The sequence below is a fragment of the Sandaracinobacter neustonicus genome, from assembly GCF_006385875.1.
Lineage (GTDB): Bacteria > Pseudomonadota > Alphaproteobacteria > Sphingomonadales > Sphingomonadaceae > Sandaracinobacteroides > Sandaracinobacteroides neustonicus.
The window spans coordinates 1-55790 of sequence record NZ_VFSU01000009.1 but is presented as its reverse complement, the minus strand read 5'-3'; the positions used below and the strand labels follow the sequence as shown (position 1 = coordinate 55790).

General features: G+C 66.2%; 56 protein-coding genes. 32 read left to right on the top strand and 24 right to left on the bottom strand.

The genetic code is table 11. The features are described from left to right. A partial coding sequence (locus tag FJQ54_RS01100; RefSeq protein ID WP_207790333.1) for an IS4/Tn5 family transposase DNA-binding protein occupies positions 1-747 on the bottom strand: 747 nt, incomplete at its 3' end. A gap of 83 nt (positions 748-830) precedes the next feature. Next, on the bottom strand, positions 831-2342 hold the full coding sequence (locus FJQ54_RS01095; protein ID WP_140926472.1) for a bactofilin family protein: 1512 nt from the start codon (positions 2340-2342) through the stop codon (positions 831-833). A gap of 221 nt (positions 2343-2563) precedes the next feature. On the opposite strand from FJQ54_RS01095, the gene FJQ54_RS01090 reads away from it, so the two are divergent. From FJQ54_RS01090 to FJQ54_RS01070, 5 genes are all read left to right on the top strand, one after another. Then, positions 2564-3214: an RNA polymerase sigma factor gene (locus FJQ54_RS01090; RefSeq protein WP_235890258.1), complete on the top strand. Its 651-nt coding sequence runs from the start codon at positions 2564-2566 to the stop codon at positions 3212-3214. Continuing rightward, positions 3211-4053 (top strand): hypothetical protein, encoded by an 843-nt coding sequence (locus FJQ54_RS01085; protein ID WP_140926470.1) that lies wholly within the window; start codon positions 3211-3213, stop codon positions 4051-4053. The genes FJQ54_RS01090 and FJQ54_RS01085 overlap by 4 nt, the downstream gene beginning before the upstream one ends. A gap of 105 nt (positions 4054-4158) precedes the next feature. Beyond that, the gene (locus FJQ54_RS01080; protein WP_140926469.1) at positions 4159-6183 is read left to right on the top strand and encodes a zinc metalloprotease; all 2025 of its coding nucleotides are present in this window, start codon (positions 4159-4161) and stop codon (positions 6181-6183) included. Between the two features lie 277 nt (positions 6184-6460). Further along, positions 6461-7312 (top strand): efflux RND transporter periplasmic adaptor subunit, encoded by an 852-nt coding sequence (locus tag FJQ54_RS01075; RefSeq protein WP_181159930.1) that lies wholly within the window; start codon positions 6461-6463, stop codon positions 7310-7312. Continuing rightward, positions 7309-8961 (top strand): efflux RND transporter periplasmic adaptor subunit, encoded by a 1653-nt coding sequence (locus FJQ54_RS01070; protein ID WP_140926467.1) that lies wholly within the window; start codon positions 7309-7311, stop codon positions 8959-8961. The genes FJQ54_RS01075 and FJQ54_RS01070 overlap by 4 nt, the downstream gene beginning before the upstream one ends. Positions 8962-9483: 522 nt before the next feature. On the opposite strand, the gene FJQ54_RS01065 is transcribed toward FJQ54_RS01070, so the two are convergent. From FJQ54_RS01065 to FJQ54_RS01050, 4 genes are read right to left on the bottom strand one after another with little or no spacing between them, the layout of a single operon-like run. Continuing rightward, complete coding sequence (locus FJQ54_RS01065) at positions 9484-10254, bottom strand: ABC transporter ATP-binding protein (protein WP_140926466.1); 771 nt, start codon at positions 10252-10254, stop codon at positions 9484-9486. After that, a complete protein-coding gene (locus tag FJQ54_RS01060; protein WP_140926465.1) occupies positions 10251-11045 on the bottom strand; it encodes an MlaE family ABC transporter permease in 795 nt (264 codons plus the stop codon). Before FJQ54_RS01060 ends, FJQ54_RS01065 begins: the two co-directional genes overlap by 4 nt. 60 nt (positions 11046-11105) lie before the next feature. Further along, positions 11106-11666 (bottom strand): SixA phosphatase family protein, encoded by a 561-nt coding sequence (locus tag FJQ54_RS01055; RefSeq protein WP_140926464.1) that lies wholly within the window; start codon positions 11664-11666, stop codon positions 11106-11108. 14 nt (positions 11667-11680) lie between these two features. Continuing rightward, positions 11681-14383 (bottom strand): ATP-dependent DNA helicase, encoded by a 2703-nt coding sequence (locus FJQ54_RS01050; RefSeq protein WP_140926476.1) that lies wholly within the window; start codon positions 14381-14383, stop codon positions 11681-11683. On the opposite strand from FJQ54_RS01050, the gene FJQ54_RS01045 reads away from it, so the two are divergent. The 4 genes from FJQ54_RS01045 to FJQ54_RS01030 all read left to right on the top strand — a co-directional run bounded on the left by FJQ54_RS01045 (position 14382) and on the right by FJQ54_RS01030 (position 18899). Continuing rightward, positions 14382-15995 (top strand): lysine--tRNA ligase, encoded by a 1614-nt coding sequence (locus FJQ54_RS01045; RefSeq protein WP_140926463.1) that lies wholly within the window; start codon positions 14382-14384, stop codon positions 15993-15995. The two genes, FJQ54_RS01050 and FJQ54_RS01045, sit on opposite strands and share 2 nt — an antisense overlap. Then, positions 15992-16687 carry a tetratricopeptide repeat protein gene (locus FJQ54_RS01040; RefSeq protein WP_140926462.1) on the top strand — a complete coding sequence of 232 codons (696 nt, stop codon included), beginning with the start codon at positions 15992-15994 and terminating at the stop codon, positions 16685-16687. The genes FJQ54_RS01045 and FJQ54_RS01040 overlap by 4 nt, the downstream gene beginning before the upstream one ends. Before the next feature lie 172 nt (positions 16688-16859). Next, positions 16860-17735, top strand: coding sequence for a PEPxxWA-CTERM sorting domain-containing protein (locus FJQ54_RS17675; protein ID WP_235890256.1), 876 nt, complete (start codon positions 16860-16862; stop codon positions 17733-17735). A 129-nt stretch (positions 17736-17864) separates the two neighbouring features. Next, complete coding sequence (locus FJQ54_RS01030; protein WP_140926461.1) at positions 17865-18899, top strand: hypothetical protein; 1035 nt, start codon at positions 17865-17867, stop codon at positions 18897-18899. A gap of 10 nt (positions 18900-18909) precedes the next feature. Here the strand turns inward: FJQ54_RS01030 and FJQ54_RS01025 are convergent, their stop codons facing one another. Beyond that, a complete protein-coding gene (locus FJQ54_RS01025) occupies positions 18910-20736 on the bottom strand; it encodes a DUF885 domain-containing protein (protein ID WP_140926460.1) in 1827 nt (608 codons plus the stop codon). Positions 20737-20971: 235 nt separating this feature from the next. Here FJQ54_RS01025 and rplU point away from each other — a divergent pair, with 235 nt between their 5' ends. Together rplU and rpmA are read left to right on the top strand one after the other, a co-directional pair. Continuing rightward, complete coding sequence (gene rplU, locus FJQ54_RS01020) at positions 20972-21265, top strand: 50S ribosomal protein L21 (RefSeq protein ID WP_140926459.1); 294 nt, start codon at positions 20972-20974, stop codon at positions 21263-21265. A gap of 12 nt (positions 21266-21277) precedes the next feature. After that, positions 21278-21544, top strand: coding sequence for a 50S ribosomal protein L27 (rpmA, locus tag FJQ54_RS01015; RefSeq protein ID WP_140926458.1), 267 nt, complete (start codon positions 21278-21280; stop codon positions 21542-21544). A gap of 117 nt (positions 21545-21661) precedes the next feature. On the opposite strand, the gene FJQ54_RS17345 is transcribed toward rpmA, so the two are convergent. Beyond that, on the bottom strand, positions 21662-21817 hold the full coding sequence (locus FJQ54_RS17345) for a hypothetical protein (protein WP_181159929.1): 156 nt from the start codon (positions 21815-21817) through the stop codon (positions 21662-21664). 145 nt (positions 21818-21962) lie between these two features. On the opposite strand from FJQ54_RS17345, the gene obgE reads away from it, so the two are divergent. Next, positions 21963-22994 carry a GTPase ObgE gene (gene obgE, locus FJQ54_RS01010; RefSeq protein WP_140926457.1) on the top strand — a complete coding sequence of 344 codons (1032 nt, stop codon included), beginning with the start codon at positions 21963-21965 and terminating at the stop codon, positions 22992-22994. On the opposite strand, the gene FJQ54_RS01005 is transcribed toward obgE, so the two are convergent. Beyond that, on the bottom strand, positions 22991-24484 hold the full coding sequence (locus FJQ54_RS01005) for a PQQ-dependent sugar dehydrogenase (protein ID WP_140926456.1): 1494 nt from the start codon (positions 24482-24484) through the stop codon (positions 22991-22993). The two genes, obgE and FJQ54_RS01005, sit on opposite strands and share 4 nt — an antisense overlap. A gap of 154 nt (positions 24485-24638) precedes the next feature. On the opposite strand from FJQ54_RS01005, the gene proB reads away from it, so the two are divergent. From proB to FJQ54_RS00965, 8 genes are all read left to right on the top strand, one after another. Next, complete coding sequence (proB, locus tag FJQ54_RS01000; protein ID WP_408006006.1) at positions 24639-25715, top strand: glutamate 5-kinase; 1077 nt, start codon at positions 24639-24641, stop codon at positions 25713-25715. A 2-nt stretch (positions 25716-25717) separates the two neighbouring features. Beyond that, positions 25718-26971 carry a glutamate-5-semialdehyde dehydrogenase gene (locus FJQ54_RS00995; protein WP_140926454.1) on the top strand — a complete coding sequence of 418 codons (1254 nt, stop codon included), beginning with the start codon at positions 25718-25720 and terminating at the stop codon, positions 26969-26971. Continuing rightward, entirely contained in the window at positions 26968-27579 is a 612-nt protein-coding gene (locus tag FJQ54_RS00990; protein WP_140926453.1) for a nicotinate-nucleotide adenylyltransferase, read from the top strand. The genes FJQ54_RS00995 and FJQ54_RS00990 overlap by 4 nt, the downstream gene beginning before the upstream one ends. Then, complete coding sequence (rsfS, locus tag FJQ54_RS00985; RefSeq protein ID WP_140926452.1) at positions 27576-27953, top strand: ribosome silencing factor; 378 nt, start codon at positions 27576-27578, stop codon at positions 27951-27953. The genes FJQ54_RS00990 and rsfS overlap by 4 nt, the downstream gene beginning before the upstream one ends. Next, positions 27950-28366, top strand: coding sequence for a 23S rRNA (pseudouridine(1915)-N(3))-methyltransferase RlmH (locus FJQ54_RS00980; RefSeq protein WP_140926451.1), 417 nt, complete (start codon positions 27950-27952; stop codon positions 28364-28366). Before rsfS ends, FJQ54_RS00980 begins: the two co-directional genes overlap by 4 nt. 111 nt (positions 28367-28477) lie before the next feature. Further along, positions 28478-29815: a S41 family peptidase gene (locus tag FJQ54_RS00975; RefSeq protein WP_140926450.1), complete on the top strand. Its 1338-nt coding sequence runs from the start codon at positions 28478-28480 to the stop codon at positions 29813-29815. Continuing rightward, the gene (locus FJQ54_RS00970) at positions 29812-30297 is read left to right on the top strand and encodes a disulfide bond formation protein B (protein ID WP_140926449.1); all 486 of its coding nucleotides are present in this window, start codon (positions 29812-29814) and stop codon (positions 30295-30297) included. The genes FJQ54_RS00975 and FJQ54_RS00970 overlap by 4 nt, the downstream gene beginning before the upstream one ends. Continuing rightward, on the top strand, positions 30294-30827 hold the full coding sequence (locus tag FJQ54_RS00965; protein WP_235890254.1) for a demethoxyubiquinone hydroxylase family protein: 534 nt from the start codon (positions 30294-30296) through the stop codon (positions 30825-30827). Before FJQ54_RS00970 ends, FJQ54_RS00965 begins: the two co-directional genes overlap by 4 nt. A gap of 364 nt (positions 30828-31191) precedes the next feature. On the opposite strand, the gene FJQ54_RS00960 is transcribed toward FJQ54_RS00965, so the two are convergent. Together FJQ54_RS00960 and thiS are read right to left on the bottom strand one after the other, a co-directional pair. Then, positions 31192-31833, bottom strand: a complete 642-nt coding sequence (locus FJQ54_RS00960; protein WP_140926448.1) for a phytanoyl-CoA dioxygenase family protein — start codon at positions 31831-31833, stop codon at positions 31192-31194. A 26-nt stretch (positions 31834-31859) separates the two neighbouring features. Then, a complete protein-coding gene (gene thiS / locus FJQ54_RS00955) occupies positions 31860-32834 on the bottom strand; it encodes a sulfur carrier protein ThiS (RefSeq protein WP_140926447.1) in 975 nt (324 codons plus the stop codon). Positions 32835-32899: 65 nt separating this feature from the next. Between thiS and aroQ the strand changes: the two genes are divergently transcribed. The 4 genes from aroQ to FJQ54_RS00935 all read left to right on the top strand — a co-directional run bounded on the left by aroQ (position 32900) and on the right by FJQ54_RS00935 (position 37267). Beyond that, the gene (gene aroQ / locus FJQ54_RS00950; RefSeq protein WP_181159933.1) at positions 32900-33328 is read left to right on the top strand and encodes a type II 3-dehydroquinate dehydratase; all 429 of its coding nucleotides are present in this window, start codon (positions 32900-32902) and stop codon (positions 33326-33328) included. A 56-nt stretch (positions 33329-33384) separates the two neighbouring features. Next, positions 33385-33855 (top strand): acetyl-CoA carboxylase biotin carboxyl carrier protein, encoded by a 471-nt coding sequence (gene accB, locus FJQ54_RS00945; protein WP_140926445.1) that lies wholly within the window; start codon positions 33385-33387, stop codon positions 33853-33855. Between the two features lie 14 nt (positions 33856-33869). Then, the gene (gene accC, locus FJQ54_RS00940; RefSeq protein WP_140926444.1) at positions 33870-35213 is read left to right on the top strand and encodes an acetyl-CoA carboxylase biotin carboxylase subunit; all 1344 of its coding nucleotides are present in this window, start codon (positions 33870-33872) and stop codon (positions 35211-35213) included. A 284-nt stretch (positions 35214-35497) separates the two neighbouring features. Next, on the top strand, positions 35498-37267 hold the full coding sequence (locus FJQ54_RS00935) for a DEAD/DEAH box helicase (protein WP_235890253.1): 1770 nt from the start codon (positions 35498-35500) through the stop codon (positions 37265-37267). A gap of 15 nt (positions 37268-37282) precedes the next feature. Here FJQ54_RS00935 and FJQ54_RS00930 read toward each other — a convergent pair whose 3' ends face one another. Beyond that, complete coding sequence (locus FJQ54_RS00930) at positions 37283-37738, bottom strand: winged helix-turn-helix transcriptional regulator (RefSeq protein ID WP_140926443.1); 456 nt, start codon at positions 37736-37738, stop codon at positions 37283-37285. A 78-nt stretch (positions 37739-37816) separates the two neighbouring features. On the opposite strand from FJQ54_RS00930, the gene FJQ54_RS00925 reads away from it, so the two are divergent. Both FJQ54_RS00925 and FJQ54_RS00920 read left to right on the top strand, forming a co-directional pair. Next, positions 37817-38551 carry an SDR family NAD(P)-dependent oxidoreductase gene (locus FJQ54_RS00925; RefSeq protein ID WP_207790332.1) on the top strand — a complete coding sequence of 245 codons (735 nt, stop codon included), beginning with the start codon at positions 37817-37819 and terminating at the stop codon, positions 38549-38551. An 11-nt stretch (positions 38552-38562) separates the two neighbouring features. Next, positions 38563-39168 (top strand): 2-hydroxychromene-2-carboxylate isomerase, encoded by a 606-nt coding sequence (locus tag FJQ54_RS00920; protein ID WP_235890252.1) that lies wholly within the window; start codon positions 38563-38565, stop codon positions 39166-39168. On the opposite strand, the gene FJQ54_RS00915 is transcribed toward FJQ54_RS00920, so the two are convergent. The 5 genes from FJQ54_RS00915 to rpsU all read right to left on the bottom strand — a co-directional run bounded on the left by FJQ54_RS00915 (position 39165) and on the right by rpsU (position 42080). Further along, positions 39165-40097, bottom strand: a complete 933-nt coding sequence (locus FJQ54_RS00915) for a hypothetical protein (RefSeq protein ID WP_140926441.1) — start codon at positions 40095-40097, stop codon at positions 39165-39167. The two genes, FJQ54_RS00920 and FJQ54_RS00915, sit on opposite strands and share 4 nt — an antisense overlap. A 38-nt stretch (positions 40098-40135) precedes the next feature. Next, positions 40136-40612: a DUF805 domain-containing protein gene (locus FJQ54_RS00910; RefSeq protein WP_140926440.1), complete on the bottom strand. Its 477-nt coding sequence runs from the start codon at positions 40610-40612 to the stop codon at positions 40136-40138. A 145-nt stretch (positions 40613-40757) separates the two neighbouring features. Further along, positions 40758-41249, bottom strand: a complete 492-nt coding sequence (locus FJQ54_RS00905) for a DUF805 domain-containing protein (protein ID WP_140926439.1) — start codon at positions 41247-41249, stop codon at positions 40758-40760. Positions 41250-41355: 106 nt separating this feature from the next. Beyond that, a complete protein-coding gene (locus FJQ54_RS00900) occupies positions 41356-41862 on the bottom strand; it encodes an FKBP-type peptidyl-prolyl cis-trans isomerase (protein ID WP_140926438.1) in 507 nt (168 codons plus the stop codon). Positions 41863-41873: 11 nt separating this feature from the next. Continuing rightward, positions 41874-42080, bottom strand: coding sequence for a 30S ribosomal protein S21 (gene rpsU, locus FJQ54_RS00895; RefSeq protein WP_140926436.1), 207 nt, complete (start codon positions 42078-42080; stop codon positions 41874-41876). A 222-nt stretch (positions 42081-42302) separates the two neighbouring features. Here rpsU and FJQ54_RS00890 point away from each other — a divergent pair, with 222 nt between their 5' ends. Genes FJQ54_RS00890 through feoB form a run of 3 tightly spaced genes read left to right on the top strand, consistent with a single transcriptional unit; the run spans position 42303 to position 45162 of the window. Next, complete coding sequence (locus tag FJQ54_RS00890; RefSeq protein ID WP_140926433.1) at positions 42303-42968, top strand: COQ9 family protein; 666 nt, start codon at positions 42303-42305, stop codon at positions 42966-42968. Positions 42969-43027: 59 nt separating this feature from the next. Next, positions 43028-43267, top strand: a complete 240-nt coding sequence (locus FJQ54_RS00885; RefSeq protein ID WP_207790331.1) for a FeoA family protein — start codon at positions 43028-43030, stop codon at positions 43265-43267. Beyond that, positions 43264-45162, top strand: a complete 1899-nt coding sequence (gene feoB, locus FJQ54_RS00880) for a ferrous iron transporter B (protein WP_140926429.1) — start codon at positions 43264-43266, stop codon at positions 45160-45162. Before FJQ54_RS00885 ends, feoB begins: the two co-directional genes overlap by 4 nt. A 590-nt stretch (positions 45163-45752) precedes the next feature. Here the strand turns inward: feoB and FJQ54_RS00875 are convergent. Next, on the bottom strand, positions 45753-46871 hold the full coding sequence (locus tag FJQ54_RS00875) for a DUF3667 domain-containing protein (RefSeq protein ID WP_140926427.1): 1119 nt from the start codon (positions 46869-46871) through the stop codon (positions 45753-45755). A 75-nt stretch (positions 46872-46946) separates the two neighbouring features. Here FJQ54_RS00875 and ssb point away from each other — a divergent pair, with 75 nt between their 5' ends. Next, the gene (ssb, locus tag FJQ54_RS00870; protein ID WP_140926425.1) at positions 46947-47444 is read left to right on the top strand and encodes a single-stranded DNA-binding protein; all 498 of its coding nucleotides are present in this window, start codon (positions 46947-46949) and stop codon (positions 47442-47444) included. 117 nt (positions 47445-47561) lie between these two features. On the opposite strand, the gene FJQ54_RS00865 is transcribed toward ssb, so the two are convergent. The 4 genes from FJQ54_RS00865 to FJQ54_RS00850 are packed head-to-tail and all read right to left on the bottom strand — an operon-like array spanning position 47562 to position 51636. Beyond that, complete coding sequence (locus FJQ54_RS00865; RefSeq protein ID WP_140926423.1) at positions 47562-48602, bottom strand: alcohol dehydrogenase family protein; 1041 nt, start codon at positions 48600-48602, stop codon at positions 47562-47564. Between the two features lie 21 nt (positions 48603-48623). Beyond that, the gene (locus tag FJQ54_RS00860) at positions 48624-49850 is read right to left on the bottom strand and encodes an acyl-CoA dehydrogenase family protein (RefSeq protein ID WP_140926421.1); all 1227 of its coding nucleotides are present in this window, start codon (positions 49848-49850) and stop codon (positions 48624-48626) included. A gap of 12 nt (positions 49851-49862) precedes the next feature. Further along, positions 49863-50600: an SDR family NAD(P)-dependent oxidoreductase gene (locus FJQ54_RS00855; protein WP_140926419.1), complete on the bottom strand. Its 738-nt coding sequence runs from the start codon at positions 50598-50600 to the stop codon at positions 49863-49865. A 10-nt stretch (positions 50601-50610) separates the two neighbouring features. Further along, the gene (locus FJQ54_RS00850) at positions 50611-51636 is read right to left on the bottom strand and encodes a phosphotransferase family protein (RefSeq protein WP_140926417.1); all 1026 of its coding nucleotides are present in this window, start codon (positions 51634-51636) and stop codon (positions 50611-50613) included. 77 nt (positions 51637-51713) lie between these two features. On the opposite strand from FJQ54_RS00850, the gene FJQ54_RS00845 reads away from it, so the two are divergent. Beyond that, positions 51714-52349 (top strand): TetR/AcrR family transcriptional regulator, encoded by a 636-nt coding sequence (locus FJQ54_RS00845; protein WP_140926415.1) that lies wholly within the window; start codon positions 51714-51716, stop codon positions 52347-52349. Positions 52350-52373: 24 nt separating this feature from the next. Here FJQ54_RS00845 and FJQ54_RS00840 read toward each other — a convergent pair whose 3' ends face one another. Both FJQ54_RS00840 and FJQ54_RS00835 read right to left on the bottom strand, forming a co-directional pair. Further along, positions 52374-53564 (bottom strand): acyl-CoA dehydrogenase family protein, encoded by a 1191-nt coding sequence (locus FJQ54_RS00840; protein ID WP_140926413.1) that lies wholly within the window; start codon positions 53562-53564, stop codon positions 52374-52376. Between the two features lie 4 nt (positions 53565-53568). After that, on the bottom strand, positions 53569-54681 hold the full coding sequence (locus FJQ54_RS00835; RefSeq protein WP_140926412.1) for an acyl-CoA dehydrogenase family protein: 1113 nt from the start codon (positions 54679-54681) through the stop codon (positions 53569-53571). Between the two features lie 123 nt (positions 54682-54804). Between FJQ54_RS00835 and mce the strand changes: the two genes are divergently transcribed. Continuing rightward, complete coding sequence (gene mce / locus FJQ54_RS00830) at positions 54805-55227, top strand: methylmalonyl-CoA epimerase (protein ID WP_140926410.1); 423 nt, start codon at positions 54805-54807, stop codon at positions 55225-55227. Positions 55228-55790 lie beyond the last annotated feature (563 nt).

Here is a 55790-nt window from a genome sequence, read left to right as displayed (position 1 = left end):
CATTTCGTCGGCGATCGTATGGCCACCGTCGCCAGCCAGACGATCGACACAGGTGCGGACCAAGAAATGCGTGCCGAGCGCCTGTGTTTCGCAGAAGAACTCGTAAATGTCGTTCTCTCGATCGCCAATGTGAACCAGTCGCTCCGGATCGCCTAGCAGGGTGGTCGATTGACGCATATTCTCGAGCCAGCGGTAGCTCTCCTTCTCCTCGATCGGCACGCGCGTGGGATTGATCCGCCGCTTCAACGCGTTGGCGCCCTTGAACTTGGTGCGGGTCCAGAATTTCGCCGCTGTCAGACCCAGTGGCAATCCCTCAGTCGTGATCGCAAGGCTGGAGTGCATGAGCAGGCCGCAGACCGTATGAAGCCGAAGCCGACCATTCTCATCACGCCGGCTCGGCGCAAGCCCGATGGCGCCAATCGTTTCAGGATTGCGCCTTTGATAGGAGAATTCGGTGGTGTCCTGTAAAACCAGGATGAACCCCTCAAGCGCCGCCGCGCGTGTCCGTGTCGCCTGAAAATGCCCGGCAAGTATGTCTCCCTCGTTCACCGAGCCATTAGACAAAAAACGGTAGGCCGCCTTTGTATTGGCCCAGTCTTGACACGCCATCGGTATCGGTGCGCCAATCGCTCCTGCCATCTGCTTAAGCATCGTTCGAAGCCGTTCGCCCAGTCGCTTATCACGAAAGGCGGCGGGATCGACTTCCCCGTCAGCCCATCCTGCCGCATCGAAAACGGACGTCTCCACGTTGCACCCCGCCAACCGATTCAGGTGCCAGGGAATGAATCATGCTTGATTCCAGACGGGCAATGCTCATGCGGCCAACGGAATCACGCTCGCGACCACTTGTGGGTAATTGAAAGGGTGTAGACCGTGTCGTCCGTTTCGCCTTCGTCGAGATCCTCCTCGATATCCTCGCTCGTCTCGATGTCCTCCGCGTTCATATACTGGTCGATGACAACGTCGGCTGTAGTCCGGGAAAGATCCAGAGCATAGACGATATCCGTGCTCGATCCGCTGGCAGTGATGAAACCGGTGTTTTCAATCTTGGTGAGGGTCCCGGAAAGATCCTGGATGGCATAGGCCTCGCCCTCCCCCTGCGAGCTGATGGCCGCCATGATCGTGCCACTGTTGTAGAGGGAGGAAACGGTTACCCCTTCGTTGATGAGCAGGGCCGTGGCTTTCGCATCCTGCGTCGTGGCCTGCACCGCTCCGGTTACCCCGATGCCGCCGGGCAGGCTGACGGTGCCTTCGGCACCGCCGATCACAATGCCGTACGCGTCTGTACGGCTATAGGTGGCGGTGCCCGAAACACCGCCCTCCACCAGCAGCGAGTAGCCGCCGTTCGCGGTGGGCAGCGTGCCGATCACGATATCCTTGTCGCTGGCGATCAGCATGCCGGGGCCGTTGCCATAGGCGATGACGGTGCCGCTGCCCTCGCTGCTGTCGACGACGCCGTCGTCGTCCTCGTCATCATCCGTGCTGCTGTTGTCGTCGGGCGGCACCGCCACGACGATCCCACCCGCGACATTGCCCGCCACCGAGACGGCCGGGGCACCGAGGCGCAGGTCGTAGCGGGACAGGTAGATTGTGTTGCCGTCGTCGTCATAAACAAAGGATGTCTGGTGCGCGACGGTGCCCTGGATGCGGATACTGCCGCCGACATCCCCCTCGATGCTCACCGCTCGCGCGCCAGCGCCGGTGACGACGATACTGCCCTCCAGCACGATGTTGCCTGTAACATCCGAGGTGCGGATGCCGTAGCTGTTGTCGCCCACCACCCGGATCGATCCACTGTTGGTCAAAGAGCCGACGAGTGTCGAATCCACCGCGATCCCGGCGGAATTCAGGCCTTCCAGGGTGATCGTGCCGGTGTTGGTGATGGAGCCGGTAACGCTGTCGCCCGACGCCACATGGATTCCATAGCGATTTTTCGCGGAGGCAATCGGCCCGTCGGCGATCGAATTGCCGTCCTCGTCCAACGGCACAAACTCTTCCAGCACCGAGATGGTGCCGCCGTTGGTGATGGTCGTCGTGACGCCGGGCTGAATCAGGACGCCCGTGGCGCCGTCCGCCTTTCCTGCGGTGATCTGGCCCGGCTCATCGTCGCTGTCGTCGCTGTCGTCGTCTTCGACCGTCACCGTGTTGCTGCTGTTCACGGTGATGGCCGCGCCGGTCGCAACGCTCAGCTCCGCGTCCTTCTTGATCAGGATATTCCCGGCGCTCAATGTATCGAGGGGGGTGGTGCTGTCCTTGCTGATAGTGGTGTCAGCCAGCGCCGGTGCCGCTGCAACGGCGAGTGTGACGATGCAGGGCGAGCCCAGCAGGGTGCTCAATTTCATTTCTAACGTCCTCGATTGAAGAAAGGGGACGCCAACGCCCGCACCGGCATTCCGGCGACAGAAACTGTGGAGAGCCTCGGGCAACGGTTGGTCATCCAACGATAAACGTTGCCGGTGCGCAGACCCTTCGCGCGCGACCGGGATTTTTTCCGGATACATCCGGGGTTCATTGCGCAACCCCTAGCCGAAAGCCTGAACGTCCCGCGGAACAGTGGTTGCCGGTGCCCCCTCAGCAGTCCCTTTCACAGCTTGAAGATGTCCCGGCATTCGCTGATGCCGGCCGCAATGCCGAAGCGGCGCTGCGGGCGGCGGATACGGATGACGCGCTGATGCGAAGGGCCGGCATCGGCGATGTCTGCGCCTTCGGGCGGCTGGTCGATCGCCACAGCCCCCGCATGTATCGCGTAGCCTATCGCCTGCTGACCGACGCGCAGGAAGCTGAGGATGCCGTGCAGGAATGTTTCACCCGGCTGTGGCAGAATGCGCCCCGCTGGGAAAGCCGCGGCGGCGGGCTGCTGACCTGGCTGCAGCAGGTGACGATCAACCTCTGCCTTGATCGGCTGCGCCGCTTTCGCGTGGTGCCCGACGGACCACTCCCTGAGATAGCGGACGAATCGCCCGGCCCCGAACGGCAACTGGCGATGCAACGGCTGGAGGAGGTGATCGATCAGGCGCTGTGTGCGCTTCCGCATCGGCATCGCGCCGCGCTTGTGCTATGCTATCTTGAAGGCGTTTCGAACCTGCTCGCGGGGGAAATGCTGGGCCTGAACCTGAAGGCGATGGAATCGCTGCTCTTCCGGGCACGGCGAAGCCTGCGGGAAGAGTTGGAACGCATGGGCATAGCGCCCGAGGATCTGAAACTGCTGGCATGAACGAAGCGACGGACAACCAGAAAGACGAACGCGTCGCGCACGCGTTGTCGAAGCTGCCCGAGCCCCCGTTGCCAGACGGGATGGCCGCGCGGATTACTGCCCGCGCGACGGCGACGGCACAGCTGGCCGCCGCCGATGTCGGTGCCGCGCCGAAGCTGCTTGTTGCCGCGCCCGGCGCCGTAGACCCGGCATCCGTGACGCGGGGGCGTCGGGCCGATAGCTGGCGCAGCTATGCTGCCGCCTCGGCCGCAGCTGTCGTGCTTCTCTCCATTGGCCTTGTCTCCATCAGCCTCCTCATGGCGCGCCCGGGGCAGGATTCCGGCGCCACCCCCTCCGTCACGCTGGCAGGCACGCCCGCGCTTCCTGCCGCGGAACCGGCAGCCGCGCCGGTCCGACTCGCCAACGCGCCCGCGCAACAGATGCGGCCTTCCTTCCCGGCAGAGTCGGCGAACGCGAAGCCTGCCCGCGCGCCGATCGATTTGAAGGCGGCCGATTTGAAGGCAAACGGGCCCTCTGCCGTTCCGCAGTCGCCCGCAGCTCTGCCAGAGGTTCGGCTCGCGCAGGACGAAGCCCCCGCTGTCTCGCCGGTCGATCCGCTCGCGTCCGAAAATAAGCTGGCACAATTCGGACCTCCCGCGCCCAGACAGGACAGCAAGCTTCCCGCCGAAGCCTATGGCCCGCCCGCGCCGACCGCGCTGGCAGCGGCCGGAGGGTCGGCTGCGCCGCCGGCCACGTCCGTCGAAGCCCCTGCCGCAGCCATCGCCTCCCATTCCGGGTCGCCTCCGGTACCCGCCCGTCCCCAGCCGCCCGCCGCACAGGGGCCAAGGCCCAGATTCTAGGATCAGGGCTGATTGCAGCGCGGCCCTTTTCAGGTTAGGAGCGACAGGGGTCGGAACTGCCGGATGGCCAATCAATCGCCTGTCTTGTTTACGCGTCGGCCCGGATTGGCGGCGGTTCGCACGCTGTTCCGGGATTCGCCGCGCTATATCGTCTCTGATGTGACGGCGGGGCGGCATCTGGCCGTTTCGCCCAAGGCCTATGCGCTGCTGGGGCGGCTGGATGGCGTGCGGCCGCTGCCCGTAGCGCTGGCGGAATTGCGACTGCCCCCGGCTGAGGGCGAGGCGCTGCTGCGGCAGTTAATTGCCGCCGGGCTGGTGTCTGCGCCGGGATTGGAGGCGGGGGTTGCTGCGCCTGTGGGGCCTATCGAAGGCAAAGCGCTGTTCCTGCGCCGCGAATTGCTGGAGCTGGGGCCGTGGATGCCGCTGGCGAACCGGCTGATGGGCTGGATGTTCCGCCCCGCCGTCGCCCTGCTGTGGGCGGTGCTGGCGATCACGGCGCTGCTGTTGTTCGTGGCGGACGATGGCCGATCCGACGTGATGGCGTGGGTGAACCAGTTCGATGCCCGCGCGGCCGTGCTGCTCTACATCCTGTTCCTCGCGCTGAAGGGGCTGCACGAACTGGGCCATGCCACCGCGCTGTGGCGCATGGCCGCGGCCGAGGGGCTGCCGGTGCAATCCATCCGCGCCGGGATTGCGGTGATGCTGATCATGCCCTTCCCCTTCACCAACGTGACGAGCGCCTGGCGGCTCAGGTCCAAGTGGCGGCGCGCCGTGGTGGGCGTGGCGGGCATGTATGTGGAAAGCTGGATCGCCATTTTCGCCGTGCTGCTGTGGGCGGCGAGCGACGATCCGCTGCTGCGGAGCGCCGCCATTCAGGTGGCGACGGTGGCTGCCGTGACGACCTTGCTGTTCAACCTGAACCCGTTCGGGCGGATGGACGGCTATTATGTCGCGTCTGACCTGCTGGAGCGGCCGAACCTGATGCAGCGTGCGTCGGCCGCCGCGATGGTGGTGCCCGCCCGGCTGTTCCGGGTTCGCCCGGCGGCAGAGCTGCCCCGGCCGGACCCATGGCTGATCGCCTATTGGCTGGGGATGCTGTCTTACCGGCTGCTGGTGTTCGCCGGGCTGGTGTGGCTGGCGCACAAGCTGTCGCCTTGGGCGGCGCTGCTGATGCTGGCGGTGGCCTTGTCCCTGCTGGTGGTGCGGCCCGCGCTGGGGACGGGGCGGCGGATGCTGGCGATGGCGGCCGAGCCTGCGCTGGTGAAGCGGCGGATGCTGCTGTTCGCGGGCGCTGTGCTGGCCTTTCTGTTCCTGCTGCCGCTGCCCGCCGGGGTTCCGGCCACGGGCGTGGCGGAGGCGCGCGGCGCGCGCTTCATCTACCCCCCGCGCGACGTGCGAGTGGCGGCGGTGGCCCCTGCGGGCGCGGGCGAGGGGATGGCACTGGAGCTGGAGTCGCCCGAACTGGCGGACGCACAGCGGCTGGCCACGATTCGCGGTGCGGAGGCCATGGCGCGCTGGCGGCAATCCGCCGATCTGGGCGGCGAAGGCGCGCAGGCCGCCGCCGAAGCCGCCGCCGGATTGCAGGCGACCGCCGCCGCGCTCGCCGGCGAGGAAGCGATGCTGCAAGTGCCCGCCGAGCCGGGCTGGGACCCGCTGAACGCCGGGGATTATGCCGGAAGCTGGGTGGCCCCGAACCCGCGCCAGCCGCTGGCCATCATCATCCCGAGCAACGACTGGCGGCTGCACGCGCTGGTAAGCGAAGGCGATGCGGACCGGGTGCGGGCCAGTTTCGCGCAGGGTCGCGCGCTGGCGCAGGCCCGCGTGGCCGGGCGGCCCGATCTGCGCTTTCGCGCCCGTATTATGGCAGTTGCCGACGATGCGACGCAGAAGCTCCCCTCTGAAGCGCTGGGCAAGCCCGCGGGCGGCCCGTTCACGGTGGACCCGACCGATCCGGCGCGGCGGCGCACCACCGTGCCAATGGTGGAAGTGTGGCTGGTGCCGGAGCCGGGCGCGCCCGCGCTCAGGCAGGGGCAGCGGGTGGAGCTGCGGCTGGGCGCCCCGGCACGGCCGCTGGCGTGGCAGGCGGCAACCGCCGCGATGCGGCTGCTGGACCCGCAGTCTGAACGTTGAAACCGCTTTGAAAAGGATTGGCGATCACAGTCTTTACAAGCCCGTCGGCCTTAGCCGCCGCTCCTCTCCCCCGCTCAGGCTGAGCTTGTCGAAGCCCATGGAGCTTGCCCACCCCGGCCCGGCCATAGTGCTTTCACGTCAGGGGCTTCGACAAGCTCAGCCTGAGCGGGGCGATATTGGCCGGAGCGGAACAAAGAACAGGTAAGCGATGCTTATTTCCAAAGAATACAATCGCCAAGGGATTGCCCCCATTTCGCAATCGCATAGAAGAACCGCCATGCGTCTGTTTCCTGCCCTTTTGCCGTTGCTCGCCGTCGCGGGGGCCGCTGCTGCGCAGGCCCCGGCTGCGAAACCTGCCGCGAAACCGGTGGCGCGCCCGGCGGCGGAGCCGCGCGCCGTTGCCATCTTCATGGCCGAACAGATGGTCGCGCTGCGTGCCGCCACCGATGGCCGCGTCGTCTCCGTGGGCGCGACAGAAGGCAGCCCCGTGCGCAAGGGCGCGGTGCTGGTGCAACTGGATGATCGCGAGCAGCGGGCGCGGGTGTCTCTGGCGGCGAAGGCGGCCGGGTCCAGCGCCGATGCGCGCGCCGCCGAGGTGCGGCGGCAGGAAGCGCAGGCCCGGCTGGAGGGTACGCAGAAGGCCAGCGCCAAGGGTGCCGCCACCGATTGGGAGCTGCGGCAGGCCCGCGCCGCCGCCGAGCAGGCCGGGCTGGAAAGCCGCGCCGCGCAGGATCGGCAATCGGTGGAGGGGCAGCGGCTCTCTCTGGAAAAGGTGATGCTTGAAAATTACGTCGCCCGCGCGCCGTTCGATGGCCGGGTGACGCGGATCGGCGCGCGGCCGGGCATGTCCGTCCGCAAATCCGACGTGCTGGCGACGGTGGTGAACATGTCCACCCTGCGCGGCGAAACCTTCGTGCCGGTGGCGCGCTATTCCGGCCTGAAGCAGGGGGCGACCTATCCGGTGGTGTTCGCCGCGCCCTTCAGCCGCACCCTTCCGGCGACGCTGATCTACATCGATCCGGTGATCGACGGCGGGCAGGTGCGCGCGGTGTTCCGCCTGCAAAACACCGGGGAGGCGCTGCCGTCCGGCCTGCAGGGAAGCGTGATCCTGAAGCCGCTGGCGAAATGAGCCGCCTGCGTCAGGCGCTCGACGCGCTCGCCACCGCCGGGCCGGACCGGCTGCGCGACCTCGCCGAGTTCCAGTCCCAGTTGCTAAACAGCGAAGCCTTCGCCATCGCCCGTGTAACGGCAGATGGCGACGTGCTGCCCGAGACGCTGGAACCCCCGGTGATGGCGCTGGCCCGCGCCGCCGCGCGTGACGGCGTGGCGGTGGAAGGGCGCGGCGCGGCGGGCGTGCTGGGGCCGGATGACGCCGGAATTCCCGTCGCCGTGCACCGGCTGGCGCAGGACACGCCGCTGGCGCAGGCGCTGGCGCGCGAGCGGCTGGAACTGATCCGTGCCATCGCCGCCGCGCACGCCGCCGGGCAGAACCCGGCGATGGAGGCGCTGCTGCTGGATGTCGCCGCCGCCGACTGGACAGACGCCGCCCTGCATCAGCTGGCCGTGCGCGCCGCCGCACTGGCCGGTGCGCCGCGCCTCGCCTTCGCCACGCTGCGGCGGCTGCGCGTGGTGCGGGTGGCCGACAGCCAGACCGCACAACTCTCCGCCGAATCGCGCCGGGCACTGGAACTCGCAGCCGGCGAAGTGGCCGATGGTGTCTCCGCCGCACCGAGCTCCGCCTTCACCGGCCTCGAACGGCTGGCCGATGGTGCGGCCCTGCACAGCAGCGCCAGCCTCTCGCCCGAAGGCGACGGCCTCGTGGTGCTGACATGGCCGCCCGGAGACGGGGCCGCCGCCGCTGCCTTCGCCCGCCGCGCTGCGCCCGTCGCCGTGGCGCGCCTCTATCGGCCGACACTCTCCACCCGCTTCGACAAGCTGGTCGCCACCGCGCCATGGCCTGCCTCCGTGCCCGTCGAGCGCCGCGCCCCGCTCGCCCGGCGCGGGCTGGCCGCGCTGCTGCTGCTCGCCCTGCTGCTGCCCCTGCCAGACCGGGTTCGCGCACCACTGACCATCGAGCCGCTGCAACGCCGGGTGGTGACCGCCCCGATCACCGCGCGCATCGACGAAGTCGCCGCAGATCCGGGCGATCAGGTGCAGGCGGGCGCGGTGCTGGTGCGCTTCGATTCCACGCAGATCGAGCGCGACCGCGACGAAGCCACCGCCGCCCTGCAAGCCGCCAGCACGCAGGCCGCCGCCGCCCGCGCAGACGGCGATGTGGAAGCCGAACGGCTGGCGCAGCTAAAGGCCGCGCAACTCGCCGGGCAAGTCGCGCTCCTGGAAACGCGGCTGGGCGAAACCATCGTCCGCGCCCCCATCGCCGGCACCGTGAACGGCGAAGACCTGCGGCGGCGCGTGGGCGCGACCATGGGCCGGGGCGACACGCTGTTCAGCATCGCCGCGCCGGGCGGCTATCGCGCCGAACTGCTGGTGGGCGACAGCGACGTCGGCCGGGTGCAACCGGGTGCTGCCGTCTCCATGCGCCTCGCCTCCCGCCCGCTCTCCCGCCTCAGCGGAACCGTCTCGCGCGTCTACCCGCTCTCGGAAGTGGTGGAAGGCCGCAACATCTTCCGCACCCTCGTCACCATCGACGCCAGTGATACCGATGGTCTGCGCGCGGGTATGTCCGGCAGCGGCTCCGTCACCGGCGGCTGGGCACCACTAGGCTGGCAGATTGTCCGCCCCGCTGTGCGCTGGGTGCGGCTGAAGCTCTGGGTTTGAGCCGGGGCGGTTAGGGGTTCTTGCCTCCGGCGGGCAGGGCTCTGCCCTGCACCCGGCAGGGGAATCATTCCCCTGCACCCCCGAAGTTGGCGTTGTGCTCCACCTGCAGCGTTGTGTGTGTGTGATCAGATTCGATTGCCTGCGGCGCAACAGGCTCTCTCTCCCCTCTGGGGAGATAGGTGGAGAGAGGGGAGCAACGCCGGGACTGATCCACTAACCTCCGCACCCGCTCCCAACCTCCCCACCCGCTCAGCCTGAGCCTGTCGAAGGCCCCTGAACATACCCGCCACCCTCCCCACACCCCGAACCGTCACCCCGGATCAAGCCCGGGGTGACGTGGGGAGAGGTGGGTGGGACAGACCCCAAAGCGCCGCAGGCCATAAACTCTAACCTCGCGCCAAGCGGATGGCCCCCACCCCAACCCCTCCCCTGCAGGGGAGGGGCTACACAAAAAACGTCGGGGGTGCAGGGGCGTCACGCCCCTGCCGGGGTGAAGGGGCAGAGCCCCTTCGAAAACGTTCGTCAGCCGTTCGCGCCAGCCGTGATCGGCCCTTCCGACCGCCCGTGCACGAACTGGTCCACGAAGGCGTTGCCGCTGCTGTCCAGCTGCGAAACCGGGCCGTCCCACAGGATGCGGCCGCCGTGCAGCATGGCGATGCGGTCTGCGATGTGGCGGGCGGAGGCCATGTCGTGGGTGATCGTCAGCGCGGTGGCACCCATCGCGCTGACTTGCTGGCGGATGAGGGCGTTGATGGTGTCGGCGCGGATCGGGTCCAGCCCGGTGGTGGGTTCGTCGAAGAACAGGATTTCCGGGTTGGCGGCAATCGCCCGGGCCAGCGCCACGCGCTTCTGCATCCCGCCGGACAATTCGGACGGGCGCAGGTCTGCCACGCGCGGCTCCAGCCCCACCTTGGCGAGATTTTCCACCGCGATTTTGTGCATCGCCGCGCCCGCGCCCAGCTTGCCCTGCGTCAGCGCGAAGGTGACGTTGCGCCAAACCGGCAGCGAATCGAACAGCGCGCCGCCTTGGAACAACATGCCGAAGCGGGCGCGGGCCTGTTCCAGCGCCTTGCCCTTCAGGCCGACCAGTTCCTGCCCGTCCAGCTTGATGGAGCCGGAATCGGGGTGGATCAGGCCGAGGATGCACTTCAGCAGCACGGATTTGCCGGTGCCCGAGCCGCCGATGATCACGAGGCTTTCGCCCACCGCCACATCCAGATCGACCCCGTCCAGCACGACCTTGGGGCCGAACGCCTTCTTCAGGCCACGGATGGAAAGGCGCGGCACGCTCATCCGCCGAACACCGCGACGGTGATGGCGAGGTTGAACATCAGGATCAGGATGAAGGCGGTGACGACGCTGTTGGTGGTGGCGCGCCCCACGCCCGCCGCGCCGCCGCCCGAGCGATAGCCATGGTAGCAGCCCGCCAGCGCCAGCAGGAAGCCGAACACGGCGGCCTTCACCAGGCTGGAAACGATATCGTCCGCCTCCAGATAGCGCATGGTGGTGGCGAGATAGGTGCTGCCGTTGAAATCCAGCCGATAGACAGCGAGCAGATAACCGCCCAGAATCCCGACGATATTGGCGACGCCCACCAGCACCGGCATCATCAGCGTGGCGGCAATGATGCGCGGCGCGATCAGGTAGCGCCATGGGTCGGTGCGCAGCGTCACCATGGCGTCCAGCTGCTCCGTCACGCGCATGGTCGCCAGTTCGGCGGCAATCGCCGAGGAGACCCGCCCCGCCACCATCAGCCCCGCCAGCACCGGGCCGAGTTCGCGCACCATGGCGATCACGGTGACGGCGGGCACGGTGGATTCGGCGGAAAAGCGCTGCCCGCCGACATAGATTTGCTGCGCCAACGCCGCCCCGGTGAACAGCGCCGTCATCCCCACCACCGGCAGCGAGAACCAGCCGATCAGCGCCATCTGCTCGAACAGGCGGGCGGGATACCAGGGCGGCGTCAGCATGGCGCGCACGGCACGCCCGGCGAACATCGCCAGCCGGCCGATGCCCGCCAGCAGCGAAAGCGCGAAGCTGCCCAGCACGATCAGCGGGCGGAATAGGGTATCGGCGAGGACCATCAAGCGCGCTGGTAGCGGGGGAGACGGGGGAACGGCAAGCCCGCCGCTGCCCTTCGCGCCTCAGTCATCCGGGCCAAGCGTCGAATCCAGATCACGCGGGCGGACGAACGCGGTCAGGCGGCCCGGCATATGCTCCTCCGCCGCAGCCCAGCTTTCCACGTCCAGCTCGATGGTCGCGAAGGTGGCGGTGGGATATTTGATCTCCGCTTCCGCGCGCAACGCAGAGACGTCCTCCTCCGTCGCCAGCAGCAGCAGATCTTCAAGACCCGGATTGTGGCCGATCAGCAGCAGCGTCTCCACACTGTCCGGCGTTTCCCGCAGGATATCGAACAGCGAGGCGGCAGAGGCCATGTAGATGCGTTTATCGAACACGGGCGACAGCTTGCGGCCCAGCCCGGATTCGACGCCCTCGATCGTCTGGCGGATGCGCAGCGCCGGGGAGGCGATCACGCTATCGAACTGCAGCTGCTGCTCTTTCAGCCATTCGCCCATGCGGCGCGCGGCGCGATGGCCGCGCCCGTTCAGCGGCCTGTCGAAATCGCGCTCCACAGGATCGTCCCAGCTGGATTTGGCGTGGCGCAGCAGATTGAGACGCTTCGTGGCTATGGCACCGCTCCCCATTTGTCCGCCTTGTCCTAAAGCTGCCGCTCCGACGGCACAATCCCCGTAGGGGCGCCCTCGTTCAGGAAGTCGCGGATAGCGGCAGCCGCATCCGCCAGCGGCACGCGGGACACCTGCACGTCCGGCGGGAAGGCCGACAGCAAGCGGCTGGGGGTGGAGGCCCCCAGCAGCACGAACGCGCCCTTGTCCTCCGCCGAACGGATCAGCCGCCCGAACGCCTGCGCCAAGCGGTGGCGAACCGCCATCTCCTCATAGGCAGACCCGCCGAACGCCGCCCGCCGCGCCGCGTTGAGGATGGTCGGGCGGGACCATGGCACCCCTTCGAACACGATCAGCCGCAGCGATTCGCCGGGCACATCCACGCCATCCCGCAGGGCATCGGTGCCGAACAGGGTGGCGCGGCGGTCGGCGCGGAACAGGTCCACCAGCGTGCCGGTATCCACGGCATCCACATGCTGCGCCAGCAGCGGCAGCCCCGCGCGCGCCATGCGGTCCGCCAGCCGCGCATGCACCGCGCGCAGCCGGGCGATGGCGGTGAACAGCCCCAGCGTGCCGCCGCCCGCCGCCTCGATCAGCGCATGATAGGCGTGGGCGAGGCTGGCGGTGTTGCCACGCTCCACGTCCGTCACGATGAACACGCGCGCCTGTGCGGCATAATCGAACGGGCTCGCCACACGGAAGATGTGCGGGCTGACGGACAGATGCGCCGCCCCTGCCGCCGCTTCCGGCGGATCGCCCAGCGTCGCGGAGGTGACAAGCACGCCATGCGCCGGGGCCAGCACCGCGCCTGCCAGCGGTTTCAGCGGGTCCAGCCAGTGCCGCCAGATGCCGCAATCAATCTCCCGCCCCTCCGCGCGGATCAGCGCGAACCAGTCGACGAAATCGGCCTCCGGTTCGCCCGACACTCGGGCCAGCAGCCGCTGCCACGCCCCCAGCAGGTCCAGCCGCAGTTGCAGCCCTTCGGCAGCGGCGGAGAGGCGGGCGATGCCGGATTGATCCAGCCATTCGGGCCGCTCCTCCGCCAGCGCCGACAGCCGCGCTTTCAGCGTCAGCATGGCGCGCGCCATGCGCGAGAAGCAGGCCGCCGCGCCATCCACCGCTTCGGGCAGGCCGGGCGCGAGGCTGGCGATGCCGGTTTCAAGGCTGAAGCCCCGCTCCTCGTCGCTGGCGCGGGTGAGGACATGGGTGCGGACGGCGGCGATCAGCGTTTCGATGGGGCCTTCGGGTTCGCCTGCGCCGATGCGGCTCAGCCAGTCCGCGCCGGGCAATTCGGTGGCGAGGTGCAGCACTTCCTCCAGCGCGGTGCCCCCCTCGCCATCATAGCTGGTCACGTCCATCAGCCGCGCGGAAAGCCCCCGGCGACGGCCGGAACGGCGGCCGGGCCGATCCGGCCCCAGCAGCCAGCGGCGCAGCTCGATCGCCTCCCCGCCGGAGAGCACGACCGCGAAGGCGCTGTCGGCCGCGGAATGCAGATGATGGCCTTCATCGAACACCAGCCGCGTCAGCCCCTGCCCCTCAGCGCGCGCACGCACGGCATTGGCCATCACCAGCGCATGGTTGGCGATCACGAGGCCGGCCTTCTGCCCCTCCCGCACGGAGCGTTCGATGAAGCAGCGCCGGTAATGCGGGCAGGCGGAGCGGATGCACTCGCCGCGCCGATCCGTCAGCGCGGGCAGCGCAGCGCCGCGCCGGAACAGGCCGGGCAGCCAGCCGGGCAAATCGCCGCCCACCATGTCGCCATCGGCGGTAAATCTGGCCCACCGCGCCACCAGTTCGGCGAACACCCCCTGCCGCCCGGCGAAGCTGCCCTGCATCGCATCTTCAAGGTTCAGCAGGCACAGGTAATTTTCCCGCCCCTTGCGCACCACGATCTGCCCGGCCGCCAGCATGCCGGGCAGGCTGCGCCGGGTTTCCGCCTTCAACTGCCGCTGCAACGCGCGGGTGAAGGTGGAGAGCCAAACCTGCTCCCCGGTTTCCGCCGCGTGCAGGCTGGCAGGCGCGAGGTAGCCCAAGGTCTTGCCGATGCCGGTGCCTGCTTCCGCCACCACCAGATTGGGGCCGTCGCGGCTGTCACGCGGCTGGAAGGCGTGGGCCGCGGCCAGCGTATAGGCCTTCTGCCCCTCGCGCGGTTCGCGGCGGCTGCCCGCCAGTTGCGCCAGCTGGGCCAGCAGCTGCTCGTCGGAATGGCGGCGCACCAGTGGCGGCAGGCGCGGCGGCGCATCCTGCCATTCCGGCAGCGCATCGAAGATGGAGGCCGCCGCCGGGCTGGTTCCCATCGCCGCGCTGACAGGTTCCGCCCACAGCCAGCCCTTGCGCTGCAAGCGGTAGAGGCTGTCCGCCGCGCCCGCGCGATGCGGCCACTGCCTGTCCGCCAGCCGATCCAGCAGGGCGGCGGCCGCCGTTTGCAGGAAAGCGGCCTCGTCCGCCTCCCGCGTGGGCAGTTCCAGCCCCAGCGCGTCCGCCAGCCCGCGCGCGGAAGGCACGAGGAACATCGCCGGAGAGGCAAAGGCCCAGAGCTCCAGCAGGTCCAGCCCGGAGACTTCCGGCAGCCCCAGCCGCGCCGCCACCTGCGGCGCGTTCAGCAGAAGATGCGGCGTATCCGCCAGCCGCCGCACAGCTTCGGCCCGCGAAACCGCCTCCACACGGCCGCCCGCATCGGCCCGCCAGACACCGGCATGGCTTGCAACAAGCGCAGGATAAAGCGAAGGGGCGACCATGTTCACCGGACTCGACAGCCTTTCGCCCCAAGATTTGCAAGCCCTGCGCGACGAAGCGCAGGTGAGCAAGGCCTGGCCGTTCGAGGAAGCGCGAAAACTGATCGCCCGCTATCCGAACGGCTTCCCGGCTGAAGGGGTGATTTTCGAAACCGGCTATGGCCCCTCCGGTCTGCCGCATATCGGCACCTTTGGCGAAGTGGTGCGCACCACCATGGTGCGGCGCGCCTTCCAGTTGCTGTGCCCCGGCGTGCCCACCCGGCTGATCGCCTTCAGCGACGATATGGACGGCATGCGCAAGGTGCCGCCGCACCTGCCCAATCAGGAATTGCTGAAGGCCGCGCTGGACCTGCCCTTGACGGTGGTGCCCGATCCGTTCGGCACGCACAGCAGCTTCGGCGCGCACAACAACGCCCGGCTGCGCGCCTTCTTGGACAGTTTCGGCTTCGAATATGAATTCCTCAGTTCTACGGATTGCTACAAGTCCGGCCGGTTCGACGCCACGCTGCTGAAGGTGCTGGCGAATTACGAGAAGATCATGGCCGTGATGCTGCCCACGCTGGGGGCCGAACGGCAGGCGACCTATTCGCCTTTCCTTCCGGTTTCGCCCACCACCGGCAAGGTGCTGCAAGTGCCGATCACCGCGCGCGATGAAGCGGCGGGGACCATTTCCTATGCCGACCCGGATACGGGCGAGACCATCACCGTTCCCGTCACCGGCGGCCATTGCAAGCTGCAATGGAAGGTGGATTGGGCGATGCGCTGGGTGGCGCTGGGCGTCGATTACGAGATGGCGGGCAAGGATCTGATCGATTCGGTGAAGCTCTCCAGCCAGATCACCCGAATATTGGGCGCGAAGCCGCCGGAAGGCTTCAATTACGAGCTGTTCCTCGATGGCGAGGGCGCGAAGATTTCCAAGACGAAGGGCAATGGCCTGACGATCGAGGAATGGCTGCGCTATGCCCCGCCGGAAAGCCTCGCCTTTTACATGTTCCAGCAGCCCCGCGCGGCAAAGAAGCTGTATCTGGGGGTGATCCCCAAGGCGATGGACGACTATTTCCAGTTCGTCGCCGCCTTCCCGCACCAGAGCGCGAAGGAGCAGCTGGGCAACCCCGCCTTCCATGTGCACGGCGGCCCGCCGCCCGCCTATGCGCCGCCGGTGCCGTTCGCGCTGCTGCTGAACCTTGTCGCCGTCTCCGGCGCGACGGATGCGGCGATGCTGGGGGCCTATCTGAAGCGCTACGCCCCGCAGTGCGAGCCGGAAGCGGACCCGCGGCTTAAGGCGCTGATCGACGCGGCCATCGCCTTCCACGCCGATCATGTGGCCCCCACGCTGAAGCGGCGCGCCCCGGATGCCCGCGAACGCGAGGCGCTGGTGGAGCTGGAAGTCTGGCTGCAGGGCCATGCGGAGGCAGACGCGGAAGCGATCCAGTTCGAAGTGTATGAAATCGGCAAGCGTTATGGTTTTGAGCCACTTCGCAGCTGGTTTCAGGCGCTGTATGAAATCCTTCTGGGATCGTCGCAGGGGCCGCGCATGGGCACATTCTTCGCGCTCTATGGTGTGGAAAACAGCCGCCGCCTGATCGGCGAAGCGCTGGGGGAAGTGCCCGCATGAAGCTGCGCGCCGCGCTGCTGTTGCTGCTGGCGACGCCTGTTGTCGCCGCACCGGCCAGCCCGGATGAGCTGTTCATGGCGGGCGACTATCGCGAGGCCGCAGCCGCGGGCCGGGCGCTGGGCACCACGCAGGGTTACCTGCTGGCGGGGCGGGCCACCGCCGCGCGCGCCACGCTGCAAGCCACCGACAAGGCCGTCGCGCGCGAGTTGCTGAAGCTGGCGCAGGCCGATTTCGATTCGGCGCTGGCCAAGTCTCCGGGCGAATTCGATGCGCTGCTGCAAAAGGCGGTGGTGATCGGCTATCGCGCCAAGCTGGATTCCGCCCCCGCGCTCGCCAAGCAGGCGCGGCGCAATTTCGAGGCGATATTGGCACGCAACCCGGAGAACCCGCTGGCCAACGCCGCGCTGGCCGGCTGGCACGGGGAATCGGTGGCGACGCTGGGTGGCTTCGTGGCGGGCGCGGCGCTGGGGGCAAAGGAATCCGAGGCCATCCGCCTGTATGAAAAGGCGATCACCCTGCCCGGCGCAGACCCGATGGTGCCGCACTTCTACGCGCTGAACCTGCTGTCGTTGTCGGCAGACAATGCGCCCCGCGCCAAGGCGCTGTTGCAGCGCAGCCTGAAAGCGCCCCCGCGCGACGGCTTCGAAATGCTGTTGCAGAAGCAGGCGCGGGTGATTCTGCCGCTGCTGTAAAAAGGCGATGTGGCGGGCGCGCGCGCGGCTGCGAAACGGCTGTCTCCACTGGGCCTGATCAGTTGAGCCGTTAACCATCCATTTTTTGACCCGTTTTCCCCGCTCGCCCCGCTTGAGCAGTTGAGGGGCTGCACGGGGCAGGCCCCTACATGATCGAACAGGAGCAGATCACATGATTCGACACACACGCATCACCGCCATGGCGCTCGCCGCCACCGTCACGCTGGCGAGCGCAACAACCGCCGAAGCCGCCTTCTTCATCCGTCCGGTGCTGCAATATGGGCAAGGCGAAATGGTGGACGGGCTTTCGCTGAACAACCTCACCGCCAAGACGCACAGCTTCAACGACGGCTACACCAGCCTCAGCGCCTCGGTGAACATGGGCGCAGGCGAGATCAAAACCTATGTCTCGTCCAATGGGCCGCAGAGCAACTATCTGATCGCCACCGGCATTTACGGCGATACCCTCCGCTATTGGGGCAGCGAGACGGAATCCGTCAGCTTCTACACCAACTTCGATGGCCTGATCAGCAGCTTCCAATATGATCTCGGCTCGGAATATTATGACAGCCGCTACATCGGCATCCAGGCGCATTTCGCCGTCTATGAAGCCGGGACCGGCGCGACATGGGGCGACTGGACGACCCACGGCAGCCAGAAGGGCACCGCACTCTACAATGAATCCTATACCGAGACTTGGGGCGATTATGGGCTGGATTTCCAGCAGGATTTCAACGTGCTGCTGGGCAATGATCTGTTCCTGACGAACGGTGCCTATTATGAAGTCTATGTCGCCTTCAACCTGCTGCTGAACCCCGGCATCTATGGCGGCTTCATCGAGATGAACTCGATGAACACGGCGCGGCTCTCCATCAGCGCGCCAAACGGCAGCTTCACCTCGGAATCGGGCGATTTCCTCGGCTTTGACAAGACCCCGACGCAATCCGGCGCCGTGCCGGAGCCCGCCACATGGGCGATGCTGATCGCGGGCTTCGGGCTGGTGGGTGCCGCCGCGCGCCGCCGCCGCAGCGCCGTGGTCGAAGCGTAAGGGCAAGCCGCAGGGTCGGAACCTGCGACGGCCGGGCCGGATGGCCCGGCCGTCTGTGCTTGACGCCGGATGGGCTGCATCTAACCTGCCCCCAAGAGGCCGATTCCTGCCTCTTGGGGAGCCAGATGTATGCGTTCATGGGTCGCGATCGCGGGGCTGCTGCTTGCGGGGGCGGCGATCGGCCAGCCCGCGCTGGGGCAGGCCGCCACCATCCAGACTGAAAAACCCGAAGGGCCGACTGGCTGGGTGGAGAGTGGCGAGCAGGTCAGGCTGGGCCGGGCGGGGATCGCCCTGCCCAAGGAAATCCGGGGCTTCCGCCTGATCGAGACGCGCCTCCTGGATGCGCAGGGCTTCGATGCAGTGGCCCGTTACCAGCGCGGCGACGAGCATCTCACCCTCTATCTTTATCAGCCGATCGACAACGCCGCGCGGCTGCAGTGGAATAGCGCGCTGAACATAGTTCGCAGGCGCCTGCAGAGTGAGGGCGGAGGGGCAGCCCAACAGGTGGAGGCGGTGGCTGCGGCGCGCGGCCCCGCCATGCTTGCGAGTTTTGACAACAAGCACGCAGCCGACGTGCTGATGATGGGTCGGCTGGACAATGGTTGGAACCTGAAGCTGCGCCTTTCCAGCCGTCCGCCCGCCGCAGAGGCGCGGGCGGAAGCGCTCGCCCTGTTCAACAGCATCGCCCTGCCCGAAGGGCGCAGCCTGATCGCGCCGGATCTTCGGCCGATCCCGGCCTGCGAGCCGCTGGAATTCGCCCGCACGCCCAAGGCCGAGCAAGTCTCATCCCAGCAGCGGATGCAGCTCACTCTGGGCGCAGTCGCCATGCTGTCCAGTGTGGGGAAAGAGACCGACACGACAGACTGGTGCACAGCCGGAGCGACGCAGATCGGGCAGCTTCCGATCACCCTCTATCGAGGCCCTGCGGAAAAGGGGGCGAATGTCTACCGCGTGCCGCTGGGGGATAATGGTGCCATGCTGAAGCTGGAACCGGCGGTGATACCCGTCGGCAAGGCGGGCTGGTGGCTGCTGTTCGACCGGATATCCGACAGGATCGTGCTGCAGATACTGGACGGCCCGGGCGACGATGCCGACATGGCCGACATCATCGCCCGTTTCGATCAGCTGGCGCGCGAACCCGTCACCATCGTCGGCCGAAACTGAGGCAAACCCCTCAGCTCTTGCCGCCGCTGGCGATCCAGCGGTCGATCTTCGCGTCCAGCACTTCCAGCGGCAGCGCGCCCGTCATCAGCACCTGTTCGTGGAAGGCGCGGATGTCGAAATTCTTGCCCAGCGCCTTTTCCGCCCGCTTGCGCGCGGCCTGAATGCGCAGATCGCCCACCTTATAGGCCAGCGCCTGCCCCGGCATCGCCACATAGCGATCCACTTCGTTCACCACATCCGTGGGGCCTTGCGACGAGTTGGCGAGCATATAATCGATCGCCTGCTGGCGGCTCCAGCCCTTGTCGTGCAGGCCGGTGTCCACCACCAGCCGCATGGCGCGCAGCATCTCGTCGTCCAGCCGTCCGTAATATTGATACGGATCGGTGAACATGCCCAGTTCCTTGCCAAGGCTTTCGGCATAGAGGCCCCAGCCTTCGGCAAAGGCGGTGTTGCCGCCAAAGCGCTGGAAGCTGGGCAGCTTGTCATTCTCCAGCGCCAGCGCGATCTGGAAATGGTGCCCCGGCTTGCCTTCGTGGAGATACAGCGTCTCCATCCCCGGCGTGGTGCGGCTCGGCAGATCATAGGCGTTGAAATAGAAGATGCCGGGCCGCGACCCGTCCGGCGGGCCGGGCATATAGGAGCCGCCAGCCGAATCCTTTTCAAGGAAGGGCGGATAGGGGCGGATTTCCAGCGGTGTCTTCGGCACGGTGCGGAACAGCTTCGGCAGCGCCACCTCCACCCGCTTGCCGATGTCGTAATAGCCCTGCGTCAGCGCTTCGCGGCTGGCCGGTTTGAACTTCGGATCTTCCTTGATGTAGACGAAGAACTCAGCCAGCGTGCCCTTGAAGCCCACCTCTTTCATCACCTTTTCCATCTCGCCGTGAATGCGCTTCACTTCGGAGAGGCCGAGGTTGTGGATTTCGTCCGGCGTCATGTTCGTGGTGGTGTGGGTGGAAACGAGGTAGCGATACAGGTCCGGCCCGCCCGGCATGGAGACAAGACCGGGGCGGTCATTGCCGCGGCTGGCAGGCAGATACACGTCGCGGGTGTAATCGCGCAGCGCCTTGTAGCGCGGCAGGATCACGTCGCGCACCTTCACCGTGTAAGCCTCTTTCAGCCGGGCCTGATCGGCCGCTGAAATGCCTTCGGGGAATTTCTGCACCGGCATCATCAGCGGCATGGCGTCCACGCCGCTATCCACATGGCGGTTCAGCTGATCCAACACCCGTTCCGTCACCAGCTTGGGCTGCACCACGCCTGCGGCCACGCCCTGCTTCATCCGGCCCAGCACGGCATCCAGCGCCACGGCAAAGCCGTCCAGCCGCTTCAGATTGTCCTCATAATCCTTCACCGTTTTGAACTGGGCGATGGAGGTGCCCGAAAAGATATCGGGCACGAACTGGTGGATGCCGTTGAAATGGTCGATCGGCAGCAGCTTCGAGACGTTCAGGATCGCGGGATCATAGCCCTTCAGCTGCGAGTCCCGCTGCCATTTGAACACGTCATAGCTGATCTGCTCGTCCGCGCTCAGCTTCGAACGGTCGATGGCGGCCAGCGCCTTCAGATCGGCTTCCGCCGCCGCCTTCTCGGCCGCGAGATACGCGTCGGAGATATAGTCGCCGAACTGGTCGGCATAGCGCGTGTCACCGCGGAACAGCGCGTTCAGCGGGTTGCGCTTCAGATTCTCCTCGTCGCTCTGCAGGAACAGGCGCTGCAGGTTCGCAGATGGCGTATCCACCGCGATCACGGCGGCAGGGGCGTCCTTCACCTGCGCAGCCGCAGGGATCGGCGAGATAGCGGCCAGAAGCGCCGGGCCCGCCAGCAGATAGGTTTTCATAGGATTTTCAGCCTTCACCTTGGGATTGTCGCCCCTCTCTGATCTTGCGAGATAGTCTTGCGCGCGGCCAACACAAAGCGCATTTTGATGGCGTGTCCGGCTTGCTTGAGCGGCTGCCAGTGTCTCTGGTTGGTTGACAATCGGCGAGTCGATCCATAAAGGCACCGGCTTTCGCGGCACCCCTGTTCCGGCAGGGGCCTGCCGCCTTTGCTGTCTTGATGATGAGGATTTCGAGATGTTCGCGGTGGTGCGCACGGGTGGCAAGCAATATCGGGTTGCCGCCGATGACCAGATCACGGTCGAAAAGCTGGACGGCGATGCCGGCAGCCAGGTGAGCCTTGATGTGCTGCTCGTCTCTGACGGCGGCGCGCTGAAGGACGCCGGCAAGGCCAAGGTCACCGCCGAAATCGTCGCCCACAACCGGGGCGACAAGGTGACGATCTTCAAGAAGAAGCGCCGCCACAATTATCGCCGCAAGAACGGCCATCGCCAGCACCAGACGGTGCTGAAGATTCTCTCGATCGCTTAAGGAGCCCCTGAAATGGCACATAAGAAGGCAGGCGGCTCGTCGCGCAACGGCCGCGACTCGAACGCAAAGCGTCTGGGCGTGAAGCTGTTCGGCGGTCAGGAAGCCATCGCCGGCAACATCATCATCCGTCAGCGCGGCACCCGCGTGTGGCCGGGCGTGAACGTGGGCCTTGGCCGCGACCACACCCTGTTCGCCACGGCAGACGGTCGGGTGGAATTCCACGACGGCAAGCAGGGTCGGAAATATGTCTCCGTCCGCGTGGCTGAAGCCGCCGAGTAAGACCAAGTGAACGGGCCGCTTTGGCGGCCCGGCCCATTCAGACCCCGGCGACGGGTTTCTGAAACAAGAAAGGCCGGAGCTTCCGCTCCGGCCTTCTCGTTTCGGCTCTGGTCTGCCTTATTTCGGCGCGACCGCAGCCTTTTCATGCTTCGCAGCTTCCTTTTTCTGGTGCTGCGAGGCTTTTGCTGGTTCCTTGGGGGCACTTGTCGCGGCATAAGCGCCGCTGGCAAGAGCGAAGGTCAGAGCTGCGGCAACAATCGATTGCTTCAGCATATTCAAGGTCCTTTGCATGTGCGCGTCGCCAATCGGTGCGCACCGCCGCTGACTGGACCTGATTCGCTGAATGGCGCATTGCTGCCTTGTTTCTCTGCCGTTCAGCCGATCCACCCCCACAACAGACCCCCGGATACCCCTTCCCATGATGTTCCTCGATCAGGCCAAGATCCATTTGAAGTCCGGCTGGGGCGGGGATGGCTGCGTCAGCTTCCGGCGCGAGAAATTCGTGGAATATGGCGGCCCGAACGGCGGCAACGGCGGCAAGGGCGGAGACATCATCTTCGAAGCCGTCGCCGGGCTGAACACGCTGATCGACTTCCGCTACACTCAGCATTTCCGCGCCCAGCGCGGGCAAGGCGGTATGGGATCTGACCGGCACGGTGCCAATGGCGAAACGCTGCTGATCCCGGTGCCGGTGGGCACACAGGTGCTGGCGGATGACGAGGAGCGCACCCTTCTCGCTGACCTGACGGACGTGGGGCAGAAGGTGATGCTGTTGCGCGGCGGCGATGGCGGGCGCGGCAACGCCAACTATAAAAGCAGCACCAACCGCGCGCCGCGCCAGTTCCAGAAGGGCTTCCCGGGGCAGGAGATCAGCGTGTGGCTGCGGCTGAAGCTGCTGGCCGACGTGGGGCTGGTGGGGCTGCCCAACGCGGGCAAATCCAGCTTCCTGAACGCGGTGACGAACGCCAGCGCCAAGGTGGGGGCCTATGCCTTCACCACGCTGAAGCCGCAGCTGGGCGTGGTGTCGCACAAAAGCCGCGAATTCGTGATGGCGGACATCCCCGGCCTGATCGAAGGCGCGGCCGACGGCGCCGGGATCGGCGATCGCTTCCTGGGCCATGTGGAACGCTGCCGCGTGCTGCTGCATCTGGTGGATGCCGGCGGCGAAGCCCCCACGGCGGGCTATGATATCGTGCGTGGCGAACTGGAAGCCTATGGCGCGGGGCTGGAAGAGAAGCCCGAGATCGTGGTGCTCTCCAAGATCGACACGGCCACCCCGCAGAAGATCGCCGCCGTCTCCCGCGCGATCGAACGCCGCACCGGCGTCCCGCCCCTCCTCGCCTCCTCCATGACGGGCGAGGGCATGGAGGGCGTGCTGAACGCACTGGCGGACGAACTGTGGCCGCGCAACGAGGCGAAAACCACCGAAGGCGGCTGGTCGCCGCTTTAAGGTTCGATGCGGAAGACCTGCCCGGCGGAATCAGCCAGAAACAACACGCCCGAGGCGCTTCGGGTGATCGCAACGATCCGCCCCACTGTCCCAACATCCGGCTTCAGATCGGCGGCACGATGCTGGATGCGATCAAGCTTGAGCGATTCGCCCACGACCAAGCGTGACTTGGGGACTGACCAGACACCGCCACCCACCGGATCCGCGAACAGATAATGATCCCGCAGGCTCGCCTGCGTGCCGGTATAAATGGATCCTCCGACGATTCCCTGAATCGATCTGCCCGATGCCGCACGTTGCAACTCCGCCACTGGCCCGATGCTGCCAGACGGCCCGCCACTCGCAATCACGGTCGAGCCTTCCAGATACGGCCAGCCGAAATTGCCTGCGATGTCCTGTGTAATTCGCAGGATATTGATTTCGTCCGACGTTCCACTGCCCTGATCAGCGAAAACCATGGAGCCGTCGGCGAGATCAGACAGGAACGCGCCCGATGGATTTCGTAAGCCGCTGGCGATCACATAGGGGTCGCCATTGCTGCCGTTATAGGGATTCCCGGGTGCCGCGATGAAGTACACCGGCGTGACACCGGCATAGGGATCCGGGTTCTTCGCCAGCCTGAGGATCTTGCCGCTGCGATTGTGCAGATCCTGCGCGTTGGAAGCGCGTTCACCATCGCCGACAAACACGTAAAGATAGCTCATTTCGCCATAAGTGATCGAGCCGCCGAGGTTGCGGCTCCCTTCCAGCGGTACGGCGACCGTTGGAGTGGACCAACCAACATAGCCGCCAAGGCCGTCGGGCTGATAGCGACGAACCCAGAGCTGCCCGCTGCGATGGATGTAAGAGACGAAAAACTGCCCCTGACTCACATAGTCGCCGGCGGCTGCAATCCCGCGAAGCCCGCGTTCGCCATCGGTGGCGATCTCATCCACGGTGAACAGAAGCGATTTCGCACCGTTTCCGCCATTCAGATGATAGACCTGCCCCGCTTTCTGCCCGATCAGAAGATCGCCGAACGGCGGCGCCGGCGAAACTGCCGTGATATCCGAAAAACCAGAGGCAACCCGGGTCAGCTGGATCGTATCAGCCTGATCCACCACCGTCACGGCCAGATCAAGATTCGTGCTTGATGTACCATCACTCACGGTCAGGCGAATGTTGTAGATATTATCGCGATTTGAATCGAGCGGAGCCTCGAAATCGGGCAACTCGCGAAAGGTTAGCTGCCCCGAACCGGAAAGCAGGAAGCGCGCGGCATCCTCCCCCCCCAATGACTGGGTCAGCGCACTTCCTTCAGGATCAGAGGCCGTCAGTTGATACGACAGCGCCTCATTCTCCAGCACGGACACGCTGGCCGCCGACGTGATCCGTGGCGGCTGATTGGTGGGCGCGGGCGTCGGCGTGGGGGCCGGGGTTGAACCGCCACCACCGCTGCAACCAGCCAGCAGCACCAGCGACGCGGACGCGAACAGAAAACGCCTGAACATGGCCTCACGTTATCGTTCGGCACGCCGCCTGTCGAGGCGGCCTCCCCGGCGGCCTCTAATCTTTCACACTCGCCTTCCGCGCGGGCGGCCTGTAGGGCCATCCGCCGTGTCAAACGCCCGCACCTTGCCATTTGCCCGCGCCCCACGCCTCACCCTGAAAGTGGGGTCGGCGTTGCTTGTGGAGAAATCCGGCGAGGTGCGGCGGGCGTGGCTGGAAACGCTGGTGGCCGATATCGCCGCTGCCCATGCGGGCGGGCAGCAGGTGATTCTGGTATCGTCCGGGGCGATTGCGCTGGGCTCCCGGCGGCTGAAGCTGGCGAAGGGCGGGCGGGCCAGCCTTGAGGATGCGCAGGCCGCCGCCGCCACCGGGCAGATCATCCTCGCCGGGCTGTGGGCGGAACTGCTGGGCAAGCATGGCATCGTCGCGGCGCAGATGCTGGTGACGCTGGGCGATTTCGAGGACCGGCGGCGCTTCCTGAACGCCTCGGCCACGCTCAGCCGCTTGCTGAGCCTTGGGGTGGTGCCGATCCTGAACGAGAATGATTCGGTCGCCACCGAGGAAATCCGCTTTGGCGACAATGATCGGCTGGCCGCCCGCGCGGCGCAGGCGGCGCGGGCGGATGCGCTGGTGCTGCTGTCCGATATCGACGGGCTTTACACCGCCAATCCGGCGGAAGATCCGGCGGCCGAGCTGATCCCCACCGTCTCCGACATCTCGGCGGTGGCGCATATGGCCAGCCGGGCCTCCTCCTCGGGCATGGGCTCCGGCGGAATGGTGGCCAAGGTGGAAGCGGCGCGCATCGCCCATGCTGCCGGAATTCCCGTCGCCATCGTCGCGGGCGCGCCGGCGCATCCGCTGAAGCAGTTCATCGAAACCGGCCATGGCACCATTTTCGAAGCGCCGGACCCGATGACGTCACGCAAGGCGTGGCTGGCCGGGCGGATGCAGGTGGAAGGCCGGCTGACGCTGGATGCCGGCGCGGTGCGCGCGCTGAAGGGCGGCAAAAGCCTGCTGGCGGCGGGCGTGATCGGCATCGAGGGGCAGTTCCGCCGGGGCGACGCGGTGGACGTTCTGGATGAAGCGGGCAAGCTGCTGGCGCGCGGGCTGGTGGGTTATGACGCGGCCGACGCCCGCGCCATCGCGGGCAAAAGCCGGGAGGCCCTGCGCGAGATTCTGGGCTATGCTCCGCGCAGTGCGATGATCCACCGGGACCAGATGGTGATGCTGTGAACATGGGACTGACGCCGGACCTGCTGATGGCAGACATGGGCGCGCGGGCGGGCGCCGCTGCACGGCTGGTCGCGGCTGCACCCACCGCCGTGAAGGCTGCGGCGGTGCAGGCGATGGCCGCCGCGATCCGCGCCAACGCCGCCGACATTCTGGCCGCCAATGCCCGCGACATGGCCGCAGCCGATGGCCTCAGCCCCGCCATGCAGGACAGGCTTCTGCTGACCCCGGCGCGCGTCGAGGGTATCGCTGACGCCGTGGCGCAGGTGGCCGCCCTGCCCGATCCGGTGGGCGAAACCATCCGCGAATGGCGGCAGCCCAACGGGCTGCAATTCCGCCGGGTGCGGGTGCCGCTGGGGGTGATCGGCATCATTTTCGAAAGCCGCCCCAACGTCACGGCGGACGCGGGTGTGCTGTGCCTGATGGCGGGCAATGCCTGCATCCTGCGCGGCGGATCGGAAGCGGCGGAGAGCAACCGTGCGCTGCACCGCTGTCTGGCGGCCGGGCTGGCCGCCGCCGGGCTTCCGGCGGATGCGATCCAGCTGGTGCCCACCACGGATCGCGCCATGGTGGGGGCAATGCTTGGCGCGGCGGGGCTGATCGACGTGATCATCCCGCGCGGCGGCAAAAGCCTCGTCGCGCGCGTGCAGGCCGAAGCGCGGGTGCCCGTGCTGGCGCATCTGGACGGGAACAACCATGTCTATGTGGATGGCGCGGCCAACCCGGAGATGGCCCGGGCGGTTGTGCTGAACGCCAAGCTGCGCCGCACCGGCGTCTGCGGGGCGATGGAAACCCTGCTGATCGACCGCGCCTATCCGCAAACCCCCGCCCTGCTGGCTGCGCTGCTGGATGCGGGGTGCGAATGCCGGGCCGAGGCGGCCCTGCTGCCGCTGGACGCGCGGCTGAAACCGGCCGTGCCAGAGGATTGGGACACCGAATATCTGGACGCCATCTGCGCCGTGGCACAGGTGGATGGCGTGGAAGGGGCGATTGCCCATATCGAGGCGCACGGCAGCCACCATACAGACGCCATCGTGAGCGCCGATGAAGCCGTTGCGCAGCGCTTTCTGGCGGCGGTCGATTCGGCGATCCTGCTGTGGAACGCCTCCACGCAATTCGCCGACGGCGGCGAATTCGGCTTCGGCGCGGAAATCGGCATCGCCACCGGCCGCCTGCATGCGCGCGGCCCCGTCGCGCTGGAGGGCCTCACCAGCTACAAGACTGTCGTGACGGGAAGTGGGCAGGTGAGGCCGGTTTGAAGAAAGGCTTCACAGTCGGCCTGCTGGGCGGATCGTTCAATCCGGCGCATGGCGGCCACCGGCGGATGAGTGTGGCGGCGCTGGAGCGGCTGGGGCTGGACGAGGTCTGGTGGCTGGTGTCCCCGCAGAATCCGCTGAAGCCGGTGGCCGGGATGGCCCCGCTGGCCCTGCGAATCGCATCGGGCAAGGCGGCGGCGCGACATCCGCGCATCCGCGTGACGGGGATCGAGGCGGAGCTGGGCACGCAACTGACCATCGACACCATCGAAGCGCTGAAGCGGCGTTACCCGCAGGTGAAATTCCTGTGGCTGATGGGATCGGACAATCTGCAGCAATTCCACCGCTGGGCCGCATGGCGGCAGATTGCCCGGCAGGTTCCGATTGTGGTGATGGCGCGTTCGCCCTATGTTGGGCGCAGCCAGTTCGCCCCGGCCATGGGCTGGCTGCGCCGCTGGCGTCACCAGAACCCCGCCGGATGGAGGAATTGGCATCTGCCCGGGCTGGCGCTCGTGAACCTTGGCCTTGATCAGCGGTCTGCGACTGCGATCCGCCGTGCCGACCCCGATTGGGCTGATGACCTCCGCTTGCAACAGGATAGTGAAGATTGACTGACGCCGAAAAGAATGTGGACGCGCTCCACAAGCTGATCCTGAAATGCCTGGAAGACGGGCAGGCCGAAGAGGTGGTGAGCATCCCGCTGGCCGGGAAAAGCGCCATTGCCGATCATATGGTGGTCGCCTCCGGCCGCTCCACCCGGCAGGTGGCGGCGCTGGCGCAGCGCATCGAATCGGAAGTGAAGCAATCGTTGCACCGCAATGTGAAGATCGAAGGGCTGGCCAGCGCGGACTGGGTGCTGATCGACGCGCATGACGTGATCGTCCATTTGTTCCGCCCCGAAGTGCGGCAATTCTACGGGCTGGAAAAGATGTGGGCGTTTGACGCGGACGGCGCGCCGGTTCGTGCCGAGGGTGCTAAACCCTGAAGTTCAGCATACTCGCCTATGGCAAGGCCGGGCGCGGCGCGGAATCGGAGCTTGTCGACCGCTATCTGAAGCGCATCCCGTGGGGCGCGTCCGTGATCGAACTGGCAGAGAGCGCCACCTTCCCGCCCGCGCCCGCCAACAGCCGCACCGTGGTGCTGGACGAACGCGGCAAGGCGCTTTCCAGCGAGGCCTTTGCGCAGCGGCTGGGCCAGTGGAGAGACGGCGGCGTGCGCGACGTGCGCTTCCTGCTTGGCCCGGCAGACGGCCACAAGGCGGAAACCCGCGACACGGCAGACCTTGTGCTGGCGCTCGGCCCGGCCACATGGCCGCATCTTCTGGCCCGCGCCATGCTGGCGGAACAGTTGTATCGCGCCTTTTCCATCCTCACGGGCCACCCCTATCATCGTGAATGATGCCCCCCCCTCTTTTCAGCGGAGGTTCAAACTGCCACTCTCATAAATTGCAATTATGGGTGAATCCGGTGCGGGAGTTGCGCCGGGGCATCAACCCAAGAGGGTCTGTCGATGAAGCCGATTGTGCACACGTTTCTGGCCGGGACAGCAGGCGCCCTGCTGGCGATCACCGCGCCCACCGCCGTGAACGCCGCGCGCGGCAACGAAACCTGGCGAGAGCTGGACACGCTGATGGACGTGTTCCTGAAGGTGCGCGAATCCTATGTGGATCAGGTGGATGATAAAAAGCTGATCGAAGGCGCGATTAACGGCATGCTGGCCAGCCTCGATCCGCACAGCAGCTATCTGGACGCGCGCGACAGCGAAAATATGCGCAGCCAGACGGACGGCGAATATGGCGGCCTCGGCCTCACCGTATCCAGCGACGAGGGCGCGGTGCGCGTGGTGTCCCCCACGGATGACACCCCGGCTGCGCGCGCGGGCATCAAGTCCGGCGACTTCATCACCCATATCGACGATCAGCTGCTCTACGGCTCCACCCTGAACGAAGCGGTGGACAAGATGCGCGGCACGCCCGGCACCAAGATCAAGCTGACGGTGGTGCGCCCTGGCGCGCCCAAGCCGCTGACCTTCGATCTCACCCGCGAAGTGATCAAGGTGCGCCCGGTCCGCTGGGAGGCGAAGGGCAATGTGGGCGTGATCCGCATCGCCAGCTTCAACCGGCAGACGGGCGAAGCCACAAGGCAGGCCGTGACGGAGCTTTCGAAGAAGATCGGCCCCGATGTGGCGGGCTATGTGATCGATCTGCGCTCCAACCCCGGCGGGCTGCTGGATCAGGCCATCGAAGTGACGGACGCCTTCCTTGAGCGCGGCGAGATCGTCAGCCAGCGCGGCCGCACGAAGGACGATATCGAGCGTTACTATGCCCGCGCAGACGATCTGACGGGCGGCAAGCCCATCGTCGTGCTGGTGGACGAAGGCTCGGCCTCTGCCGCCGAAATCGTCGCGGGGGCGTTGCAGGATCAGAAGCGCGCCATCGTGCTGGGCCAGCGCACCTTCGGCAAGGGCAGTGTGCAGACGCTGATCCCGCTGAGCGCCGATTCGGGGCTGCGGCTGACGACGGCGCGTTATTACACGCCCTCCGGCCGATCCGTGCAGGAGGCCGGGATTGATCCCGACATCAAGGTGCCGCAACTGACAGACGGCAGCCGCATCGACAGGCCGCGCCTGCGCGAAGCGGACCTCAGGAACCATCTGATCGCCGAGAAGAAGGCCGACGACAAGCTGATCGAGGATGACGGCAAGCCCGATCCCCGCTTCCGCATGACGGCCGACGAGCTGAAAAAGCAGGGCATCACCGACTTCCAGCTGGATTATGCCGTTAAGCTCGTCTCCCGCCTTGGCGCGAAGCCGGTCGCCCCGGCGCAGGTGGCTTCGTCGAACAAATGACGCGCACGAAGGGGGTGCGGCAGGCCGCTTGGCTGCTGATCGCGGTGTCCGGCTCGCTGCTGCTGGGGGCGCTGGCCTTCCAGTTCATCGGCGGGCTGGCTCCATGCGAAATGTGTTACTGGCAGCGCTATGCGCATCTGGCGGTGCTGGCGGTGGCGGGCCTTGCGCTGATCAGCGGAAACCGCGCCATCGGCTGGCTGGCGGTGCTGGCGATGGCCATCGCCGCCGGGCTGGGGCTGTTCCACGCCGGTGTCGAGCTGAAATGGTGGCAGGGCGTCACCGCCTGCACCGCGCCCGTCTCCGCCGGCATGTCCACGGCAGACATGCTGGACAAGCTGATGAACGCGCCGCTCGTCCGCTGCGACCAGATACCATGGAGCCTGCTGGGCATTTCCATGGCAGGGTGGAACGCGCTGATCTCGGCAGGTGCCGCGCTGTGCGGGGCCTTCGTCCTGATCTTCACGCAGAGGAGACCCGCATGACCCGGCTCGCCGGAGACCCTGCCCCCGACACCAGGGCGATGATCCGCGTGGATCATGCCGGGGAATATGGCGCGAAACGCATCTATGCGGGCCAGCTGGCAGTGATGGGCACCCGCCACCCCTATTCGGGAGAAATCGCCCGGATGGAGGCGCAGGAAGACGTGCATCTGAACGCCTTCGCGCAACTGGTGACGGAACGCGGCGTGCGCCCCACGCTGCTGATGCCGCTGTGGCATGTCGCCGGTTTCGCGCTGGGTGCCGCATCCGCCCTCGCCGGCCCCAAAGCCGCCATGGCCGTCACAGCAGCCGTCGAAACCGAAATCGACCGCCACTATCAGGCCCAGCGCGACGCACTGGCTGGCGACGACCCGGACCTCGAAGCGCTGATCGCCAAATTCCAGGCGGAAGAAGTCGAGCACCGCGACAGCGCCATCGCCCATGGCGCAGAACAGGCCCCCGCCTACCCCCTACTCTCCGCACTGGTGCGCGCAGGCTGCCGGGCGGCGATCCGCGCGGCGGAGCGGGTTTAGGCGGCGGCGAGGTCAGAGTTGAGGGGGCTCTGCCCCCTCAAACTCCCCCGGCAAGGGAATGATTCCCCTGCACCCCCGAACTTTTTACTTAGCCCCTCCCCTGCAGGGGAGGGGTTGGGGTGGGGGCTGTCCGCTGGCCGCGAGGTTGGGGGTTGTTGCCTGCGGCGCTTTGGAGCGTGCCCCACCAACCTCTCCACACGTCACCCCGGACTTGATCCGGGGTCCAGCTTGTTCTTCTCCAACGTCGCGGGTGAAAAGCTGGACCCCGGATCAAGTCCGGGGTGACGGTTGTGGTTACGTGGAGGTTGGTGGATCAACCCGGCCAACGGACCACTGTCCACCCCCGCCACTTCAATCCACCTCGTCAGATGCCAGCCCATTCCAGCCCGTCAGGCAGCTTTTCCGCAGCATAGTCCAATTGCAGAACACGTCGGCGGGCAGGAGAGACTGCTGCTTCCGACGCATGCAGAATTGGCGTTGCGTACAGCCACACATCCCCGGCTTTCGCTATGCACGCCTGCACCCCGCACTTACGGACAACGGCCTCGATGTCAGCGACAGGCACGCGCCCGTATCGATGCGAACCGGGCGCGACGAGCAAGGGCGCGTTGTCAGACGGCACATCATCCAGATGCACGCGCAGGGTCAGCATTCCTGCAAGCAGAGCGAATGGCGGTGCCACATGCAATAGCCCGCTCTTGATCGTCCAGGGCCCGAAACCGGGCACGTCCCTGCGCTCACGGACACATATCGTCCGATCCTGATGCCAACCCAGTGCCCAGTTGGTCTCAGCGCTCTTGTCGAACAGAACCGCGCGCACAGCCCTGCATTCAGGGCCAAGGTGGCTGGCTGCAATCGAACCTATCGGTCCGTTCCGGCCAACAAAGGCGTCCAGCCCCTCCAACCCTGAGATGCGGACCCCCGCGTCATGCTGCGGAAGGTTGGAAAAAAGCGAGATCAGTTGATCGCAAGCGGATGGGTTCAGCACAGCCTTCAACAGCCGCATGCCCGTCTCGGAAAAATCCCCTGACGTCAGATCAACCCCGCCAGCGGGCTGGACGGATCCGCATAGCGCCTGACCGGCATCCGCCCGGCCAGATAGGCATCGCGCCCTGCTTCCACCGCCGCCTTCATCGCACGGGCCATGCGCACCGGGTCTTTGGCTTCGGCGATGGCGGTGTTCATCAGCACGCCGTCGCAGCCCAGTTCCATGGCGATGGCCGCGTCGCTGGCGGTGCCCACGCCTGCGTCCACCAGCACGGGGACTTTGCATTGCTCCACGATCAGCCGGATGTTCACCCGGTTCTGGATGCCCAGCCCCGATCCGATCGGCGCGCCCAGCGGCATGATCGCCGCCGCGCCCGCATCCTCCAACCGCCGCGCGACCACGGGATCGTCGGAGGTATAGACCATCACGTCGAACCCTTCCTTCACCAGAACTTCCGTGGCGCGGATGGTTTCGATCACATCGGGGAACAGGGTCTTCTGGTCTGCCAACACCTCCAGCTTCACCAGCGTCCAGCCGCCCGCTTCGCGCGCCAGTCGCAATGTGCGCAACGCGTCGTCCGCGGTGAAGCAGCCCGCCGTGTTGGGCAGGTAAGTGAAACGGTCGGGCTTCACATAATCCGTCAGCAGCGGCTGGGATTTGTCCGTCAGATTCACCCGGCGCACCGCGACCGTCACGATCTCCGCGCCGGAGGCTTCAGCGGCGGCGGCGTTTTGGGCGTAATCCTTATATTTCCCCGTCCCCACGATCAGCCGCGAGTTGAACGTCCGCCCGGCGACCGTCCAGCTGTCGTCTTGCCCACCACCCACGAAATGCACGATTTCCACCTCGTCTCCGTCTGCCAAAGCGGCTTCGTCCCATGCGCTCATCGGCACGATCTCGCGGTTGCGCTCCACCGCGACCCGGCCTTTCGTGAGGTCCAGAGAGGCGACAAGCGCCGCCACGCTGCTGCCTGCCGCCAGTTCGCGCGGCTCCCCATTCAAGCGGATGGTGATTTTCATGTGCGCCTCTATAAAGCCCTCATGCGCAGGCTCAACCGAAAGGCAGCATCTTGTCGAACCTCGTGATGGTGCTGAATGGCCCCAACCTGAACCTGCTGGGCACGCGGGAGCCTGAGGTTTACGGCGCGACGACGCTGGACGATATCGCGCAGATGCTGACCGATCAGGGCGACAGGCTGGGGATCATGATCGATCTGCGCCAGTCCAACCATGAAGGCCATCTGATCGACTGGCTGCACGAGGCGGGCGCGAAGCAGGCCATCGCCGTGATCCTGAATGCGGGCGCCTACACCCACACGTCGGTTGCGCTGAGGGACGCCATCAAATCCATCAGTGTGCCGGTGATCGAGGTGCATCTTTCCAACCCCGCCGCGCGCGAATCCTTCCGCCATGTCAGCCACATATCCCCTGTGGCGGCGGGCGTGATCCAGGGCTTCGGCGCACAGGGCTATGCACTGGCGCTGGATGCTGCCGCCGCGATGCGACTGGACTAGGCCGCAACAATACGGCAAGGGCGCTAACCATATTCCAGAAATCTAAGGGACAACGAATGGCTGCTTCCAAGGGCGCCGAACCCGGTGACAAGATGCGCGTCGAAATCGAACTGGTGAAACAGCTCGCCAGCCTGCTCGACGAAACCAACCTGACGGAAATCGAAGTGCATGATGGCGAACGCGCCATTCGCGTGGCGCGCGGAAGCGCCGCCCCGGTGGCCGTTGCCGCCGCGCCGGTGGCCGCTGCCCCGGTCGCCGCGGCTCCTGCCGCAGCAGCACCGGCCGCCGAGCACCCCGGCGCGGTGAAATCGCCGATGGTGGGCACCGCCTATCTCGCCCCGGAACCCGGCGCTGCCGATTATATCACCGTCGGCAAGGCGGTGAAGGAAGGCGAAACCCTGCTGATCGTGGAAGCGATGAAGGTGATGAACCCCATCACCGCGCCCAAGGCCGGCACGGTGAAGGCGATCCTGATCGCCAACGAACAGCCGGTCGAGTATGACCAGCCGCTCGTCATCATCGAGTGACGGCTCAGCTGCCGATGTTTCGCAAGATCCTGATCGCAAACCGGGGCGAAATCGCGCTTCGCGTGCTGCGCGCCGCCCGCGAAATGGGCATCAAGACGGTCGCCGTCCACTCCACGGCGGATGCCAGCGCCATGCATGTGCGGCTGGCGGATGAGGCCATCTGCATCGGCCCGCCGTCCGCTTCGGATAGCTATCTGAACATCCCCAACATCATCGCCGCTGCCGAAATCGCGCAGGCCGATGCCATCCACCCCGGCTATGGCTTCCTCAGCGAAAACGCCCGCTTCGCGGAGATCGTGGAGGAGCATCGCATCGCCTGGATCGGGCCGAAGCCCGAGCATATCCGCACCATGGGCGACAAGGTGGAGGCGAAGCGCACCGCAGGCGCGCTGGGCCTGCCGCTGGTGCCCGGATCGGACGGCGCGGTGGAGACGGTGGAGCACGCCCGCAAGGTGGCCGAGGAATTCGGCTATCCGGTGCTGGTGAAGGCGGCCGCCGGGGGCGGCGGACGCGGCATGAAGGTCGTGGAAAATGACGCCATGCTGGAGGGCGCGTTCCGGCAGGCTCGCGCGGAAGCCAAGGCCGCCTTCGGCCATGACGCTGTTTACATTGAAAAATATCTGAAGAACCCGCGCCACATCGAGTTCCAGATTTTCGGCGATGGCAAGGGCAAGGCCATCCATCTGGGTGAGCGGGATTGTTCGCTGCAACGTCGCCACCAGAAGGTGCTGGAGGAGGCCCCCTCCCCCGTGCTCTCCGCCCCGGAACGCGAACGCATGGGCATGATCTGCGCCAAGGCCATGGCGGACATGCACTATCGCGGCGCGGGAACCATTGAATTCCTGTGGGAAAACAATGAATTCTACTTCATTGAGATGAACACCCGGCTGCAGGTGGAACATCCCGTCACGGAATATCTGACGGGCATGGATCTGGTGAAGGAACAGATTAATGTCGCCGCAGGCCTGCCGCTGTCCCGCACGCAGGATCAGGTGACGCTCAGCGGCCACGCCATCGAAGTGCGCATCAACGCGGAAGACCCGCAGACCTTCGCGCCCTCCCCCGGCCTCGTCAGCGAATTTCACGCGGCGGGCGGCCCCGGCGTGCGCATCGATTCCGCGCTCTACAGCGGTTATCGCGTGCCCCCCACCTATGACAGCCTGATCGCCAAGCTGATCGTCCATGACGACAGCCGCGAACAGGCCATCGCCCGGCTGAAGCGGGCGCTGGAGGAAATGGTGGTGGGCGGGATCAAATCCACCATCCCGCTGCACCAGCGGCTGGTGGACGAGCCGGATTTCCGCTCTGGCGATTACAGCATCAAATGGCTGGAAGCGCTGCTGGCGAAAAAGGGCTGAAGCACCCCCCCGTATCCCCCCGCTCAGGCTGAGCTTGTCGAAGCCCCATCGGGCATGCCCAGCCCGGCTCAGCCTTCGCTCTTTTCCCGTCCGGGGCTTCGACAAGCTCAGCCTGAGCGGGTGGAGGAGGTCAGCCTGAGCGGGACAGAGACAGGCAAGCGATACTCGTTCGCGAAGAGTATAATCGTCATTTTTTCGCAAACCGCCACAGCAACGCCACAGTGTGCGTTCATACGCCCCGGCTTATGCGCACCCGGCCAGTTTCGGCCGCGCCCCTTTTTCCGATGGACACCCAGTTGAGCTTCCCCACCCTCCCCCTCCTTGCCGAGGCGCTTGCCGCCCGTGGCTATACCGAACCCACCGCCGTGCAGGCGGCCGTGCTGCAACCGGAAACTGCGGGTCGAGACCTGATCGTCTCCGCGCAGACCGGCTCCGGCAAGACGGTCGCCTTCGGCCTCGCCATCGCGCCGCAACTGCTGGATGAAGAGGGGAAGGCGCGCCACGCCTTCGCGCCGCTCGCGCTCGCCATCGCCCCCACGCGGGAACTGGCGCTGCAAGTCAGCCGCGAGCTGGAATGGCTCTATGCCGGGGCGCAACTGCGCGTCGTCACCTGCGTGGGCGGGATGGATGCCGCGCGCGAACGCCGGGCGCTGGCCGGTGGCGCGCATGTGGTGGTCGGCACGCCGGGCCGCCTGCGCGATCATCTGGAGCGCGGCGCGCTCGACCTCGGCAGCCTCTCCGTCGCCATCCTCGATGAAGCCGACGAAATGCTGGACATGGGCTTCCGCGAGGATCTGGAAGAGATTCTGGACGCCACGCCGGAAGGCCGCCGCACGCTGCTGTTTTCCGCCACCATGCCGCGCCCGATCGTGGCGCTGGCCAAGCGCTACCAGCGTGATGCCTTCACCATTTCGACGGTGGGCGAAGATCGCGGCCATGGCGACATCAGCTATCAGGCCGTCACCGTCGCCCCGTCTGACATTGAAAATGCCGTGGTGAACCTGCTGCGCTTCCACGAAGCGGACACCGCGATCCTGTTCGCGGCAACGCGGGAAAATGTCCGCCGCCTGCACGCCAGCCTGTCCGAACGCGGCTTCGACGCGGTGATGCTGTCGGGCGAAAGCAGCCAGTCTGAGCGCAATCAGGCGCTTCAGGCCCTGCGCGACCGCCGCGCGCGGGTGTGCGTGGCCACCGATGTGGCAGCGCGCGGCATCGATTTGCCCGGCCTCAGCCTCGTGATTCACGTGGAAATCCCGCGTGATGCGGAAACGCTGCAACACCGCTCCGGCCGGACGGGCCGCGCCGGGGCCAAGGGCACTGCCATCCTGCTGGTGCCCTATCCGCGCCGCCGCCGGGTGGAAGGGCTGCTGCGCGACGCCCGCATCACGGCGGAATGGCGCCGCCCGCCCACGGCGGAGGAAATCCGCGAGAAGGACCGCGCCCGGCTGCTGCACGACCTGCTGCAACCAGTGGAAATCGAGGAAGGCGACGCCGACCTCATCGCGCAACTGCTGGCGGATCGCACGCCGGAGCAGCTGGCCGCGCAACTGCTGAAAGCCAGCCGCGCCAAGCTGCCCGCGCCGGAAGACATGCTGGATGGCGGCAAGCCGGAAACCGCGACCGCCAAGGAACATCGCCCCGGCTTCGACGATGTGGTGTGGTTCCGCATGAGCATCGGCCGCCGCCAGAACGCCGATCCGCGCTGGATTCTGCCGCTGATCTGCCGTCGCGGCCACCTCACCCGATCCGAAGTGGGCGCGATCCGCATTCAGGCGGCCGAAACCCATTTCGCCATTCCGCGCGCCAGCGCCGCCCGCTTCGCAGCCGCCGTGCGCCGCACCGCGCAGGACGGCGGAGACGATGAATCCGGCGTGCAGTTCGAGCAGCTGGATGGCGGCCGCCCCGGCCCGCAGGCAGCCGCAGCGCCGCGTCCGCACACAGGGCCTGCAAGACCGCACGGCGGCCCCGCAAAGCCGCATGCCGCCAAGCCCTGGAAAGACAAAGCCGGCAAGCCCGGCGGCGGCAAGCCCAACGCGATGAAGCGGAAGGGCTAAGTCAACAGCGGGGCGTCAGCCTGCGGCTGCGCCCCGCCGTTCCGCGATCACGTCGCGCGCCGTCACCGGCTCGCCGCATTCCGAACAGCTGATCACGCTGCGAAACTGCTGGCCGCAGCCCTTATGCCGGTGGCGCACCGGCGGCCCTTCCGGCCCGGCAACCCATTCATCCCCCCAGTGGATCAGCGCCAGCAGCGCCGGATACAGCCCCAGCCCCTTCTCCGTCAGCCGATATTCGTGGCGCAGGGGCTTTTCCTGATAGGGCCGCCGCTCGAAGATTCCGGCCGCCACCAGCGCCTCCAGCCGCTCCGTCAATGTGCGGCGACTGATGCCAAGGCTCGCTTCGAACGCTTCGAAGCGCCGCACCTTCAGGAAGGCATCGCGCAGGATCAGCAGCGTCCAGCGATCCCCCACCGCAGACAGCGCGCGGGCCAGCGAACAATCGGCGGCCTCCAGCTCGGTCCACTTCATGCGCGCGCCTCCTTCTTGACAGCCCGAGAACCCTGCCCGATACAGTTCCAAAAGTAAACTGACTCGGGAGGGAATTGGATGGTGCAGCCGCGCAACGCCAGCGTCGCCGTGATCGGCGCAGGCGATTTCATCGGGGCCGCCATCTGCCGCCGCTTTGCCGCCGAAGGCTTTCATGTGCATGGCGGCCGTAGGCAGGGCGAAAAGCTTGCCCCGCTGGCAGCCGAAATCGAGGCCGCAGGCGGCCGCTTCACCGCGCACACGCTGGACGCCCGCAGCGAGGAACAGGTCATCGCCTTTCTGGACGCAGCAGACGCCGCCGCGCCGCTGGAAGTTGTGATCTTCAACGTCGGCGCGAACGTGAATTTCCCCCTGCTGGAGACGACCGAGCGCGTGTTCCGCAAGGTGTGGGAAATGGCTTGCTACGCGGGCTTCCTCGCGGGCCGCGAAGGCGCGCGCCGCCTGCTGGCGCATGGGCGCGGCTCCTTGTTCTTCACCGGGGCCACGGCTTCCGTGCGCGGCGGCAAGGGCTATGCCGCCTTTGCGTCTGCCAAGGCCGGGCTGCGGCTGGCGGCGCAGGCGATGGCGCGCGAGCTTGGGCCGCAGAATATCCATGTCGCGCATCTGGTGATCGACGCAGGCGTGGATACCGCGTTTGTCCGTGAGCGCTTCGCCGCGCGCGGCGGCGGCGAAATTCCGGAAGGCGCGCTGATGAATCCCACTTCCATCGCAGACACTTACTGGATGCTGCACAACCAGCCGAGAGACGCATGGACGCACGAACTCGATCTGCGCCCCTATGGCGAAACATGGTGAGGAGCCAACCAATGGACGTCACATTCTGGTTCGATTTCGGCAGCCCCAACGCCTGGTTCGCGCATCAGCTGATCCCCGGAATCGAAGCCCGCACGGGGGCGACCTTCACCTATGTGCCCGTGCTGCTGGGCGGCATCTTCAAGGCGACGGGCAATCAGGCCCCCATGCTGGCCTTCGCCAATGTTCCCGCCAAGATCGCCTATCAGGGCCGGGAAATGCAGCGTTTCATCCGCCGCCACGGCCTGCAACGCTTCACCATGAACCCCCATTTCCCGGTGAACACGCTGGCGCTGATGCGCGGGGCCGTCGCGGCAGAGAGCATCGGCCTGCTGAAACCCTATGTGGACGCGATGCTGCCCTATATGTGGGAACGCCCGCGCAAGCTGGACGATCCGGCCATCCTCGCCGAAACACTGGCCGAAGCGGGCCTGCCCGCCGAGCAGATTCTCGTGCTTTCACAAGACCCTGCGATTAAAGAGCGCCTTGTCGCCAACACGCAGGCCGCCGTGGACAAGGGCGTGTTCGGCATCCCCAGCTTCCTTGTGGGCGAGGAATTGTTCTTCGGGAAAGACAGCCTCGCCGATCTGGAGGCGGAACTGCGCGAACTGGCCGCCTAACCCGGAAACTGGCAGGTCAGCACCCACGCCGCGCCGGGCCGGTCCAGTTCCACCGTGCCGCAAAAGCGCAGCACGTCGCGGCCGATCAATATCCACGGCTCGCGGCGGCGGCCCTTTTCCCGCTCCGCTGTCACCACGATGGCGTCCGGGTCATCCTCGCTGTCTCCGGTGATTCCGGCGGCGGCGCGGGCGTCCAGTTCCTCCGCGCGAGCGCGGCTGATGCGGACGACGGGATCGAACAGCGGCAGCCCCTGAAGTTTCGCGCCGGGTTCCGGCCTCAGCAATTCCACCGGAACGGCAAAGGCGGGAACCGGGCTCCACAACCCCACCCGGCCAGTGCGACGCACCATCCCCTCGCTTTCCAGCACGGCGGCGGCGCGGGCGTTCATCACACTGCGTTCGCTGGTGAAATCAAAGATCAGCCGCAGCGTTTCACCGCCCAGATTCAGCTTCACTTCGGCATCCGTTTTCCCGGCGCGGGCCAGCCGGTAAACCTGCCCGCCCGCTGGCGCGCGCAGGTTGCGGATGCGCACCCGATCCGCATCGAAGGCCAACACGGACACGATGCCCTGCTGCGGCGGCACCACCACATCCTTGTCGATCCAGATGGTCGGCAGCTTCTGCATACCGGTGCCGCCGACATCGCCGGAGACGAAATTGCCGCGGATCATCGCTTCCCCGCCCGGAATCTGCGGGTTCTTCACCTTGAACTTGCCGATCAGCGGAAAGGGCTTCAGCCCCAGTTGCTGCGCGGGCGCAAGGTTCAGCAGCAGCGCCTTGTCGAACCCCAGACTCACCCGCACATCGACGCCGCCGCGCTTCATCTGCACGCGTGTCAACGGGATCGGGTCCGCCTCCAGCTCCACCAACGGCACCGGCTTCGCCGCCAGCGGCGCGGCAAGACAGAGCAAAAACAAGGCAGCGCGCATGGCCAAGCTATGCCCCGCCCATGCGCGCCGCGCCAGTGTCAGAACACGCCTTCAGTATAAACCGGGCGCAACGGATCAGGCCCGAAGCGGTTGGGCCCGTCAGTGCCGCGCTTAATCAGCCAATAGAGCAGCAGGCCAATCGTACCGAACCCAACGACTATGGTAACTCCGCCCATTGCAAATGAAGGTTGCGGTTTGGCCGCGCCCGCGAAAAGAAACATCAGAGGGATAAAAGTCAGAAGCGGAAGCAGCATCCACCAGCCACGCCGGTTGCCATCATGAAGGCGGCGGCACGTCACGGACAGGTTTGGCAACATGAACCCAAGGGAAAGAATACCGCTGATCGGCTGAACCTTGTCTGGTCCCACGCCGAAAATCGCGATGTCGATGATGGTCGCTCCACCGACGACAAGGAAATTGAACAGATACCACCACCAATATTCAGATCGCTGCGCCCGGCCAGAAAATGTGGCGTATTTCCGGAAACAGGTCTTGATGGCTTCGCCGAATTCCATGTGCACGCCCCCTCACCATTTGCTTTTTGAAACGCCGTTCTCAAACGAAAACGACGGCCAAGGTGCCCATGCACCCGGCCGCCGTCAATCGGGATATGCTTAGGGACAATTCCTCAGCACGACGCCGCTGAGCGCGGCACCGGTCTCAGAACACGCCATCGACCTGAACAGGCTTCAACGGATCCGGCCCGAAGCGGTTCGGTCCGGCGGTGCCGCGCCTGATCAGCCAGTAGAGCAGCAGTCCAAACGTGCCCATACCTGCCAGGGCCGCAATCGCGATCAGCACTGTGGGCGATCCTATGACAGTGACATCCGATCTCAAGCGCATAATCATGAAGATTACAGATAGTGCAATCACCACGAAAGGAGGCACCATCCACCAGCCGCTCAGGTTGGCGTCATGCAGCCGACGGCTGGTCGCAGCGAGGCTGGGCACCAAAAACGCAGCGGAAACCCCAAGGCCGACAGGCCCGTTCTCGGACCACTCTCTTGAGAAGAGAGCGGCGTCAACGAACGTCGCAGCAACGCTAGCCAGAAGGGTGAACAGGTAAAACCACCAATATTCCGACCGCTGCCCCCGGCCGGAAAATGTGGCGTATTTCCGAAGGCAGGTCTTGATGGATTCGCCGAAATCCATGTGCACGCACCCCTTACCATTTGTTTTCAAACGCTGTTCTGAAACGAAAACGGCGACCAAGGTGCCTATGCACCCGGCCGCCGTCAATCGGGGTGTATCGTGAAGATCAGTTCTTCGGCGCGATGGCCAGCAGCTCCACGTCGAACACCAGAACCGCGTTGGGCGGGATCACGCCGCCAGCGCCCTGCGCGCCATAGCCAAGCTCCGGCGGGATGGTGAAGCGCGCCTTGCCGCCCGGCCGCATCAGTTGCAGCCCTTCGGTCCAGCCCGGGATCACGTCTGCCACGCCGAAGATCGCCGGCTGGCCGCGCTGATAGCTGGAATCGAACACCGTGCCATCGGCCAGACGGCCTTCATAATGCACGGCAACCGTGTCGCTGATGGTGGGCGTCGGGCCTTCGCCCGCCGCCAGCATTTCCACTTGCAGGCCGCTTGCAGTCGTCGTCACGCCGGGCTTCTCCGCGTTGGTCTTCAGGAACTGGCCAGCTTCCCGCGCCGGGGCGCGCTGCGCGGCCGTGCCGGCCACCGCAAGGCTCACCGCGCCAAGCGCCAGCACAAGGCCCGCCACAATCCATTTCCCGAGGCCGTGGCCCCCGGTCGCTGCTTCAGCCATGCTCGGTCAGCTCAGCGCTGGCCGTCGCGCTCGGCGCGCTTGCGGTCCAGCTTGCGGGCGCGGCGGATGGCAGCGGCCTTTTCGCGGGCGCGCTTTTCCGACGGCTTCTCATAATGGCGGCGCAGCTTCATCTCACGATAGACGCCTTCACGCTGCAGCTTCTTCTTGAGCGCCCGCAGCGCCTGATCGACATTGTTGTCGCGAACGATGATCTGCATAAAAGGATCAGCACCTTCCCGGAAAGAATTCAATCAATTAACACCGGCCAGACAGCCCTGCGGCAACCCGAAAAGAATCGGTATCGCCGCCGGTGGCCCCGGCGTCGCTGGCGCGCCCATAGCAAAGCAGGCTCCCACCGGCAAGCGGAACGCGCGACGCCAAACCAACACGCGGCAAGCCGCCGCCTTCCATGCGCTGCCGAAACGCCTTAGAACAAGGCCATGGCCAACCCGCTCTCCCCCGCCGACATGACGCTCGACGAGCTGAAACCCGTGCTCGCCGAAGCCATGCTCCCCCACATTCCGTTCGATGGCTGGGGCCGCACCGCGCTGGAAGCTGCCGCCACCGATATCGGCATCCTGCCCGCCACTGCCCGACTCGCCCTTCCCGGCGTGGCAGAGATGCTGGACACCCACACCGCGCTGGCCGATGCGAAGATGCGCGCGGCACTCGCCACGCCCGAGTTCAACGCGCTGAAGGTGCGGGAGAAAATTACCCTCGCCATCCGCACCCGGCTGGAGCAGGCGGCCTCGCACAAGGAAGCCATCCGCCGCGCCATGCACCTGCTCGCCCAGCCGCAGAACGCCCCGCTCGCCGCCCGCCTGTCGTGGCGCACGGCCGACAGCATCTGGCGCGTTGCAGGTGATACGGCGACGGATTTCAATCATTACAGCAAGCGCGCGCTGGCCGCCGCCGTCTATTCCGCCACCCTGCTCTACTGGCTGAACGACGACAGCGAGGGCAGCGCCGACACATGGGCCTTCCTCGACAGGCGGATCGCCAATGTGATGCAGATCGAAAAGGCCAAGGCCCGCCTGCGCCCCGCCGATGAACGCCCCAGCCTCAGCCGATTCCTCGGCCGCCTGCGCTATCCGGTGGAGGGCTGACCGCGCCGAACGTCGCGGGCGGCTTCCCTTTCCGGGCTTATATTGATAGTCGCTCGCAAGTGACCAATCAGACTCTCGACACGCTCGCCGCCGGCCGCACCGCCAGTGTCGCGGGCATCGCCCCCTCCGCCGGGCCGCTCGCCCATCGCCTGATCGAGCTTGGGTTCGATGAAGGCGCGCTGGTGGAAGTGATCCATCAGGCCCCGCTCGGCGATCCGATCGCGGTCCGCGTCGATGGCTCCGTGGTGGCGCTGCGCCGCGCGCTCGCCCATCATATTCTGCTGGCAGACGCGGCATGACGACAGCCACCGAAAGTCTGAAGCCAACCGCAGCCGCCCGCCGTCAGCCGCTGGTCGCCGTCGTCGGCCACCCCAATGCCGGAAAAACCAGCCTGTTCAATGCGCTGTCCGGCGCGCGGCAGAAGGTCGGCAACTATCCCGGCGTCACCGTGGAGCGGAAATCCGCCGATCTCGCTTTGCCCTCCGGCACCCGCGTGGAACTGCTGGACCTGCCCGGCTGCTACAGCCTGATCCCGCATTCGCTGGACGAAGCCGTTACGCGCGACACGCTGCTGGGCCTGCAACCGGGTGAATCCCGCCCGGATGCGGTGTTGATCGTCACCGATGCCACCAACCTTGCGGCCCATCTGCGCTTCGCGCTGGACGCGATGCGGCTGGGCATCCCCACCGTGATGGCGCTGAACCGCATGGACATGGCCGCACGGGACGGCCTCAGCCTCGACAGCGCGCTGCTGTCTGAAAAACTCGGCATCCCCGTGATCGGCACCGTCGCGGTGCGCAAGCGCGGCCTCGACGAGCTGCTCGCCGCCGTGGAGCGCGCGCTTCCCACATCGGGCACCACACCCGCGCCCCAGCCCGAATTCACACCCGCAGACCCGCGCAAGCTGGGCCGCGAAGCCCGCGCCATCGCCAAATCCGTGACGCTGGCGGAAGGCCAGTCGCGCGCCGCCAGCCGCAAGCTGGACGCCGTGCTTCTGCACCCCGTCGCCGGGCCGATCATCCTCGCCCTGCTGCTGTTCCTGATGTTTCAGGCCGTTTTCTCGTGGGCGGAAGCGCCGATGGGCTGGATCGAATCCGGCATCGCATGGGCACAGGGCATCGTCTCGTCCATCCTGCCAGACAGCGTTTTCCGCTCCTTCCTGAACGATGGCCTGCTGGCGGGCGTCGGCTCCGTTATCGTCTTCCTGCCGCAGATCATCATCCTGTTCGCCTTCATCCTCGTGCTGGAAGGCTCGGGCTACATGGTGCGCGCGGCCTTCCTGATGGACCGGCTGATGGCTTCAGTCGGCCTGAACGGAGCGGCCTTCATCCCGCTGCTCTCCTCCTTTGCCTGCGCCATCCCCGGCATAATGGCCACCCGCTCCATCCCGGACGCGCGCGACCGCCTCACCACCATCCTCATCGCGCCGCTGATGACATGCTCGGCCCGGCTGCCCGTCTATGCCGTGATCATCGCCGCCTTCATCCCGGCCCGATCCGTGTTCGGCCCCGTCGGCCTGCAGGGCCTCGTGCTGTTCATCCTCTACCTCAGCGGAATCCTCGGCGCGATGGCCGCCGCCTTCGTGCTGAAACGCACCGTCACCAAAGGCCCACCCCCCAGCTTCATGATGGAAATGCCCAGCTATCAGCTGCCCGCGCTGCGCGACATTCTGGTCGGCCTGTGGCTGCGCGCAGGCGCCTTCCTGAAGCGCGCCGGCACCATCATCATGGGCGTCACCGTCGCGCTCTGGGCGCTCGCCAGCTTCCCCGCCGTGCCGGAAGGACACCCGCAAAGCCAAGTGGAATATTCCATCGCCGGCCGCATCGGCAACGCCATCGAGCCGCTGGTGCGCCCCATCGGCTTCAACCATGAAATCGCCATGTCGCTGCTGCCCGCCATGGCCGCCCGCGAAGTCGCCGTCGCCGCGCTCGCCACCATCTACGCGCTGGACGCAGACGATGAAGACACCTCCGGCCTGATCGAACGGCTCAGCGGCAGCTGGCCGCTGCCCACGGCCCTCGCCTTCCTCGCCTGGTTCGTGTTCGCCCCGCAATGCCTCTCCACCCTCGCGGTCGTCCGCCGCGAAACCGGCGGCTGGAAATGGCCGCTGTTCATGTTCGGCTACCTCACGGCACTGGCCTATATCGCCGCCGGGGTGACCTATCATGCGGCGATGGCACTGGGGTTGGGTTAGCGGAGGCGGGGGATTTTGCCTCCGGCGGGCAGGGCTCTGCCCTGCACCCGGCAGGGAAATGATTTCCCTGCACCCTCTAAGTTTGCGTTGTGCCGAAACTCCAGCGTCGTGGACGTGATCAGATTCGATTGCCTGCGGCGCTACGCGGCTCTCTCCCCCTGCAAGGGGGAGAGTTGGAGAGGGGGTGTCGCCGGTTGGCCTGATCCACTGACATCACAACAAACCCAAAACCTCCCCACCCGCTCAGCCTGAGTCCTGAGCCTGCCGAAGGGTCGAAGGCCCCTGAACAAGCCCACCAACCACAACCGTCACCCCGGACTTGATCCGGGGGCCAGCTTTCCACCCGCAACGTTGCCAAAGACCAGCTGGACCCCGGATCAAGTCCGGGGTGACGTGTGGAGAGGTGGGTGGAACACACTCCAAAGCGCCGCAGGCACAAAACACTCCACCTCGCGCCAAGCGGATGGCCCCCACCCCAACCCCTCCCCTGCAGGGGAGGGGCTAAGAAAAAGTTCGGGGGTGCAGGGGCGTCACGCCCCTGCCGGGTGGCGGACAGAGCCCGCCCCGCCGGAGGCAAGCCCCAGCACCCCTTAATCCAGCAACCCCAACAACAAAATCCCCACAAAGAACCCCGCCAAAGTCACCACCGCCAGTGTCGCCAGCGCCACGGTCCGCCACGCGGCGGAAAACCAACCCAGCGCATAGCCTTCCTTCAGTTGCGCGAACATATGCGCCACCGGCACCACGATCAGCAGGAAGGCGTAAAAGCCCGATGGCAGATTGGTGAAGCTGCTCAGCAGCATCGCCACCAGCGCCAGCATGGACATGAAGCTGATGGAATAGAGCAGGAAAACCACATGGTCATAGGGTTTCACCCCCCGTTTCCATGCGAACAGCAGCAGCATCCACGGCAGGGACAGCGGCACCAGCAGGAAGGAAAGCTTATACCCCTTCTGCTTCATCTTATAGAACATGAACTCCGGGTCGCCCAGCGCGCGGCGGATCTTGGCCTCCAGATTTTTGTCGGTCAGATTCATCTTCATCTCGCCGCTTTTCGAAGCGTCGCTTAGCGCGCCGATCAGGTCGGTGGCAGACGCCGCCACACCCCCGCTCTCCAGCTGCTTCATCGCGGCATCCGCAACCGTCTGCGCCGTCTCCAGCCGCTTCACCTCGGCGGACAGGTCCGCATTGCCCGGATCGGCTTTCAGCGCGCCCCGCGCGGTCGCTAGCTCTGCATCGACTGTGCTTAGCTCCGCCTTCATCCGCGCAGCAGCGGCTTCGCGATCCTTGCCAGTCATCTGGATCGCTTCGCCATTGTTCAGCACGGGGGTGGGCATGAAGCCGAACACGAGGAAGGTGGTGAAGATCGTCAGCAGGAACAGCGCGACCGGCGCGATGTAACGCGCGCGGTGGCCCATCACATAATCCCGTGTCAGCTTGCCCGGCCGGAAGATCAGCAGCGGCAGCGTGTTCCACAGCTTGCTGTCGAAATGCAGGATGCCGTGTAGAAATTCCTCCACGGCATGCAGCACGGAGCGGTGCAGATGCGCCTTTTGCCCGCAATTGCTACAATAGGCCCCGTGCAGCGGCGCGCCGCAGTTCAGGCAATTGCCTTCATGCACCTCCTCCGTCGCGCGTGACGGATCAATCTCCCGCGCGGCCGCGCCAGCCGTCATCAACGCCCCTGCATCTTCCAGCCCGCTGACCATGGCCGCCGAATCCCTTGCTAGGCCCCCGATTGCTGGCCTATCGCATGGGCCAATTCAAATTGGGAGACAGGCCGGATGGCTGGCAGCGTCAATAAGGTGATCATCGTCGGCAATCTGGGCGCGGACCCGGAAGTGAAAAGCTTCCCGAGCGGCGGCCGGATCGCCAACCTCAGGATCGCCACCTCCCAATCCTGGACAGACCGCGCCACCAACGAGCGCAAGGAGCGCACGGAATGGCACAGCGTGGTGCTGGACAATGACAATCTGATCCGCGTGGCCGAACAATATCTGCGCAAGGGTTCGAAGGTCTATGTGGAAGGCCAGCTGCGCACCCGCAAATGGCAGGATCGCGACGGCAATGATCGCTACACCACCGAAGTCTATGTCGGCCGCTTCCGCGGCGAACTCACCCTGCTGGACAGCCGCCGCGAAGGCGGTGGATCGGGCGGCTATGGCGGCGGAGACGATTACGGCAGCCCGGCGCCTGCGCCTTCCCGCGCCCCCTCCGGCGGCGGCTACGCCAGCAAGCCAGCCACCTCGTTCGACGACATGGACGACGACGTTCCCTTCTAAACAAATGCCCTTCCGGACAGGGGCGAACCCAACAGTCGATTCTGAAGCATCAGGCCCTTGGAACCCAAGGGCCTTTTGCTTTCCCCATTGAAGCGTTTGCGCGCCGCAGGTCGCGGTTCAATCGGGTGTCAGCACCATCTTCAGCGCGCCTGCGTCGCGGGCGTCGAACAGGGCGTAGGCCTCTGTTCCCTTGCTGAGCGGCAGCCGGTGGCTGATATATTTTTCCGGTTTCAGCCGCCCCGATTGCACCAGCGGGAACAGCGTCGGCAGTTCCTCCGGCACGGAACAGGTGCCGGCGCGGAAGGTCTGGCCGCCGACGAAGAAGCGTTCCAGCGGGAAGGCAAAGCGCCGCGATTGCTGCACGCCGATCACTGACACGGTGCCGCGCGCGCGGACCAGCCGCAGCGCAAGGTCGACCGTCTCGTCGCGCCCGACGACCTCGATCGCGCAGTCCAGCCTGCGGCCCTTCGTCGCTTCGCGGATCGTCTCCACCGCTTCGCCCGGATGCAGCGCGATCGCGCCCGCTGCCTCGGCAAGCGCGCGCCGTTCGGCAATCGGGTCGATCGCGTAAACCACATGCGCGCCCATCACGAAGGCGCTTTCCACCGCCATCAGGCCAATCGGCCCCAGCCCGATCACCGCGACGCTGCTGCCCGGCACGATGTCGGCGCTGCGCGCGCCGAACCATGCGGTCGCCAGCGCGTCGGTCATCATCAGCGCCTGTTCGGTCGATACGCCATCGGGGATCAGCACGGCGTTGATGTCGGCGGCGGGCACGCGCACGGCCTCTGCCTGAGAGCCTTGCAGCTTCGCCGACAGGCCATAGCAGGAACCCATGCCATATTCGCAGAGGTTGACGACGCCTGCGAGGCAGTGGCGGCACGCCCCGCAACCGACGGCTGCGGGGATCATCACCTTGTCCCCCACCTTCAGGCGCGAGACGCCGCGCCCCGTCTCCACCACCTCGCCGACAGCTTCATGGCCGACGCAGAAGCCGACATCCTCGGAGAAGCCATGGCCGTGATAGATATGCAGGTCGCTGCCGCAGATCGAGCAGGCGTCCACCTTGATGATCGCGTCCCGGTCGGACTGCGGCGTCGGATCATCCATGCTTTCATAGCGGATGTCGTGCGCGCCGTAATAGCGAAGGGCTTTCATGCGTCGGCCTCCCTGTCCCGCTCAGCGCCGGTTCGCGGCGACATATTCGGCGATCTTCTGCTTGCCGAGTTGCGACATATGCACTTCCTCCGGCCCGTCCGTCAGGCGGACATAGCGGTTGAGCGTGAAGAAATAGGCGATCGGCGTATCATCGCTGACGCCCATGCCGCCATGCGCCTGAATTGCGCGATCCGACACCGTCTGCGCCATCGTCGGCGCGACGACCTTGATCGCGGCGATCAGATCTTTCGCCTGCTTGTTGCCGTAACGGTCCATCGCGTCGGCGGCCTTCAGCGTCAGCAGCCGCGCCATCTCGACTTCGCAGAAGCTGCGGGCGACATCCTGCCGGATGCTGCTCTGATCGGCAAGTTTCTTGCCGAACGCCACCCGGCTGTCGACGCGGCGCGCCATATATTCCAGCGCCCGCTGCGCCTGCCCGATGGAGCGCATGCAGTGGTGGATACGCCCCGGCCCAAGCCGCCCCTGCGCGATCTCGAAACCGCGCCCTTCGCCGAGGATCAGATTTTCCTTCGGCACGCGGACATTGTCGAACCTCAGTTCGGATTCGCCGCCCGGCGAATTATAGGATCCGAATACCGTCTGATTGCGGACAACCGTGACGCCCGGCGTGTCGCGCGGGACGAGAATCTGCGAATGCTGCGCATGGCGCGGCGCGTTGAAATCGGTCTTGCCCATCACGATGAAGATGTCGCAGCGCGGGTGCATCGCGCCCGAAATCCACCATTTGCGGCCGTTGATCACATAATCGTCGCCATCGGGAATGATGGACAGTTCAAGGTTGGTCGCGTCCGACGAAGCGACCTGCGGTTCCGTCATCACATAGGCCGAGCGGATTTCACCGGCGAGCAGCGGCTTCAGCCATTTTTCCTGTTGCTGGGGCGATCCGAATTTCGCCAGCACCTCCATATTGCCGGTATCCGGCGCGGAACAGTTGAACACCTGGCTGGACCATGGCACCCGCCCGAACAATTCGGCAATCGGCGCATATTCCAGATTGGTGAGGCCGGGCGAGAGATCGCCATATTCGTGCGGCAGGAACAGGTTCCACAGCCCTTCGGCGCGCGCCTTGTCCTTCAGCGCCTCCATTCCCGGCCATTCCTGCCAGCGATTGCTCTGGTCATGGACGAAATCATAATAGGCCTGCTCGTTCGGATAGATATGCGCGTCCATGAAGGCTTCGACCTTGGCGAGAAGCGCTGCGACCTTGTCGCTATGTTCGAAATTCATCTGTCAGTTTCCTTAGAGTGAGAGGCCGCCATCGACGATGAGCGTGTGGCCGGTGACATAGGAGGCGAGCGGCGAGGCGAGGAAAATGGCGGCCCCCGCCATATCCTCCGGCGTCCCCATCCGCCGTTGCGGGATGTTGGCGAGCGCGCCTTCCAGCCGCTCCGGGTGCTGCGTGGTGACCTTGGTGAGCTTGGTGTCGACAAGCCCCGGCGCGAGACCGTTGACGCGGATGCCGTCTGCCGCGAAGGCCCGCCCCAGCGTCTTGGTCAGGCTGATCGCGCCCGCTTTCGACGCGGCATAGGCAGGGTTGCCGATATTGGCCTGCAACCCCGAGATCGAACTGACGATCACCATGGAGCCGCGCGCTTCGGCCAGTTGCGCGCGAAACTTGCGGGCGATGTGCATCAGGCTGTCGAGGTTGACGGCCATCACCCGGTCCCACCCCGCACGCTCGAACTCGCCCCGGCGATAGACGACCGTGCCCTGGCACAGGATCAGCACATCCAGCCCGTCGAACGGCAGCGCCACTGCCTCGATGGCGTCGGGATCGCCGACATCGACGGCGCTATAGCCCAGCCCGGACAGGTCGGAGCCGTCGGCGGGATCATAATCGGCAGCGGAAGCGCGGGTGCCCCACACATGCACCTCCGCGCCGCGCAGGCGAAAGCCGTGGGCGATGCCGTTGCCGATGCCGCTCGATCCGCCGACGACCAGCACCCGCCGCCCGGTGAAATCGGTATCGTCTTTCATGCGCATTCCTTCAGCTGATGCGGCGCAACGCGCGCTCGAACAGGTCGATTGTGTGGGCGTGCAGGCGGTCGCCCGTCTCTTTCGGGGCCTTGCCGGCGGCGGCGCGGGCATATGTGCCCTCCAGAATGATCCCCAGCTTGTAGCAGGCCAGCACGACATACCAGTCGAGCGCGGAGAGATCCTGCCCGCTGACGGCGGCAAAATGGGCGACGAGTTCCTGCGGGGTCGCGAAGCCCTCCCAAGGCGTGATCGCCACATCGGTTGCGCGCGGCGCGTCACCTTCGGGCCATGTCGCCAGCAGCCAGCCGAGGTCCAGCAGCGGATCGCCGATGGTGCTCAGTTCCCAATCCACCACCGCCGCGAGGTCGCCGCTGTCCGGGCGGACCATGATGTTGGCGAGGTGGAAATCGCCATGGATGATGCCCGGCCGAAAGCTGGACGGGCGGTGCGCATCGAGCCAGTCGGCGACGCGCTCGACACCCGGAATGGCGGCAGGCCCGGGCCATTCGGCAAAATCGGCATAGCTCTCCAGCTGCGACTTCCAGCGGCCGACCTGCCGCTCCAGATAATTGTCTGGCTTGCCGAAGCCCTCCAGCCCGACGGCGCGAGTGTCGATGGCCCCCAGCGCTGCGATCGCTTCCACCATGGACAGGCCGATACGGTGGCGCATCGCGGCGTCGCCTGCGTGCAGCGCTGGCAGCCCCTGCGTCGGGTTGAAGCCCTCGACCGGCTGCATCAGGTAAAAGGAGACACCCAGTACATCCTCGTCGCCACATGCCGCGACAAGGCGCGGGTGCGGCACTGCAGTGCCCTCCAGCGCGGCCAAAACGCGGGCTTCGCGGCGCATCGTCTCATTCGAATTGGCGCGCAGCACCGGCGGCGGGCGGCGCAGCACATAATCGGCATCGCCACGGCGAAAGCGCATCAGGATATTCTGGGTGCCGCCCGACAGCAGTCGGGCGTCGGCAATCGGCCCTTCGCCGACGCGCTGAGCATCCATCCAGCGCTCCAGCGCGGGGATGTCGACTCCCTCCATATCCCTCCACTCTCCCCGTTTATCCACTTGGATAAATATGTTTGACGCGTCAGCCCGTCAAATGGCAAAAGCGGCAGGTGGCCCGCGATCCTTCCACAACGCAGTCCGAAGCGCCCGCGCATATCAAGGCGGTGGCGCTGAAGCTGTTCGCCGAGCGCGGGGTAGACGGCGTCAGCGTGCGGCAGATCGCCGAGGCGGCGGGGCAGAAGAACCACGCCGCGCTAACCTATTATTTCGGATCGAAGGAGGCGCTGATCCGCGAACTGATCGTCGACGGCGCGCGCCGCATCGACAATCGCCGCAACGCCGCCCTCGATCAGGCGGCAGAATCAGGCGGCCTGCGCAGCGTCACGCAGGTGATGGAGATTCTGGTCGAAACCTCGGTTGATCCCGATCCGCCGGCGTGGGGCGAATGCTACAACCGCTTCGTTGTCGCCCTGCAGTTTTCCAACCGGCCGCTGTTCATGGAGGCGCTCGCGGGGCGCTGGAACTCGGGCTACCAGCGCTGCCTGGATGAAGTCCGGCGGCTGAAGCCCGAAATGCCCGCAGACCTGCTGAACCAGCGGCTGGTGTTCATGGGCGGCGCGCTGGGCGGCATATTGGCAGGCCGCGAAACCGAACTCGCCGACCAGACGCGCGATCACCCGATGTGGTCAGACAGCCAGACCCTGCACCGCGTCGCCCGCGCACTCGCCGCGATCATCGAAGGCTGAAAACAGCTGCGGTCCGCAGCCCCGTCACCCGCTGCGCACCTCCCGGAACGGCATGGTCCGGTCGATCTCCGGTTCCTTGGGCAGGCCCAGCACCCGTTCGCCGATGATGTTGCGCTGGATCTGATCCGTGCCGCCGCCGATAGAGGTGAAATAGGCGTTCAGGCTCAGGAAGTTGGCGTCTTCGGCGCGGGGGTGGTCCGGGCCTTCCAGCAGGCTGTCCGCGCCCAGCAACAAGGTGCGCAGCCGGGCTTCCTGATGCAGGATGCGGCTCATCGCCAGCTTGCCGAGCGACATGATCGGCGAACTCGTACCGCGCTTCAGTTCGGCCTTGGCGCGGGCGTTGTTCATCCGGTTCAGGATTTTCCACGCCGTCACCTGCGCGATCTCCTGCCGGATCAGCGGATCGTCCAGCACGCCCGCCTCGCGCGCCAGTTCCACCAGCGCGCCGTCGCCCTTGGGGCTGCCCTTGCCGCTGCGCGGGCCTCGCGCCGCATCGCCCATCACCGATCGTTCATAGGCCAGCGCCGTCTGCAACACCTTCCAGCCGCCGTTCAGCGGCCCCAACAGGTTGGCGGCGGGCACGAAGGCATCGGTGATGAACACTTCGTTGAAATGCGCCTCGTCTGTGATCTGCCGCAGCGGCCGAACCTCGATTCCGGGCTGCTTCATCGGCAGGAAGAAAAAGCTGATTCCCAGATGCTTGGGCACATCCCAATCGGTGCGGGCGATCAGCATGCCATAATCCGCAATCGCTGCGCCGGAGGTCCACACCTTCTGCCCGTTCACGCGGAAACGGTCGCCCTCAAGGTCGGCCCGCGTGCGCACGGCGGCAAGATCCGATCCCGCGCCGGGTTCGGAATAGAGCAGGCACATGCCCACCGCGCCGGTCAGCAGCTTCGGCACGATCTCGTCGCGGAATTCCGGCGTGGCATAGGCGAGCGCGGTGTTCGCCCACAGATTGTGCCGGTCCTGCCCGGCGCCCGGCGCGCCGACGGCGGCGAACTCGCGCTCGATCAGCCGCCCCTGCGCGGGCGTCATCGCCCGCCCGCCCAGTTCCTTCGGCCAGCTGGGCACGGCATAACCCGCGGCCAGCACCTTCTCCAGAAACGACTGATAGGGGCTGCGGCCGAAACTTTCGGCCTGCACCTTGTCGCGCGGGTTCCAGTTGGCGGCCAGCCAGCCGCGCACCTCGGCGATCAGCTCTTCGTCCGTCATCGGCTCAGCCTCCCAATTGCTGCACGAAACGCTCCCGCATGGCGGCGGACGATCCCAGCAACTGGGCGTCGGCGCGCGCGCGGCGCAGGTAAAGATGCGCGGGATGCACCCATGTGAAGGCGATGCCGCCGTGCATCTGGATGCTGTCCGCCGTGGTCCGCACATAGGCGTCAGCGCAGGCGAAGGCGGCAAGGCTGATCGATTGCGGCGCATCCGCCGCGCCATCGGCCAGCGCCTCAGCGGCATGCCGCGCGGCGGAAATGGCGGATTCGCTTTCCAGCAGCAGGTCCGCCGCCATATGCTTGATCGCCTGAAAACTGCCGATGGCGCGGCCGAACTGGTGCCGATCCCGCGCATAGCCAGTGGTGAATTCGAACACCCGGCGGGTGCCGCCCGCCTGCTCGCCCGCCAGCGCGACCCGGCCCATGTCCAGCGCCTGCTCCACAACCGCCCAGCCATCGCCCGGCGCAGACAGCCGCACCGCCGCCACGCCCTCAAAGCCGATATCCGCAAGGTCCAGCGTGCGATCAAAGGCGGGCAGCGGCGCAACCGACATACCCTTCGCCCCCGCCTCAACCTCGAACAGCGCAATGCCATCCGGCGCGCGCGCCACCACCAGCAACAGGTTTGCCGCAGAGGCATGCAACACAAACGCCGCCTTGCCGTCCAGCCGCCAGCCATTGCCTTCCGGGATCGCCGCCACGGCCACACTCTCGGCCGTCCATTTCGCCGCAGGCCCCGTCAGCGCCACCGCCGCGATGGTCGATCCATCGGCCAGCCCCGGCAACAGCCGAGCCGAAACCGCTTCATCCCCCAGCCCCTGCACCAGCGCGGTCGCGATCACGGTGGAGAGGATCGGCGTGGGGGCCAGCACCGCCCCCAGCTCCTCCATCGCCCGCTCCAGCACCGCCGGGCCAGCCCCCAGCCCGCCATGCGCCGGCTCCACCAGCAGCCCCGGCACCCCCATCTCAGACAGGCGCGCCCACAGGTCCGCGTCATGATGGCCCGGCTGTTCCATCAGCCGGCGCACATCGCCCTCCGTGCAACGATCCGCCAGCAGCCGCTTCAGCGACTCCAGAAAGGCGTCCAGCTCCTCGGCGCTCAGGCTGCTCGTCATCCCTGTCCTTTCGGTTTCTCCCGCTCCCCTCAAACCACGTGCGGCAAGGCCATGATATTCACAGTCTTGGCAGGGGCGCCCCACCCGCCCTATGCCCGGCACGCACCGCAAGAAGGGAACCCCATGAAGATCGGCAGGCTGAATCACGTCGGAGTCGCCACCCCCTCCATCGAGGACAGCATCAGGCTTTACCGCGATTTTCTGGGCGCGACGAAAATCCACGAGCCGTTCGATCTGCCCGAACAAGGCGTGCGCGTCTGCTTCGTGGACGTGCCGAACAGCCAGATCGAACTGATCGAACCACTCGGCGCGGACAGCCCCGTGCACGGCTTCCTCGCCAAAAGCCCCAAGGGCGGCCAGCACCATGTCTGCTTCGAAGTGCCCGACATCATCGCCGCGCGCGACGAACTGCTGGCCAAAGGCGCAACCGTGCTGCGCGGCGGCGAACCCCGCATCGGCGCGCATGGCGTGCCCGTGATCTTCGTCCACCCCAAAGACATGGGCGGCGTGCTGATCGAACTGATGGCGGAGCCGGAGCACCACTGAGGGGCGTTGCGGAGAGGCTCTGCGCGGACAAGACTCCAAGGGCTCTGCCCTTGGAACCCGGCAGGGGCGTGACGCCGCTCGCACCCCCGGACTTTTGCGTAGCCCCTCCTCCTTTAGGCGAGGGGTTGGGGTGGGGGCCATCCGCTTGGCACGTGGTTGGGGTTTATTGCCTGCGGCGCTTTACGTTGGGGCCTGCCCTGCCCACCTCTCCACACGTCACCCCAGACTTGATCCGGGGTCCCGCTTTTCTACTCCAACGTCACCGAAGAACGGCTGGACCCCGGATCAAGTCCGGGGCGACGATGTGGGGGGATAGAAGTCGGTTATAGCTTGCGGCGCTTCCGTTGCGCTTGCTGTGATGTCAGCGGATCAGGCCAACCGGTGACACCTCCTCTCCTACTCTCCCCCTTGCAGGGGGAGAGAGCCCCGTAGCGCCGCAGGCAATCAAATCTGATCACCCGCTCGGCGTTGGAGTGGGGCCACAACGCCAATGTAGAGGGTGCCGGGAAATCATTTCCCTGCCCGCCGGAGGCAAAAAACCGCAGACACACTTCCAACGCCAA

Coding starts and splice junctions, on each gene's coding strand:
- FJQ54_RS01095 (WP_140926472.1), bottom strand. CDS start 2,342: ATGAAATTGAGCACCCTGCTGGGCTCGCCCTGCATCGTCACACTCGCC.
- FJQ54_RS01085 (WP_140926470.1), top strand. CDS start 3,211: ATGAACGAAGCGACGGACAACCAGAAAGACGAACGCGTCGCGCACGCG.
- FJQ54_RS01075 (WP_181159930.1), top strand. CDS start 6,461: ATGCGTCTGTTTCCTGCCCTTTTGCCGTTGCTCGCCGTCGCGGGGGCC.
- FJQ54_RS01070 (WP_140926467.1), top strand. CDS start 7,309: ATGAGCCGCCTGCGTCAGGCGCTCGACGCGCTCGCCACCGCCGGGCCG.
- FJQ54_RS01065 (WP_140926466.1), bottom strand. CDS start 10,254: ATGAGCGTGCCGCGCCTTTCCATCCGTGGCCTGAAGAAGGCGTTCGGC.
- FJQ54_RS01060 (WP_140926465.1), bottom strand. CDS start 11,045: ATGGTCCTCGCCGATACCCTATTCCGCCCGCTGATCGTGCTGGGCAGC.
- FJQ54_RS01055 (WP_140926464.1), bottom strand. CDS start 11,666: ATGGGGAGCGGTGCCATAGCCACGAAGCGTCTCAATCTGCTGCGCCAC.
- FJQ54_RS01045 (WP_140926463.1), top strand. CDS start 14,382: ATGTTCACCGGACTCGACAGCCTTTCGCCCCAAGATTTGCAAGCCCTG.
- FJQ54_RS01050 (WP_140926476.1), bottom strand. CDS start 14,383: ATGGTCGCCCCTTCGCTTTATCCTGCGCTTGTTGCAAGCCATGCCGGT.
- FJQ54_RS01040 (WP_140926462.1), top strand. CDS start 15,992: ATGAAGCTGCGCGCCGCGCTGCTGTTGCTGCTGGCGACGCCTGTTGTC.
- FJQ54_RS17675 (WP_235890256.1), top strand. CDS start 16,860: ATGATTCGACACACACGCATCACCGCCATGGCGCTCGCCGCCACCGTC.
- FJQ54_RS01030 (WP_140926461.1), top strand. CDS start 17,865: ATGCGTTCATGGGTCGCGATCGCGGGGCTGCTGCTTGCGGGGGCGGCG.
- FJQ54_RS01025 (WP_140926460.1), bottom strand. CDS start 20,736: ATGAAAACCTATCTGCTGGCGGGCCCGGCGCTTCTGGCCGCTATCTCG.
- rplU (WP_140926459.1), top strand. CDS start 20,972: ATGTTCGCGGTGGTGCGCACGGGTGGCAAGCAATATCGGGTTGCCGCC.
- rpmA (WP_140926458.1), top strand. CDS start 21,278: ATGGCACATAAGAAGGCAGGCGGCTCGTCGCGCAACGGCCGCGACTCG.
- FJQ54_RS17345 (WP_181159929.1), bottom strand. CDS start 21,817: ATGCTGAAGCAATCGATTGTTGCCGCAGCTCTGACCTTCGCTCTTGCC.
- obgE (WP_140926457.1), top strand. CDS start 21,963: ATGATGTTCCTCGATCAGGCCAAGATCCATTTGAAGTCCGGCTGGGGC.
- FJQ54_RS01005 (WP_140926456.1), bottom strand. CDS start 24,484: ATGTTCAGGCGTTTTCTGTTCGCGTCCGCGTCGCTGGTGCTGCTGGCT.
- FJQ54_RS00995 (WP_140926454.1), top strand. CDS start 25,718: ATGGGACTGACGCCGGACCTGCTGATGGCAGACATGGGCGCGCGGGCG.
- FJQ54_RS00975 (WP_140926450.1), top strand. CDS start 28,478: ATGAAGCCGATTGTGCACACGTTTCTGGCCGGGACAGCAGGCGCCCTG.
- FJQ54_RS00970 (WP_140926449.1), top strand. CDS start 29,812: ATGACGCGCACGAAGGGGGTGCGGCAGGCCGCTTGGCTGCTGATCGCG.
- FJQ54_RS00965 (WP_235890254.1), top strand. CDS start 30,294: ATGACCCGGCTCGCCGGAGACCCTGCCCCCGACACCAGGGCGATGATC.
- FJQ54_RS00960 (WP_140926448.1), bottom strand. CDS start 31,833: ATGCGGCTGTTGAAGGCTGTGCTGAACCCATCCGCTTGCGATCAACTG.
- thiS (WP_140926447.1), bottom strand. CDS start 32,834: ATGAAAATCACCATCCGCTTGAATGGGGAGCCGCGCGAACTGGCGGCA.
- aroQ (WP_181159933.1), top strand. CDS start 32,900: ATGGTGCTGAATGGCCCCAACCTGAACCTGCTGGGCACGCGGGAGCCT.
- accB (WP_140926445.1), top strand. CDS start 33,385: ATGGCTGCTTCCAAGGGCGCCGAACCCGGTGACAAGATGCGCGTCGAA.
- accC (WP_140926444.1), top strand. CDS start 33,870: ATGTTTCGCAAGATCCTGATCGCAAACCGGGGCGAAATCGCGCTTCGC.
- FJQ54_RS00935 (WP_235890253.1), top strand. CDS start 35,498: ATGGACACCCAGTTGAGCTTCCCCACCCTCCCCCTCCTTGCCGAGGCG.
- FJQ54_RS00930 (WP_140926443.1), bottom strand. CDS start 37,738: ATGAAGTGGACCGAGCTGGAGGCCGCCGATTGTTCGCTGGCCCGCGCG.
- FJQ54_RS00925 (WP_207790332.1), top strand. CDS start 37,817: ATGGTGCAGCCGCGCAACGCCAGCGTCGCCGTGATCGGCGCAGGCGAT.
- FJQ54_RS00920 (WP_235890252.1), top strand. CDS start 38,563: ATGGACGTCACATTCTGGTTCGATTTCGGCAGCCCCAACGCCTGGTTC.
- FJQ54_RS00915 (WP_140926441.1), bottom strand. CDS start 40,097: ATGCGCGCTGCCTTGTTTTTGCTCTGTCTTGCCGCGCCGCTGGCGGCG.
- FJQ54_RS00910 (WP_140926440.1), bottom strand. CDS start 40,612: ATGGAATTCGGCGAAGCCATCAAGACCTGTTTCCGGAAATACGCCACA.
- FJQ54_RS00905 (WP_140926439.1), bottom strand. CDS start 41,249: ATGGATTTCGGCGAATCCATCAAGACCTGCCTTCGGAAATACGCCACA.
- FJQ54_RS00900 (WP_140926438.1), bottom strand. CDS start 41,862: ATGGCTGAAGCAGCGACCGGGGGCCACGGCCTCGGGAAATGGATTGTG.
- rpsU (WP_140926436.1), bottom strand. CDS start 42,080: ATGCAGATCATCGTTCGCGACAACAATGTCGATCAGGCGCTGCGGGCG.
- FJQ54_RS00890 (WP_140926433.1), top strand. CDS start 42,303: ATGGCCAACCCGCTCTCCCCCGCCGACATGACGCTCGACGAGCTGAAA.
- feoB (WP_140926429.1), top strand. CDS start 43,264: ATGACGACAGCCACCGAAAGTCTGAAGCCAACCGCAGCCGCCCGCCGT.
- FJQ54_RS00875 (WP_140926427.1), bottom strand. CDS start 46,871: ATGGTCAGCGGGCTGGAAGATGCAGGGGCGTTGATGACGGCTGGCGCG.
- ssb (WP_140926425.1), top strand. CDS start 46,947: ATGGCTGGCAGCGTCAATAAGGTGATCATCGTCGGCAATCTGGGCGCG.
- FJQ54_RS00865 (WP_140926423.1), bottom strand. CDS start 48,602: ATGAAAGCCCTTCGCTATTACGGCGCGCACGACATCCGCTATGAAAGC.
- FJQ54_RS00860 (WP_140926421.1), bottom strand. CDS start 49,850: ATGAATTTCGAACATAGCGACAAGGTCGCAGCGCTTCTCGCCAAGGTC.
- FJQ54_RS00855 (WP_140926419.1), bottom strand. CDS start 50,600: ATGAAAGACGATACCGATTTCACCGGGCGGCGGGTGCTGGTCGTCGGC.
- FJQ54_RS00850 (WP_140926417.1), bottom strand. CDS start 51,636: ATGGAGGGAGTCGACATCCCCGCGCTGGAGCGCTGGATGGATGCTCAG.
- FJQ54_RS00840 (WP_140926413.1), bottom strand. CDS start 53,564: ATGACGGACGAAGAGCTGATCGCCGAGGTGCGCGGCTGGCTGGCCGCC.
- FJQ54_RS00835 (WP_140926412.1), bottom strand. CDS start 54,681: ATGACGAGCAGCCTGAGCGCCGAGGAGCTGGACGCCTTTCTGGAGTCG.
- mce (WP_140926410.1), top strand. CDS start 54,805: ATGAAGATCGGCAGGCTGAATCACGTCGGAGTCGCCACCCCCTCCATC.